Raw genomic sequence first — 54,915 nt, forward strand, 5'->3', positions numbered from 1 at the left:
ACCGATCTCTCGGCTACAAGGCCCAACGTCCTGGGAAAGCGCAGAAGAGGCGCCGCTCAGCGGCGGCGCCGTCTCGATGGGCGGTTTATAGGACCCACCACCCAGACCTGTCAACACAGGATTTGAAAGTTTTTTGACAATCGCCCGGGTCCTTCGCCGGCGGGGCTTCGGACGCACCGGCTTCCCATCCGGCAGATGCCATCCGCCTATGATGCCATCCGCCTATGATGCCATCCGCCTATATAGCACGCGCGCCCGCGCGGCGTGCTGCCCGCAAACAGCCGCATTCGGCATCCACAGCATGCCTGCAGGCGCCAGCCGGATTGATTCCGGCCGGCGACACGGGCATGGTCTTGACGGACGCTTTCGGTGCATCCGTCGGGGGTTCCGCTCTTCAGGTTCGCAAGGCCCGGGCGTTCGCATCGGGTCCCGTTCGCGCAGATCGCTCCCAGGTTCGATTCGCCTGGGATTGTCGTCTCAGGATCGCCAGACATCTCACGATGAACGCCCACCCCGAGTTCACCTTGCCAGCCGAGCCGCTTGCCCCCGAGGCAGCCGCGCTCCTGGTCGATCTCGGAATAGAGCCGCCGATCCAACCTGCCGGTGCGAGCCAACAGGCGCTCGACCGGCGCGGCGTCTCGCTGCGCTGGCTTGCGGCCTGTGCCCTGGTCGGCTCTTGCGGCGCGGCACTGCTGGGCGCCGCGATCCTGGTGGCGATGCGCGGTGACACCAGCTTCCCCGAGCAGCCCGAGACGGTGGCTGCTCGCGCCTCGTCTGCGGCCGGCGATGGCGGTGGAGCACGCAAGGGCGACAAGCTCGTCGCCGGCCAGCCCGTCCTGGCGGCGCGGCACTCGGTGCGGGCCCCGATGTCCCAGCGCGTCGGCAATCGCGAGGTCATCCGCGTGCGCCCCTTCGTCCGGCTCGCCTCCAGCCTGTCGCTGACCACCGGCGTTTATGCGACCAATATCCCGCCCTTCAATCCGCTGCGCCTCTTCGCCGAGGGCGGCCAGCCCAACGAGCGCTACGCCGAGCCGATCCTGGATGTTCCCGACGCCGACGTTACCATCGTCAAGCGCGATCTTACGACAATGACCATCCCCCCCGGCAAGCCTCAGCTCGGCGACGCCGAGGTCATCGCGCAGATCGAGGAGGAGCGGGCCAACCTCGCCGCGTCGGGACGCCAGCGCCCGCTTCCGATTCCGCCGCAGCTGATGCTGAGCCGCACTCTGGGCGGCGCAGCTGCGCCGAGCAGCGACGTATTTGCCTATGCACCTGCGACAGACACCCGCTTCTCGGGGATCGAGGTTCGGGTCGTTCCGGAAAATCTCACCAACGCCCCCAAGACCCCGATTGCAGCCGCGCGGGAACCCCTCGTCGAGGAAAAGCTGCTGCTCGCCAAGCGCGGCGAGAATTTCGAACAGGTCATGCGCGGCGCCGGAGCGGCGCCCGACCAGATCCGCGGCATGATCCAGGCATTCGGTGGCAAGGTCCGGACCTCGGCCCTGCCGGACGGCCAGGTGCTGCAGGCGCTGTTCGCGCCGGGCCTCAATCCCAGCGACCCGCGCCAGATCGTGCGTGTCTCGCTGTTGGCCAACGGCCAGCCTGACGGCACTGTCGCCGTCAACGACAAGGGACTCTTCGTCTCCGTCAACCTGCCCAAGCAGGACCTTGTCGGTCCGCAGCGGCCCCAGCGCAAGGGCGACGACGAGGGAGAGGATGATGATGAGGGCGGCACCGGCGCGCGCCTTTATGAGAGCCTCTACGAGACCGGCATGCGCCACGAATTGCCGCGTCCGCTGATCGACGAACTCGTCCGCATCTTCTCCTACGATCTCGATTTCCAGCAGCGCGTGCGCGGCGGCGATACGCTCGAGGTGATCTTCACCGAAGAGGACGAGGGCGAGCGGGCCGAGATTCTGTCGGCATCGCTGACCATTGGCGGAGAGACCCGTCGTGTCTTCCGCTATCAGGCGCCCGAGGACGGGCTGATCGAATATTTCGACGAGGAAGGGAAGTCGCTGAAGAAGTTCCTGCTGCGCAAGCCCATCGCCGATGGCGAAATGCGCTCCGGCTTCGGCATGCGCTACCACCCGATCATGCGCTACTCGAAGATGCATACTGGCGTGGACTGGGCCAACCGGATCGGCACGCCGATCCTGGCCGCCGGCAACGGCACCGTGCTCGAGGCCGGATGGTCGTCAGGCTATGGCAAGCACACCGTGATCCAGCACGCCAACGGCTATGTCACGACCTATTCCCACCAGTCGAACTTCGCCAACGGCGTTGTTCCCGGCGCCAAGGTCCGCCAGGGGCAGGTCATCGGCTATCTCGGCTCGACCGGCCTCTCGACCGGGCCGCATCTGCATTACGAGGTCAAGGTCAACGGCAATTTCGTCAATCCGATGAAGATCCGCGTGCCGCGCGGCCGCGAGCTGCAAGGCCCGACCCTGGCCGAATTCAAGCGCCAGCGCGACGAAGTCCAGGGCCTGATTGAGCGGGCCGGCGGCGCGGTCGCCCAATTGCGCTGAACGCATGCCAACGGCCTGGAGGCGCCCCCGCCCCGCAGTGGTCGCTTGACATATTGAACCCAAAGGCACACCGGCAAAGCGTGTCCTGTCGCTGCTGCCGGTGCCGCGCCCATGCTCGCCGCCCTTCTCGTCGTCCTGCCCGTCTTCGGCCTGATTGCGCTCGGCTATCTGGCGCGCTGGACGAAGCTGCTGCGCGAGACCACCGGCGAGGGCCTCTCGGATTTCGTCTTCGTGCTGGCGGTGCCCTGCCTGCTGTTCCGGACGCTGGCCAAGGCCGACATTCCCGATGCCCAGCCCTGGGGCTACTGGATCGCCTATTTCACCGGACTGGCCGTCGTCTGGGCGCTCGCCATGCTGATCGCGAGCCGCTTCTTCGCACGCAAGGGGCCCGAGCTCGTCGTGTCCGGATTTGCGGCAGCGCAATCCAACACCGTCTTCGTCGGCATCCCGATGATCCTGAAGGCCTATGGCGACGCCGGTGCGGTGCCGCTCGGCCTGCTGCTGGCCGTACACCTCCCGGTGACGATGACCATCGCGACCCTGCTGGCCGAAGGCCGGACGGCCTCGGTGACGATGCTGTTCCGGCGGCTCTTCACCCATCCCATCATCATCGGGATCATTCTCGGCACGCTCGCGCGACCCGTCATCGCGCAGATACCGGTGCCGTTCTGGACGCTGATCGACCTGATCGCCAATGCCGCCGTACCCTGCGCGCTGGTCAGCCTCGGCATCGCCATGCGGCGCTATGGCCTCGAATCCGGCCTGGTGTTGCCGGCCGTGCTGAGCGGCCTCAAGCTTGGGCTGCACCCGCTGATCGTCTATCTGCTGGCGACGAAGGTTTTCGGCATGCCCCCGCACTGGTCCGGCGTCGCCGTGCTCTTCGCGGCCTGCCCCTGCGGGATCAACGCCTATCTCTTCGCCGAGCGGTACCGCCAGGGCGTCGCCGACGCCTCGAGCGCGATCACGCTGTCGACCCTGCTTTCACTGGTCACCACGGCGGCCTGGCTGAGCTGGCTCGGCGTCGGCTGAGGCCCCGCCTCCGTCGAAGCCGAGCCTCTGCCTGATCTGGGCCGCCGTGACGCCCCGCTCCCTCAGATCGGCGAGGCTTTCCGACCCCCGGCTCTTCGCCAGCTTGCGGCCAGACCCGTCGGTCAGAAGCTCATGGAAATGGTAGAGCGGCGTCGGCAGTCCGAGCAGGTACTGCAGCACGACATGGATGTCGGTCGCGGCCTCCAGATCGCGGCCGCGCACCACATGGGTTACGCCCTGCAGCGCATCGTCGAGCACGACGGCCAGATGATAGCTCGTCGGCACGTCCCGCCGCGCCAGCACGACATCGCCCCAGCGCGCCGGCTGGGCCGTGATCGTCTTCGCCTGCCCGTCCGCATCGATGACAGAAAAGGCGACATCGCCAACCTCGGCGATCGCGCGGTCCATGGCGAGACGCAGAACATGCGGCTCTCCCGCCGCGATGCGCGCGGCCGCCACCTCGCGATCGCAAGCCCGGCAGGTGCCGGGATACAGCGGCGCGCCATCCGGATCGACGTGCCAGGGCCGGCCGGATGTCGCCTCCTGCGTCGCGACGGCGGCCCTCACCTCCTGGCGGGAGCAGAAGCAGGGATAGACCAGATCGCGCGCCTGCAGCAGGGCGAGAGCGGCGGCGTAACCGGCGATATGCTCCGATTGCCGCCGCACCTCCGGCTCGAAGCGCACCCCAAGCCAGGCGAGATCGTCCAGGAGCGCTTGTACCAGGGCCGGCGTGCAGCGCTCGCGGTCGATATCCTCGATCCGCAGCAGAAGACGCCCGCCCATCCGCGCGGCGAAGCGCTCATTGGTCAATGCCGACAAGGCGTGCCCGAGATGCAGCCGACCATTGGGACTCGGCGCGAAGCGGAAAACCGGTTGAGCAGAGGACGACGCCATGCCGCTTGTCTAGGATCTGCCCCCGGAACAGCCAAGCGGCGAATCGGATGTCCACCCTCACGCTGCTGACGCCGACCGACCAGGAATGGATGCTGCTGGACGTATGACTCACCGAATCACCTGCGACGCCGATCTCGAGGAGGGCATGGCGGCTCTGCGCGCGCGCCATCAGGATTGGGGGGCGATCATCGACAGGACCGGCATCCCGCCGCTGCGTCGGCGCGAGGGCGGATTTGCCGGCATTGCAGCGATCATCGTCTCGCAGCAGCTATCGGTCGCCAGCGCGCGCGCGGTTATGGCCAGGGTCGAATCGGTCTTCGGCCGGCTCACGCCAGACCGCATCCTGGCGGCCACCGATGACGAAATGCGGCTGTCGGGCCTGTCGCGGCCCAAGCAGCGCACCATGCGCGCGGTGGCGCAGGCGATCACCACGCGACAGCTCGACCTCGACGCGCTGGAGACCGCGACGCCCGAGCAGGTCCACGCGCTGATGACGGCCGTCTCCGGGATAGGCCCCTGGACCGCCGACATCTATCTCTTGTTCTGCCTCGGCCATCGCGACGGCTTCGCGCCGGGCGATCTCGCGATCCAGGAGGCGGCGCGCGTCGCCTTCCGCCTCCCGGCGCGGCCGAAGGCGGCCGAGCTGGAGGCGCTGGCGGAAGGCTGGCGGCCCTGGCGCGGCGTCGCCGCCCGCCTGCTCTGGGCCTATCACGCCGTGCTGAAGGCGCGCGAGGGCGTCAATGCCTGACGCATCGGCCCAAAAACCGGGACGCGGTTCTGGGGCCGATACGAAAACAGGAAGCCAGCTTCAGCGCCCCAGAACCTTCAAGGCTGTGCTCGCCGCGCCGCGGAGGAACGCGCTGTCGCTCATCACGGTGACGAGCTTCGCGCCCATATCGAGGAAGGCCTTGGCCCGCTCGGCCGACGGCGCATAGACGGCCGCCGTCTTGCCCGCCGCCGAGGCGCGCGCGATGATGTGGCGGATCGCCTCGTCGGTCTCTGCCGAGGCCGGGTTGAGTTCCTTGCCGCCCGACAGCGCGATGGACAGGTCGGACGGACCGACGAAGACGGCATCGATGCCGTCCAGCGCCAGGATATCGTCGAGGATCGCCATCGCCTCGCGGGTCTCGATCATGGCGAAGGACAGCGAGAAGCGGTTCGCCTCGCGCAGATAGGCATTGGCGTCGAGGCCCGACGCGCCGAGCCCGCCATAGCTGCCCCAGCTACGCTCGCCCATCGGCGGGTACTTCGAATAGGCCGCGAACTGGCGTGCGTCGGCCATCGTGTTGATCATCGGCGCAATGACGCCGGAGACGCCGGCATCGAACAGCCGCGAGACGTTCTGGAACTCGCCGACCGGAATGCGCGCGATCGCCGGCTTGCCGGCGGCGTTGATCAGCGGCACCGCCCGGATCACCTCGCCGAGCGTGATCGGCCCGTGCTGCATGTCGAGCGTGACGGCATCGAAGCCCTCCTTCGCCAAGAGCCCGGAGATGCTCGGATCGGGCAGGCCGCACCATGCGGAGACGATGGTGTCGCCCTTCGCGAGGCGGTCCGCGAGCGAGGACAGGACGGTCGATGTGGCCATGGCGCGTTTCATCCGTTGAAAGGCCCGCTCTTGGATCGTCAGGCGGGTGCGCCAAGGTGGACCGGAGGAGCCTGCAAATGCAAACGGGCGCCCATGCGCCCGCTTCAATCACGTCCTGCGTTTTTGCACGCCCTGCGTCGTCGGGCGGCGCCGATCGGGCGCCGCAGCCGGCATCGGCATCCGGCCCGTCAGCGTCCCGCCTGGATTTCCTCGGCCGCCCGGATCAGCAGCTCCGTCATCACGCGACGGACTTCGTCGTCCGCGACGGTGATGCCGCCGGTCACGAAGTCGCCCTTGACCTTGCGCACCACGTCCTCGTCGCCGGCCTCCTCGAAATCGGCCACCACGACCGACTTGGCATAGGCGTCGGCCTCGGCGCCGCTCTTGCCGAGCTTCTCCGCCGCCCACAGGCCGAGCAGCTTGTTGCGCCGCGCCGTCGCCTTGAAGCGCAGCTCCTCGTCATGGGCGAACTTGTTCTCGAAGGCGTCCTTGCGCTGATCGAAGGTCGACATGCGGTTTTCGTCCTCTTGGTCAAGAAGCGTGCCCGAGGCGGGCGCGGAAAAAGGGCTTGTCAGCCATATAGGGCGGCGGCCGGGACAGGGCCAGTCCGGAATCCGCTGTCGAACGCCATGCGCGACGGTTTTCGCTGTCGGGCAGCAGGCGGGTCTGGCAGGGGCGAAAGACCGGTTTGTTGCGTTTGCAGTGCAGAAGGGCCATATAGCGGGCGCGGTGGCGACCATCTCGGGCGCCGACGCATTGAGCCGGCCGGCAGCGCGGTCTACGCTGATTCCAGCCTGATCGGAATCAGCACGGATTCGTGCAGGACCGGCTGATCAGGGGCCCAGATCCCGCCGCAGGGCGACCTGCGTCCAGAGAAAGGCCGACCTTTGGATTTCCTCAAGCCACGGTACATCCCAATGAATCGCCGCCGTCGCATCTACGAAGGCAAGGCGAAGGTCCTCTATGAGGGACCCGAGCCCGGAACACTGATCCAGCACTTCAAGGATGACGCCACCGCCTTCAACGCCAAGAAGCATGAAGTGATCGACGGCAAGGGCGTGCTCAACAACCGCATCTGCGAGCACATCTTCTCCAACCTGAACGATATCGGCGTCCCCACGCATTTCATCCGCCGGCTGAACATGCGCGAGCAGCTCATCCGCGAGGTCGAGATCATTCCGCTCGAGGTCGTCGTGCGCAATGTCGCCGCCGGCTCGCTCTCGACCCGCCTCGGGCTCGAGGAGGGCACGCAACTGCCGCGCTCGATCATCGAGTTCTACTACAAGAACGACGCGCTGAACGACCCGATGGTCTCGGAAGAGCACATCACCGCCTTCGGCTGGGCGACGCCGCAGGAGATCGACGACATCATGGCGCTCGCCATCCGCGTCAACGATTTCCTCTCCGGCCTCTTCCTCGGGGCCGGCATCCGTCTCGTCGATTTCAAGATCGAATGCGGCCGGCTCTGGGAAGGCGACATGATGCGCATCGTCGTCGCCGACGAGATCAGCCCCGATTCCTGCAGGCTCTGGGACATCAAGTCGAAGGACAAGATGGACAAGGACCGCTTCCGCCACGACATGGGCGGGCTGATCGAGGCCTATACGGAGGTGGCACGCCGCCTCGGCATCCTCGGCGAGAACGAGAAGGCCGGCCCGGCAGGCCCCAGGCTCGTTCAGTAAGCCCAAGCGCGGTGCAGTGAGCCCCGGCGCAATGCCCCAGACGACCGCAAAACGGGAGCGCATGCGCTCCCGTTTCCATGTCGCGACGCTGATTTTCGGCTGCGCGATGCTGCTGTCGGCCTGCTCCAGCCATTTCGGTGCCGGCATCGCCGAACTCCCGGCCTCGCAGGGCTGGACGCCCCTGCCGATCGGCTCCTGGGTGCTGAATGACGGGCTCGAGGCCCGCAGCATGGTGTTCTGCCCGCGCGACACCTGCAGCAGGCAGGGCTTCGCCTCGGTCGTCGCCTTCACCGGCAGCGAGGCGAAGCGGATGGAAGAGGCGCTCAAGGCTGATCCCGCCAGCCTCGCCCGCCTCTTCTCCAAGCCGCCGCCCGACGAGAGCCGCAGCCGCAAGAAGGCCAGGCCGAAAGGCCCGGCCAAAAGCACCACGACCGTCACCCGCTTCGAGGCCGAGGGCGTCGCTGGCATCCTCGTGGAGATTCGCGCGCGAGACGCGTCCGGGAAAAGCGCAGCGACCGCCATCCTTCACGGACGGGAAGCAGACGCCCTCGTCGTCGCGCTGGCCGTCGCGGAGGACCCGGCAGCGGCCCGGCGCGATGCGGTGGCCGCATGGCGCAGCCGCTGATTCACGTGAAACCGCGCGGAATGGTTGAGCCCACCTCGATTCGCGGTTAAGGCAGCCCGATCAAGCCCGTCCGGAGAGCCCCATGAAAGCCCGCGTCACCGTCACCCTCAAGACCGGCGTGCTCGATCCGCAGGGCAAGGCGATCGAAGGCGCTTTGAAATCGCTGGGCATCGACGGCGTCGGCTCCGTCCGCCAGGGCAAGGTCTTCGACATCGAGCTCGCGGGCTCCGACAAGGCCGCCGCCGAGGCTGCGCTCAAGATGGCCTGCGAGAAGCTGCTCGCCAACACCGTGATCGAGAACTACCGCGTCGAGATCGGGGCGTAAGCCAATGAAAGCCGCCGTCATCACCTTTCCCGGCTCCAACCGCGACGGCGACGTCGCCAAGGCGCTGAAGCAGGCCGGGGCCCATGTCGCCCATGTCTGGCACGCCGATACCAGCCTTCCCGCCGGCATCGACCTCGTCGTGCTGCCCGGCGGCTTCTCCTATGGCGACTATCTGCGCACCGGCGCCATCGCCGGCCGCGCCAACATCATGGATGCGACCCGCGCCCATGCGGCCCGCGGCGGCTATGTGCTGGGCATCTGCAACGGCTTCCAGATCGCCTGCGAGGCGGGCCTGCTGCCGGGCATCCTGATGCGCAATGCCGGTCTGAAATTCGTCTGCCGCCGCCAGCACCTGACGGTCGAGCGCGCGGACACGCCCTACACGTCGACCTATGCCAAGGGCCAGGTCATCAATGTCTGCATCGCCCATGGCGAGGGCAACTACATCGCCGATCCGGAGACGCTGGCGCGGCTCGAAGGCGAGGGCCTCGTCGCCTTCCGCTATGCCGACGCGCAGGGCAACGTCACGGCGGACGCCAACCCCAACGGCTCGCTGAACGGCATCGCCGGCATCTACTCGCCCGGCTTCAACGTGCTCGGCCTGATGCCGCACCCCGAGAACCTGATCGATTCGCTGACCGGCGGTACCGACGGGCGCGGCATGTTCGACAGCCTGATGGGCGGGAAGAAGGCGGCCTGAGCCCGTCATTCTCGGGCAAAGCGAAGCGCAGACCCGAGAATCTCAGGCCGACGGAGGCGCCGGAGACATCTGGTCATGAGATGCTCGGGTCAAGCCCGAGCATGACGCCCTCCGGCTACTTCCCCGCCATCGCCCGCGCCAGAAGCCTGCCGGCGCTCGTGGCGTCGAGCGGGCCGACATGCTTCTCCAGGATGCGCCCGTCCGGCCCGATGACGAAGGTCTCGGGCACGCCATAGACGCCCCATTCGATCGCGGCCCGTCCCGGCCGATCGACGCCGACGGCGGAATAAGGGTTGCCGAGGGCGTCGAGGAAGCGCCGGGCATTCTCGGCCTCGTCCTTGTAGTTCAGGCCGACGACCGCGACCTTGCCCGCCTTGACGGCCGGCGCATCCGCCAGCGCGACCAGGAAGGGATGCTCGACCCGGCAGGGCGCGCACCAGCTCGCGAAGACATTGACGATCGTCGCCCGGCCCGTGGCGAGATCGGCCATGCCGAAGGCCGGCACCGGACGCCCGTCACGCTGCAGGCCTTCGAGCGCGCTCAGCGTGATCACAGGGGCCGGCTTGCCGATCAGGGCGGAGGGCACCTTGCTGGCGTCGCCGGACGACAACCCGACCAGGAAAATTCCGGCCAGCGCGGCAAACACCAGCAGCGGAATGAGGAACACCAGCGCCGAGCGCCGGCGCGGCGCGATCGCGTCTTCGCCCTCGACCTGGGCATTCTCGACTCGGCCGGGCTCCACCTCGCTCATGGCGCAACCGGCCCCGAACGACGGCCGGCACCGCGCTGCTCGAGCGCCGCGAGCGCCCGCTTCTGCGCCCGGTGATCGAGCAGGATGGCCAGCGTCAGCCAACCAAGCACGATCGCGACGGCGGCGTAGGACGCCAGGATGAAGCCGGCATGGGGGCCAAGACCGCTCATCACAAAAAACTGCTCATGACAAAGGACTGCCCAATAGCGCGCTCATGCCGGCAGCCCTTGCGACGCCAGCCGGTCGAGACGCTCGGCCTCGAGGATCGTCAGCGTGCGCACGCGCCGGCGCATGATTTCGGCGCGCATTGCGACCAGATGCAGCGCCAGCGCCAGGCCGGTGAATCCGACAGCCAGGATCAAAAGCGGCCAAAGCATGGAGGGATGGATCGAAGGCCCGTCCAGGCGCAGCACCGAGGCCGGCTGGTGCAGCGTGTTCCACCACTCGACCGAAAACTTGATGATCGGCACGTTGACGAAGCCGACCAGCGTCAGGATCGCGACCGCGCGGCCGGCCCGCGACGGCTCGTCGAGCGTCCGCCACAAGGCGATGATGCCGAGATAGATCAGGAGCAGCACCAGGACCGAGGTCAGCCGCGCGTCCCAGACCCAGTAGGTGCCCCACATCGGCTTGCCCCAGAAGGCACCGGTCAGCAGGCAGATCAGGGAAAAGCAGGCGCCGATCGGCGCCGCAGCCTTCTGCGCGACATCCGCAAGCGGATGCCGCCAGACCAGCGTGCCGAGCGCTGATATCGACATCACCGTGTAGAACATCAGCGCCAGCCAGGCGGCCGGCACATGCACGAACATGATCCGGATGGTCTCGCCCTGCTGATAATCGGGGGGAGCGACGAACCAGGCGAGATAGAGGCCGACGGCCAGCAAGAGCACGGCCGCGCCCGTCATCCAGGGCAGCACGGCAGCGGAAAGGCGCATGAAGCGCGTCGGGTTTGCCAGGTCGATCAGGCCAGCCATGTCACCGCATCATGCTCCAAGGGCTGCCTCGCAGCTGCCCCGCAGCTTTATCAATGCCGGCAGAAGCCAGCAATGCACTTGCGGACCATGCGACACCGGCGACGCAGACCGGAATCGGTGTTCACTGCGATCAAGGCCTTGTCGGCGCAATCGGTGTCGCCCGCAGGCCTCAGTCATTTCTAACAATTTGATTTAATTGATTTATTTAACGCTTTGTTGCCTGCTGCTTCCGAGGCTGCTAACCTCCGGCCAGAGGCGAGGAGAATCCATGCCGGAACGATTGCCGGATGACATGCGCCGTGACGTCGAGGCGACGATCCGTTCCAAGGCGAGCGAATCCAGGATTGTCGACGTTCACGCGACCGTCGAGGAAATCCGGCTCCGGCACGCCGTCCCGGAGATCCGCATCGCCGACATGGCGGTGATCGTGGCTCGCCTTGCCGCCCAATATGGCTGCGCCGTCGAATTGGGCGGGCAGTGCGCCGAGCCGGACAGCAAACCGGCAGCCTGACCGAACTACTCCGCCTGCCGGAGCGCAGCGGCAGCGGCCAGCGTGCCGACGACGATCGCCGCCAGCGACAGCGCGCACAGGATCAGGAACGGCGTCCGGAACGGGACCGTTCCGCCCAGCGCGGCGTTCGCCGCCGAGACACCGAAGATCAGCACGGGAATCGTCAAGGGCGCGACCAGCACGGGCAGGATCAACCCGCCCCGCCGCAACCCCGCCGTCAACGCCGCTCCCCCGGCGCCGATGAAGCTCAGGGCCGGCGTTCCGACCAGCAGCGTCCCGGCGACCGGCAGCATCGCCTCGCCCGGCAAGGCCACGAGCAGGCCGAGCATTGGTGCCGCCAGCGCCAGCGGCAGGCCGGTGGTCAGCCAATGCGCCAGCCCCTTGGCCAGAACCGCGAGCTCGAGCGGCAGCGCGGATGCGCGGATCAGGTCGAGCGAACCATCCTCCTCATCGCCCTGGAACAATCGGTCGAGCCCGATCAGCATGGACAACAGCGCCCCTAACCACAGAATGGCCGGACCGATGCGCGACAGCAGGTTCAGGTCGGGTCCGAGCGCGAAGGGCACCAGCACCACGATCGTCAGGAAGAAGACGAGCGCGAGTTCGCCGCCGCCGCCGGCGCGGGAGGCCAGCATGAGATCGCGCCCGAGGATGGCGAGAAAGGCGCGGGTCACGGCCCGATCCTCAGTTCGCGCGCGCCGTCCAGCCCGAGCGGACCATGCGTCGCGGCCAGGATCGCGCCGCCCTGCGCCAGATGCTCCCGCATCAGACCGGCCAGCATCGCCTGGGCGGCAAGATCGAGTGCTGCCATCGGCTCGTCAAGCAGCCAGAACGGTCGCCTTGCCACCAGAAGCCGCGCCAGGGCGACGCGCCGCCGCTGTCCGGCCGAGAGGTAGCCCACCGGCAGCGCCGCGACATGGGGAAGCCCAACCCTGGCTAGCGCATCGGCCGAAGAGAGCACGGCGTCTCCCAGCAGCGCCTGGGCGAAGGCGAGGTTTTCCTGTGCGGTCAGTGCCGTCTTCAGCCCATCGCGATGCCCCACGACATGGCTGAGTTCAAGGGGCGCGACGTCGGAGGCACCCTCGACGCGAATCGTCCCGGCCTCCGGCCGCAGCCGCCCGCACAGCATCGCCAGAAGGCTCGATTTGCCGGCCCCGTTGCGGCCGGTCAGCGCGATCGCTTCGCCGGGACGCAGGCGGAAGGTAAGCCCCTCGAAAATCAGCCGGCCGCCCCGCCGACAGGCAAGATTCTCGGCCGAAAGGATAAGGGGGGCGTCAGGCAATGGCATCGCGGCGCAAGCATCTTCCGAAACGTCAGGGATCGCGCATGAACGCGCTTCGTTCATGTAGCGGGCTTCTTGGAATTGCTCTATAGAGCCCGTGGCTACGCCGCACGCCGATCCGGCGCGGGGCTCGGGCACTCCCGAGGCGGCGCGCGCGACATGCGCAATAGGCCTTCGATCCGACGATTCCGCAAGGCGTCCGTCGGCTCGCGACCGCAACCCCTTGATCAGGATCAGCCCGCATGGCTTCGCTCGACTCCTTCAAATGCCGCCAGACGCTCACCGTCGGCGCCAAGACCTATGAGTATTACTCCCTTCCGCTCGCCGAGCAGAACGGCCTCGCCGGCATTTCGAAGCTGCCTTTCTCGATGAAGGTGCTGCTCGAGAACCTGCTGCGCTTCGAGGACGGCCGCTCGGTCTTCAAGGCCGATATCGAGGGCTTCGTCGCCTGGCTGACCGACAAGGGCACCGCCGGCAAGGAAATCGGCTTCCGCCCCGCCCGCGTGCTGATGCAGGACTTCACCGGCGTTCCCGCCGTCGTCGACCTCGCCGCGATGCGTGACGGCGTCGTCGCGCTCGGCGGCGACCCGGCCAAGATCAACCCGCTCGTCCCCGTCGACCTCGTCATCGACCATTCGGTCATCGTCGACGAATTCGGCACGCCCAAGGCGCTCTCGCAGAATGTCGAGCTCGAATATGAGCGCAATGGCGAGCGCTACCGCTTCCTGAAATGGGGCCAGGGCGCCTTCGACAATTTCCGCGTCGTCCCGCCCGGCACCGGCATCTGCCACCAGGTCAATCTCGAATACCTCGCCCAGACCGTCTGGACCCGTAAGGAGACGATCGACGGCGTCGAGGTCGAGGTCGCCTATCCCGACACCGTCGTCGGCACCGATTCGCACACCACCATGGTCAATGGCCTGGCCGTTCTGGGCTGGGGCGTCGGCGGCATCGAGGCGGAAGCCGCCATGCTCGGCCAGCCGCAGTCGATGCTGCTGCCCGAGGTCATCGGCTTCAAGCTGACCGGCGCGCTGAAGGAAGGCATCACCGCCACCGACCTCGTGCTCACCGTCACGCAGATGCTGCGCAAGAAGGGCGTCGTCGGCAAGTTCGTCGAGTTCTTCGGCCCCGGCCTCTACAATCTGACGCTGGCCGACCGCGCCACCATCGCCAATATGGGCCCTGAATACGGCGCGACCTGCGGCTTCTTCCCGGTCGATGCCGAGACGCTGGAATACCTCACCACCACCGGCCGCAGCACCGACCGGATTGCGCTGGTCGAGGCCTACAGCAAGGCGCAAGGGCTGTTCGCCACGATCGAGACCGCCGACCCGGTCTTCACCGACACGCTGGAGCTCGACCTCTCCACCGTCCAGCCCTCGATGGCCGGTCCCAAGCGCCCCGAAGGCCGCATCGACCTGAACGGCGTCGCCGCCGGCTTCAAGGCCGCGATGGACACCGAATACAAGAAGGGCGGCGAGATCGCCCGCCGCGTCCCGGTCGAGGGCAAGGACTTCGATCTCGGCCATGGCGACGTCGTCATCGCCGCCATCACCTCCTGCACCAACACCTCGAACCCGTCCGTGCTGATGGCGGCGGGCCTGCTCGCCCGCAACGCGGTCGCCAAGGGCCTCACCGTCAAGCCCTGGGTCAAGACCTCGCTGGCGCCGGGCTCGCAGGTCGTCGCCGAATATCTCGCCAAGGCCGGCCTTCAGGCCGATCTCGACAAGCTCGGCTTCAACCTGGTCGGCTTCGGCTGCACCACCTGCATCGGCAATTCCGGCCCGCTGCCGGCGCCGATCTCGAAGGCGATCAACGAGCAGGGCCTGATCGCGGGCGCCGTCATTTCCGGCAACCGCAATTTCGAAGGCCGCGTCTCGCCCGACGTGCAGGCGAACTACCTCGCCTCGCCGCCGCTGGTCGTGGCTTACGCGCTGGCGGGCTCGGTCCAGATGGACCTGACCACCGAGCCGCTGGGCCTGGGCTCGGACGGCAAGCCGGTCTTCCTCAAGGACATCTGGCCCTCCAACAAGGAGATCCAGAGCTTCATCCGGGAGAACGTCACGCGTGCCATCTTCGAGGCGAAATATGCCGACGTCTTCAAGGGCGACGAACACTGGCAGGCGGTGAAGACCCCCGAAAGCCAGACCTATGCCTGGGAGGACGCCTCGACCTACGTCCAGAATCCCCCCTATTTCCAGGGCATCAGCAAGACGCCGACCCCGGTCACCGACATCAAAGGCGCCCGCATCCTCGGCCTCTTCGGCGACAAGATCACCACCGACCACATCTCGCCGGCCGGTTCGATCAAGGCCGCCTCGCCCGCCGGCGCCTATCTCTCCGAGCATGGCGTCGCGGTGGCCGACTTCAACCAGTACGGCACGCGCCGCGGCAATCACGAGGTGATGATGCGCGGCACCTTCGCCAATATCCGCATCCGCAACCACATGATGGGGCCCAACGGGCGCGAGGGCGGCTACACCATCCACTACCCGAGCAAGGAAGAGCTGCCGATCTATGACGCCTCGATGCGCTACCAGGCGGAGAAGGTGCCGCTGGTCGTCTTCGCCGGCGTCGAATACGGCAACGGCTCCTCGCGCGACTGGGCTGCGAAGGGCACCAACCTGCTCGGCGTCAAGGCCGTGATCGCGCAGAGCTTCGAGCGTATTCACCGCTCGAACCTGGTCGGCATGGGCGTGGTGCCCTTCACCTTCGTCGAAGGCACCAGCTGGGCCTCGCTCGACCTGAAGGGCGACGAGACCGTCTCGATCAAGGGGCTGGCCACGGTGAAGCCGCGCCAGATGCTCGAAGCCGAGATCACCTATGCCGACGGCACGGTGAAGAACGTGCCGATCCTGTGCCGCATCGATACGCTGGACGAGATCGACTACTTCAAGAACGCCGGCATCCTGCACTACGTCCTGCGCGGCATCGCCGCCTGAGCGGAGGCCGGGGACGGGGCCACCGCCCCCTTGCCACCTTTCGACAACATCAGGGCTGCGGCATCGCGCGATGCCGCAGCCCTTTCGCATCCCATAGCCGAAAGGCTCCGGCTCTCCGTCACCCGGCCCTGCGCAGCGGCACGACGGGCGACGGGCGCCCCATCGATCCCCCTGCGCTCATGGTCCGGAACGAGACCACCAGCGCATCGAGTTCGGCGATCTTGCGGCCGAGCATGACGGCAGAGGCCGCGCTTTCCTCGGCAAGCGCCGCGTTCTGCTGTGTCATCTCGTCCATCCGCGCAACGGTCTGGCTCATCTCGTCGATGCCGTTCGACTGTTCGCCCGACGCAGCTGCCACCTCGGTCACGGTCTTCACAACGCTCTGCGTCGCTTCGACGATTTCGCCCAGGACCTCACCCGCGCTGCGGACCAGCTTGACCCCGGCTGCCACCTCTTCATGGGTGTCATTGATCAGGCCGGAGATGCCCTTGGCCGCATCCGAGGATTGCTGGGCAAGCGCCCGCACCTCCGATGCCACGACGGCGAAACCCTTGCCCGCATCGCCCGCCCTCGCCGCCTCGACAGCGGCGTTCAGCGCCAGCAGATTGGTCTGGAAGGCGATGCCATCGATCACCGAGATGATGTCGGTGATCTTGCCGCTGGCCTGCTCGATACGGTTCATCGCGCCGATCGCGTCCGTCACGATCGCTCCGCCATTGCTGGCGACCCGCGTCGCGTTCTCGGCGAGGTTGACAGCCTGGCGAGAGGCATTGGCCGAAGCCTTCACCGACGCAGCCAGTTGCTCGGTGGTGGCGGCGGTCTCCTCCAGTGACGAGGCCTGCTCCTCCGTGCGGATCGACAGGTTCTCGGCCCCTGCCTTGATCTCGTCAGCGGCGGCCGCGACCTCGCGCGACGTCTGCTTGATCACCGTCACCGTCAGGGCCAGCTTCTCGACCATCTCGTTGATCGAGGAACTGACCGATCCGAGCTTGCCCGAATAGTCGGCGTCGACGGTCCGGGTCAGGTCGCCCTCGGCGATGCCCTTGAGGATGTCCGCGAACGACGTGGTCGCGCCATCGATCGCGGCATTGATCTGGTTCAGTCCCGTCACGAGCGCCGCCATCTCGCCCTGCTCCGACCCCGATTCGACGCGGTAACCGAAATCCCCGCGGACGGCCGCGTCGACCACGTGCCTGATCTGCCGCGCCGTTTCGTCGAAGGCTTCGCCCTGCCTTTGGGAGGCCCTCAGCTCCTCGTCCCGCTGCTGCCGCTCCTGCGCGGCACGCTCGGCCAGCGCATCCTGATAGGAGCCGATGGTGCGCGCCATGTCCCCGATCTCGTCTCGCCTGTCGCGATGGGGGATGAAGGCCGCGACAGCCTCCGAACCACGTTGCCGCATCGTCGCGACGATGTCCGCGATCGGCCGCACGATGCTGCGCAGGACCGTGGCATAGAGGCCCAGAGCCGTCAGCAGGGCGACGACGAGACCAGCAATCGCGGCGGTTGCCGCGAGTCCGCGGGCCGTGCTCGCGCCGGCCTGCCCCGCCATCGCCTCGGCCTCGAGCGCGTCGCCCGCCTCCTTCATCGATTTTTCGAGTGCCTCGAAACGATCGTCGAACAACGCCATGCCCTCAAGCGCTGCTTTGCGGTCCTTGAAGGAGAGCTCGACCAGCGCCACGGCCTGAGCGATGTAGTTTTTCAGGGGTTCGTCGAGCGCCTGAAGCCGCGCCAGCGTCTCCGGCGAGCTCACAATCGCTTTCGTCGCGGCGATCCTCTCCGAGAACTCCTTGGCGTGGGCGCGTGTCTCGGAGAGCGTCTCGGTGCTGTCCTGACCGGCGTCGGAGCGGATCAGAGCCGCGTAGACGTCGGCGCGCAGCCCGTCATGCAGCATGTCTCCGATCGTATGGTTGCGGATCGCGGCGGCGGAATTGGCCAATTCGTCGATGGCGGATCCCATCTGCGAAGACGAATAAATCCCGACGCCCGCTACCGCGCTCATGATGAAGGCCAGGAACAGGCAAAGCAAGGCAAAGCGCGCTTTCAGCGAAACCACCGGCCATCTCCCGATTGACTTCAACCCAATCCAGAATTGCGTATTTCACTTAACGCTACGTCAATGATACAATTTTGGCGCGCAGCCTTGGCAAGCCACCCCCAGGGATCGGCGCCGCCACCTTGATGCGTCGCAGTTGTCCTCTCCCGCCCCCCGGTGTAAGGGGGCGTCACAGTCATCCTTGGCGGGGGGCTTGGGGCAGGCGCAGGGCTAACACCCGCGCCCGGATGTCGTCCGCCTCCATCTATCCAAGACGGAGCACCCGCATGTCCGCCACGTTCGAGACGGTCGCCGGAATCATTTCGGAGACCTGCGACATTCCGCGCGAGAAGATCACGCCGGAAAGCCATGCCATCGCCGATCTCGGCATCGACTCGCTTGCCTTTCTCGATATCGCCTTCGCGATCGACAAGGCCTTCGGCATCAAGCTGCCGCTTGAGCAGTGGACGCAGGAAGTCAACGAGGGCAAGGCCCCGGCCGAGCAGTATTTCGTGCTCGAGAACCTCTGCAAGCGCATCGACGACCTCGTCGCCGCCAAGGCGGCCTGAGCCAAACCGCCATCGACACATCCTCAACCCCGACGTCCGAGGCGCCGATAACGGCCCTCGGAGCCGGGTGCTATGGACGTTAGGAAGCCGCGATATTGAGCGGAGCGGCATCAGTCGCTAGATCATAGCCGCGCCGGAGCAGCATTCGACGCGGCATATCGACGATCGGAAGCGCATGCGCCTCGAATATTTCGACATGATCGACGCCGTCGTAGCCTTCGAGCCGGGCGAGAAGCGCATCGCCGTGCGCTCGACGGTCCCGGCCGCCGACGCCAGCCCCGTTTTCGAGGGGCATTTTCCTGGCCACCCGCTGGTGCCGGGCGTCCTGCTGACCGAAACCATGGCGCAGGCCTCGGGCTATCTCCTGCTCGGCCTGAACGGGCTGACGCAGATGCCCTTCCTGATGACGGTCGACAAGGCGCGCTTCCGCACCTTCGTCGAACCCGACGCTGTTCTCGACATCGCCGCCGAGCTCGTCATCGAGGGCTCCGGCTATGCAGCGACCAAGGCGGCGATCACCATCGACGGCAAACCGATCTGCGACGCGCAGTTGCGCTTCCGCCTGATGCCCTTTCCTGCCGACATGCGGACCTTGATGGAAATCCGTATCAAGGCGATCGGCCTCGTGCCGGAACAGGCCTGACCATGCAGCGCGACGTCGTCATCACCGGAATAGGCCTTGCGTCCAGCCTGGGCGAAGGGATCGAGGCGCATGCGGCCGCGCTTGCCCGATCGGCTCCGCCGGTCGTCGATACCGTAAGCTTCGCGCCCTATCCGGTACACCCGTTGAAACCGCTCGAACTCGACCGGCAGATCCCGAAGAAGTCGGACCAGCGCCAGATGGAGCCCTGGCAGCGGCTGGGCGTCTATGCGGCGGGCCTCGCGCTCGATGACGCCGGCATCAAGGACGACGTCGAGACCAAGAGCCTCCTGCAGGTCATCGTCGCGGCCGGCGGCGGCGAGCGCGACCATGCCGTCGATGGCGCCATCCTGACCGGCCTGCGCGGCGCCAACGCGCCTGGCGCCTTCCTCAACGAGCGGCTGATGGGGGATCTGCGCCCGACGCTGTTCCTGGCGCAGCTGTCCAATCTGCTGGCCGGCAATATCGGCATCGTCCACGGCATCACCGGCGCCTCGCGCACCTTCATGGGCGAGGAGCAGGCTGGGGTCGACGCGATCCGCACCGCCCATGCCCGCATCGCCTCGGGCCAGGCCGAGATCATGCTGGTCGGCGGCTCCTACAATGCCGAGCGCCGCGACATGCTGCTGCTGTTCGAACTTGGCGGCTATCTGCGCAAGGGCGATTTCGCTCCCGTCTTCGCCCGCGAGGACGCGCCAGGCCTGATCACCGGCAGCGCGTCCGGCTTCCTCGTGCTCGAATCCGCGCAGCGCGCTGCGGCGCGCGGCGCCAAGGCTCATGCGACGCTCGGCAAGGTCGCGGCCAGCCGCTCGAAGCGCCAGCCCGGCACCGTCGAGACCGCGCTGCGCGGCCTGCTCGCTGAGCTCGGGCCGGTGTCGACCGGGGCGCTCGCTATCTCCGCCGCAACCGGCGCCGCCGGCATCACGGCCGAGGAAGCCTCAGCGATCGCCACCTTGCCCCAGGCGCGTCGCATCGCCACCGGCGATCTCGTCGGCCATGCCGTCGAGGCGGCCTTCCCGGTCTCGGTCGCGCTCGCCGCCGCAGCCCTGTCGACTGGACAGGCGCAGGAGGCGATCGTCACCGGCGTCGGACATTGGCGCGGCGAGGGCGCTGCTCGCCTGGGCACTGCGTGAGGACCATGGCCATGAACGCGACCGACCAGACTTTCCCACACCGCGACTCCAGGGGCCGCCCAATCGTCGCCGTCACCGGACTCGGCATCGTCACCTCGCTCGGCCAGGGCAAGGACGCCAATTGGGAAGCCCTGACGGCCGGCCGCTCCGGCATCCATGCGATCGAGCGCTTTGCGACGCAGGGCCTGCGAACCACCATCGGCGGCACCGTCGACTTCCTGTTCGACAGGCCGTTTTCGGCGCCTGAACTCTCCGAGAAGCTCGCCATGCTGGCTGCCGAGGAGGCCGTCGGTCAGAGCGGGCTCGGCCAGCCCGGCGATTTCCCGGGTGACCTCTTCATGGCGGTGCCGCCGGTCGAGATGGAATGGCCGCAGAAGCAGGAGCTGGCGGCGACCATCGACGGCGAGGTCGACTATGACGGGCTGCTGCGCGCAGCCTCTTCGCAAAAATTCAAGCCGATGCACGAGATGTTCCTGTTCGGCACGGTCGCCGATCATGTCGCCGATGCCTTCGGCACCAAGGGCTCGCCGATCTCGCTCTCGACCGCCTGCTCGTCCGGCGCGACCGCGATCCAGATGGGCGTCGAGGCGATCCGGCGCGGCGAGACGCAAGCCGCGCTGTGCATCGGCACGGACGGTTCGATCCATGCGGAGGCGCTGATCCGCTTTTCGCTGCTTTCGGCACTGTCCACCCAGAACGATCCGCCGGAAGCCTCCGCCAAGCCCTTCTCCAAGAATCGCGACGGCTTCGTCATGGGCGAGGGTGCCGGCGCGCTGGTGCTGGAGGATTACGACCACGCGCTGGCGCGCGGTGCGACCATCCTCGGCATCGTCGCCGGTTGCGGCGAGCGCGGCGACGGCTTCCACCGCACCCGCTCCAGCCCCGACGGCAAGCCTGCGATCCTCGCGATGCAGGATGCGCTCGCCGATGCGGGCCTGACTCCAGACGACGTCGATTACATCAACGCACACGGCACCTCGACCCCTGAGAACGACAAGATGGAGGCGATGAGTTGTGCCGCCGTCTTCGGCGAGCGCATGGCCACCCTGCCGATGTCCTCCAACAAGTCGATGCTCGGCCACACGCTGACGGCAGCCGGCGCAGTCGAGGCCGTGATCTCCTTCCTGACCATCGCCAACAGCCGCATTCCCCCGACGATCAACTACACCACCCCCGATCCGGCGATCGCGCTCGACGTCGTGCCAAATGTCGCGCGCGACGCGACGGTTCGCACCGTGCTCTCCAATTCCTTCGGCTTCGGCGGCCAGAACACCAGCCTCGTGCTCGCCGCCGCCCCGGAGGCCGCATGACCAGGGTTCTCGTGACCGGCGGCGCCAAGGGGGTCGGCGCGGCCATCGTGCGCGCCCTCGCGGCGAACGGACACGATGTCGACTTCACCTATCGCAGCTCGGGCGACCAGGCCGTGGCGCTCGCAGCCGAGATCGCGCAGGCGCATCCCGGGCGCAGCATCAACGCCTTGCCGCTCGATCTCTCCGACAAGGCCGCGCTCGACGCCTTCTGCGAGGAACGCGAGGCGGAGAGCTATTTCGGTCTGATCCACAATGCCGGCCAGCCCTATGATTCGCTGGCCGCGATGATGATGCAGGACAAGGCCGAGGCGGCGATGCAGGTCAATTTCTGGGCCTTCACCCGGCTTGCCAAAAGCCTGATGCGCAACATGATCCGCGCCCGGGCCGGGCGCATCGTCGCGATCGGCTCTGTCGCGGCGCTCCGCGGCAATCCCGGCAACGCGGCCTACGCCGCCTCCAAGGGCGCGCTGATCTCCTATGCCAAGACGCTCGCGGTCGAGACCGGCAAGCGCGGGGTCACGGTCAACATCATCGCGCCGGGCTTTGTCGACACCGACATGATGGCCCCCTACGCCGCTTACCGCGACAAGATGCAGGCCCAGATCCCGGCCGGCCGCTTCGCCAGGCCCGACGAGGTCGCGGGGCTGGCCGCCTTCCTGATGAGCGAGCCTGCCGCCTACATCACCGGCACGGTGATCCCGATCGATGGCGGCGTCACGGCGCATCTCGGCGTGCATCGCTGACGTCGACCGGATGCGATGCCCGTGCTAGGTTCACTCCGAACCGGAGCGAACCTCCACAGGAGTTTGCCATGACCGCAGCCTTCACCATCCGCCTCGACGACGAGATGCTGGCCAAGCTCGACGCATTGGCTGCCGACACAGACCGCTCGCGAAGCTGGATCGCCGCCAAGGCTATCGAAAGCTATGTCGAGCTGAATGCGTGGCAGATCGCGAAGATCAAGGAAGGCATTGCCCAAGCCGATCGTGGCGAGTTCGCGACGGAAGAAGAGCTCGACGAGATTGAAGCGGAGTTGCAAGCGCGCATCGATGCCGCCCGATGAAATTGATTTGGACACCTCGCGCCAAAGACGACTTACGCGAGATCGGCCACTATATCGCTGATTTCAATCCGAGGGCTGCGCTTGCGCTGGCGCGTAGGCTTCGGCTGGCAGCCAAGGTACTCACCGATCATCCGGCCATAGGTCGGCCGGGACGTGTCGACGAAACGCGTGAACTCGTAGTCTCTGGCACGAGCTATATCCTGCCCTACCGCGTCCGTGATGGGCGCGTCGAAATCCTGGCCGCGCTCCACGCCTCGCGCGAATGGCCGGACGAACTCTGAAAGACGAAACTTTTCCCATGCGTTCACTTCAACTCCATGGCGACCGTGACCTCCGTCTCGAGGAGATCGAGCCGCCGCCGCCGCCCGCCGCCGGCGAGGTCCAGATCCGCATCCGCGCAATTGGGCTGAACTATCTCGACATCTGGGGCTTTCGCGGTATGGCCTTCGCCAAGCGCAAGATGCCGCAGGCGGCCGGCGTCGAGGCGGCCGGCGAGATCGTCTGCGTCGGCGAAGGCGTCACCAACCTGAAGGTCGGCGACACCGTCACCGCCTATGGCGCCGAGACCTGCGGCCACTGCAAGGCCTGCCTCAACGGCCGCGACAATCTCTGCGAGAACGTCGCCGGCATCATGGGCTTCCATATCGACGGCTTCGCCCGCGAATTCCTGAACAAATCGGCGCGCCTCGTGATCAAGGTGCCCGACGGCGTCTCCTTCGAGGAGGCCGCCTGCGCGCCGATCGGCTTCGGCACGGTACAGCACATGCTGTTCGACAATGCCAAGCTCGAACCCGGCGAGTCCGTGCTGGTCCATGCCGGCGGCTCCGGCATCGGCACGGCCGCGATCCTGATGGCCAAGGCGATCGGCTGCACGGTCTACACCACCGTCGGCGACGACGAGAAGGGTCGCAAGGCCAAGGAACTCGGCGCCGACTTCGTCGTCAACTACAAGACCGAGCGCTTCGAGGGAGAGGTCCGCCAGCTCACCAAGCGCAAGGGCGTCGACGTCATCTTCGAGCATGTCGGCGCCGACACCTGGAACGGCTCGCTGCTCTGCCTCAAGCGCGGCGGCCGGCTCGTCACCTGCGGCGCCACATCAGGTGCCTCCGCCACGATCAACCTGATGCAGCTCTTCCAGCAGCAATACCGCATCACCGGCTCCTTCGGCTGCCGCATCGAGAACATCCGTCAGTCGCTCGACAAGATGGCATCAGGCATGAAGCCGGTGATCGATTCGGTGTTTCCGCTGGAGGATTTCGAGAAGGGCCTCGCGCGCCTGGAAGGCCGACAGGTCTTCGGCAAGGTTGTCGTGACGTTCTGAGAACCCTTCGAAACTTGACGAAACCGCGTTCCTGCCGCAAGTCGCGGCTCAAGCCCGGTTTCGCAAGCCGTTCGGGCGCAGTTGGGGCCGGAACGACTTGAGACGACTGAAGACCCTCGCCGCGCGCATCGGCGCCATGGCGATGATCGGCGTGATCCGGACGCTGTTTGCGTTCCTGCGCCTGCTAGGGCCCGAGCGGTCGAGCGATCTCGGCGGCTGGCTGTTGCGCACCGCCAGCCCGCTGCTCCCGGTCAACCGCGTCGCGCTCGCTAATATCCGCGCGGCCTTTCCCGGAATGGCGGACAGCGAGGTTCGGCGCATCGCGCGCGGCGCCTGGGAGAATCTCGGGCGCACCGCCGCCGAATACGCCCATCTCAAGACGCTGTTCGACTATGATTACCTCAATCCCGACGCACCCTCGCGCGTCGAGGTCGATGGCATCGAGCATTTCATCGCGCTCAAGGACGACGAGAAGCCCGGCCTGATCTTTTCCGCCCATCTTGCCAATTGGGAACTGCCGGCGATCTGCGCCCAGGCCTATGATCTCGACACCACGGCCGTTTTCCGCGCTCCCAACGACCCGGCGATCGCCAGCGTCGTTCACGAGATCCGTTCGGGCGCCATGGGTGGGCTGGCCGCGGCCAAGCAGGGCGCAGCCTTCGCCATGCAGGGCGTGCTGGAGCGCAACGGCCATTTGGGCATGCTGATCGACCAGCATTTCACCCGCGGTGTCGTGGTGCCCTTCATGGGCCGTCCGGCCCTGACCAACCCGATCCTCGGCAAGTTCGCCCGCCGCTTCGAATGCCCGGTCCATGGCGTGCGGGTCGTCCGCCTTCCCAACCAGCGCTTCCGCCTCGAACTGACGCCGCCGCTCGATCTGCCGCGCGACGCCGCCGGCGAGATCGACGTCCAGGGCGCCATGGCGATGATGACGGCAGTGGTCGAGGGCTGGGTCCGCGACCATCCCGAGCAATGGCTCTGGATGCATCGGCGTTGGCGTCCGACGATGATGAGCGCGGCGGTCGCCGAAGCCGGAATGGCGGTTGCGCGGACCCCGGCTTTCAAGGCAACGTGATTTCCAAGTGAGAGGGATAGGGCGCTTTAGTAACGCCTGAGATGTCTAATCTCGCCGAGTTCAAGCCATGACCTGTTTCAATCCTCTCTTTTCCGCAACCATCGCCCTGCTTTCGCTGGGCGTCACGGTCGCGCGCGCCGAGTCCACAGGCACCCAGCCGAAGGCGGTGATCGAGCTCTTCACCAGCCAGGGCTGCTCCTCCTGTCCACCGGCGGATGCGCTCTTCGTCGAGCTCGCCAAGCAGCCGGATGTGATCGCGCTGACCCTGTCGGTGACCTATTGGGATTATCTCGGCTGGAAGGATACGCTGGGGAAGGACATCTTTACCACGCGTCAGAAATTCTATGCCAAGGCGCGCGGCGACAGTCAGATCTATACGCCCCAGGCTGTGATCAACGGCGCCTCGCATGTCGTCGGTTCCGACCGGGTTGAAATCGATCGCGCGACGAAGCAGTCGTCGGGCACGGATTTCGTCGCCAAGCTGTCGCTGAAGGAGGAGGCCGGGACGCTGCGGGTCACGCTCGCGCCGCTGAACGAGCCCGTCGGGCGCACAGCCGGTGTCTGGGTCGTGCCGACGACGCGGATGGTTACGGTGCCGATCGCGCGCGGCGAGAACCAGGGCAGGACCGTCTCCTACGCCAATGTCGTGCGTGGCATGACCCGCATCGGCGACTGGGACGGCAAGAAAGCGGTCTTGACGGTGCCGCTCACCGCGACGCAGGCGCCCGAGGCGGATGGCTATGTCGTGCTTGTGCAGGCGGAAATGCCGGGGAAATATGGCATGATGCCGAGCGCGATCCTCGGAGCGGCACGCAGCCCGCACTGATGCGATCCTACAGGATCACCACCTTGTTCGGCAGCTCGTCGATATCGTCGGCCATGCGCGGCGCATGCCTCGCGAGCACGACGCCGACCGCCTGCACGGCGTCGATCAGCCCGTCCCGCAGCCGGTTCTCGCGTGCAGCCAGCAGCGCCGACCCGATGATGCCGTCCCAGACCGTCTGATCGATACGTCCGTCGAGGCCGGTATCGACCAGGATCTCGGCATAGCGCTCCTGGATCGCGACATAAAACAGCACGCCTGTACGGCCGCGGGTTCGCGTCAGCCCCCGCGCCGTGAATTCCCGCAGCGCCACGTCATGGGCACGCCGGCGCTTGATGAAGCCCGGCACGAAACGGCCGCCACGGCCATACCAGAGCAGAAAGCACAGCAGCAGCGCCGCGCAGACGAGCTGGGTCAGGAAGATGCGCGGCGCGCTGGTGGCGGTCATCGCAAGCAGCGGCCATGGCACGAGAAGCGACAGCGCCAGCGCCATCACCACCGGCACGGTCCGATAGCTCGAAGCCGCATGGTCGATGACCACGACGATCTCGGCCGCCGTCAGGCTCTCGGCCTGCCGCACGGCGTCTGCGATCGCATTACGGTCCTGCTCGTCCATCACCAATCTCCCGAAGCGCCGCCACCGCCCGAAGACCCGCCGCCTCCGGAAAACCCGCCGCCGGAACCCGAGCCCGAACTCCAGCCGCCGCTCGAGCCCGACCCGCTGCTCCAGCCGGAGCTTTGCGGCAGCGTCACCCAGCTCCCATTGCGCAGCCGGTGGCGCCTTGAACCGCCATTCCCGCGAAACTCGTTCACGAAGGCCGCAAAGAGGATGAAAAGCAACAACATGACGAAGACAATCGCGACGACATCCATGACGGACATGTCGTCGCTGCGCACGCTGGCGCGCCGCTGCCATTCCTCGGCATCGCCCGCAAGAATGCTCAGGATGCCGTCGACGCCGCCTTCGATCCCGCCCGCGAAATCGCCCGCCTTGAACTTCGGCGCCACCGCCGTGGTGATGATGACTTTGGAGAGCGCGTCGGTCAGCGCGCCTTCCAGCCCGTAGCCGACCTCGATACGGACCTTGCGCTCGTTTGGCGCGACCAGCAGCAGCACGCCATTATTCGTCTTCGACTCACCGAGCTTCCAGAACCGGAACAGACCGTTGGCAAACTCCTCGATGCCGATGCCCTGCAGGGACGGCACGGTCGCAACCACCAGCTGATCCGAGGTCTTGTCCTCATGCGCCTTGAGCTTCGCCTCGATCCGCTGCCGCGCCTCGGGCGCGATCAGATTGGCGCCGTCGACGATGCGCCCGCTGAGCGCGGGGTAGGACGGGTCGGCGGCCAGTGCGAGGCCGCTCCAGAAGAGCAGGAGGAAAGCGCCGAGCCGCAGCAGGGCATGCACCGTCATGCTCGGGCTTGACCCGAGCATCTCAGGACAGAGATTCTCGGGTCTGCGCTTCGCTTCGCCCGAGAATGACGACAGCTGCAGGCTCACGGCCCTGGCTCTTCCGACACCCTCAGAACTTCACGGCCGGCGGCCGCTCCGCCCCCGACGTCGCCGTGAAGCTCTCCATTGCCTTGGCGCCCCAGAACAGCTTGGCCCAGATCACGCCCGGGAAGGTCCGGATCTCGGTGTTGAAATCCCGGACCGCCTGGATGTAGTCCCGCCGCGCCACGGCAACGCGGTTCTCGGTGCCTTCGAGCTGCGATTGCAGGGCGAGGAAGTTCTGGTTCGACTTGAGGTCCGGATAACGCTCGACCGTGACGAGGAGCCGCCCGAGCGCGCCGCTGAGTTGGTTCTGCGCGTCCTGGTATTCCCTGAACTTCGCGGGGTCCGTGATGGTGGAGGCATCGACCTTGACCTGGCTCGCCTTGGCGCGGGCCTCGACCACGGCGGTCAGCACCTCCCGCTCCTGCGCGGCATAGCCCTTCACCGTCTCGACGAGGTTCGGGATCAGATCGGCGCGGCGCTGGTACTGGTTTTGCACCTCGCCCCAGCTCGCCTTGGCCTTTTCCTCCAGCGTCGGGACATTGTTGACGCCGCAGCCGGCCAGCGCGAGGCCGAGCAGAGCGGACACCGCGACGAGAAAGGGTCGGCGAACGATTGTGGAAAACGCAAACGACATGCCGGGGCCCCTTTGGCAGTGTCTCGGGAACAACGATTCGGACCTTAGCCGTCCGTGATGACCGCTCCAAGGCGAATGCGGCTGTGACGAATGCGGCCAGAACGAATGCGGCATGGCGCGAACCCGCTCTTGCGATAATCTGCCGAAACGGCGTTCGCGCGGGCACGGAGATCGGACCATGCGCCTCTCATTTGGAATTCCAGCCCTCGCCTTACTGGCGCTCGCGACACTGGCCGCCCCCGTCGGCGGACAGCCTCTCGCGCCGGCCCCAGAGGCCGCCACAGGGCGCATCGCCAAGACGCATGGCACCGCCCAGCGCTTCATGGTGGCGGCCGCCAATCCGCTGGCCGCGACCGCCGGCCGCGATATCCTGCGGGCCGGCGGCAGCGCGACAGATGCGGCGATCGCGATCCAGCTCGTGCTCAATCTGGTCGAGCCACAGAGCTCCGGCATCGGCGGCGGCGCCTTCCTGCTGCATTGGGACGAGGCGGCGCGAAAGGTGACGACGCTGGACGGGCGCGAGACTGCACCAGCAGCCGCCACACCCGATCGCTTCATCGGCCCCGACGGCAAGCCGATGCGCTTCCTCGATGCGGTCCTGGGCGGGCGCTCCGTCGGCGTGCCGGGCACGCTGAAGCTGCTGGAAGAGGCGCATAAGCGCTGGGGCCGGCTGCCCTGGGCGCAGGTGATCGCGCCCGCGATCCGGCTCGCCGAGGAGGGCTTTCCCATCTCGCCGCGCCTGAACGGACTGCTCTCCGGCGAGAGGAACCTGGCGAAGGACGCCCGCGCCGCCGCTTATTTCTACGGATCGGACGGCAAGCCGAAGACGGTCGGCACGATCCTGCGCAACCCGGCCTTCGCCGCGACCCTGCGGACCATCGCCGGCAATGGCGCGCAGGCACTCTACACGGGCCCACTCGCGCAGGACATCGTCGCGACCGTCACCGGTCACGCAACCAATCCCGGCGACATGACGCTGGCCGACCTGACCGCCTACAGGATCGAGGAGCGCGATCCGGTCTGCGGCGCCTATCGTGTCTGGCGCATCTGCGGCATGGGCCCGCCGAGCTCGGGCGCGGTCGCCGTCCAGCAGATCCTCGGCATCCTCGAAACACGCGATCTGGCGCGGATGGGTCTGGGCGCCGAGGCCGCGCACTGGTTCGCCGAGGCCGGGCGCCTCGCCTTCGCCGACCGCAATCTCTATCTCGCGGACCCCGCCTTCATCGGCATACCGCTCGGCGGACTGATCGACCGCGACTATATCCGTTCGCGGGCCGGGCTCGTCAGCCCCGACAGGTCGATGGGGCGTGCCAGGGCCGGCGAGCCGCCAAACAAGCGCGCGCAGCTGCTCGCCCCCTCCGAGGGCATCGAGAACGGCACCAGCCATATCTCCGTGATCGACGCCGCCGGCAACGCCATTTCGATGACCACGACGATCGAGGACGGCTTCGGCTCGCGGCTGATGACGGCCGGCGGCTTCCTGCTCAACAACGAGCTGACCGATTTCTCCTTCCTCCCAGAGGAGGACGGCAAGCCGGTCGCCAACCGCGTCGAGCCCCGCAAGCGCCCGCGCTCCTCGATGGCGCCGACCCTGGTGTTCGACGCTTCTGGCCGACTTTATGCCGTCGTCGGCTCGCCCGGCGGCAGCCAGATCATCGGCTTCGTCGCCAAGACGCTGGTGGCGCTGCTCGACTGGAAGATGGACCCGCAGGCCGCCGTCGATCTCGGCAATTTCGGCAGCCGCAACGGCCCGACCGAACTGGAGAAGGGCACCGAAGCCGAAGCCTGGAGGGCGGCGCTCGAAGCAAAGGGCCACGACGTCCGCCTGCTGGAAATGACCTCGGGCATCCAGGCGATCGTCAAGACGCCGCAGGGCTTTGCCGGCGGCGCGGACGGACGCCGGGAGGGCGTCGCCATCGGGGATTGAGGCGTCATCGCACTGTCGCATTCGCAGCGCTTCGGTTTTCGCCCATCAGGAAAACCTCCCATGCGCCATCTTCTCCTCGCCGCCCTGGCGGCAGCGTCTCTTGCCTTCTCCCCGGTTCAGGCGGGTGAAGCCAAGCCCTTCGCCACCGCCAAGACCATCGACCTGCTCACGCTGCTGAAGCCGCCACCGGCGAATGACTCCGCCCAGACCCGCACCGAACTCGGCGAGGTGCTGACGATTCAGGTCACGCGCACTCCCGACATGGAAGCCGCCGCCCAGGCCGACGCGGTCGAGAACGTGTGGCGCTTCGCCAATGTCATGGGGCCGAACTTCAAGGCGGAGTCGCTGCCGGTCTTCTCGGCCTTCTTTGACCGGGTCGTCGAGACCGAAGGCGCCGTCGTCGACCCCGCCAAGGACAGCTGGAAGCGCCCGCGCCCGCACCAGTACAGCCCGCTGGTCAAGCCCGTGGTGAAGATCTCGAACTCCGGCGCCTATCCGTCCGGCCACACCACGGTGGGCACGCTGATGGGCATCGTCCTGTCGAACATGGTGCCTGAGAAGCGCGCCGAGATCATGGCCCGCGCCTGGGCCTATGGCGAGAACCGCATCATCGGCGGCATCCATTTCCGCGCCGATGTCGAAGCCGGGCGTATCGCCGGCAGCGTGATCGCCGCCAGGATCATGGAGCAGCCCGAATTCCAGAGCGAATTCGCAGCGGCCAAGGCCGAGCTGCGCAAGGTGATGGGTCTCTAGGCCTTACAAAAAGAGCTCAGCGAGGCGGAGCGGCTGTCCGTTCGCCGCCCGCCCCGCGTCCCGCGATCAGCCAGTAGACGAAGCCGGTCGCGGCGCCGACGAGCACGAGCGCTCCGATGATCTGAACCTCGGCACCGGTCGGCGTGCGTGACAGGCCGAGCAAGGCCAGCGGCAGCAGCGCCGCGAGCAGGCCGGTCAGGCCGCTCTGGATCAGGCCGCTGCGCAGACCAAACAGTTCCGCCCCCACCGCAACCAGCACGACCGGCGCGACGATGATCGCAAAGCCGAGCCGCCCGAGCAGGGAGACCGCCGCAACGGCGGTCGGGCCGGGGTCGACGCCTATGTCAGCCAGCCCGAACAGCGCATCCAGCAGCCGCTCGAAGCCGCCGCCGATCAGCAGCGCGATGCCCGGCGAAACCACGCTTGCGACCATCATGGCGACCAGCCCGGCCGCCATCGCCACCATCAGCGCGAACGGAATCAGCAGGAGCCAGCGCAACATGGCGGTCAGCCCGCCAGCGGCGCGTCGGACGCCTCGTCCTGGTCCAGCATCAGCCGGGCGCGGGCCGAGAGCTTCTCGGTTTCGCTCTTGAGCTGGCCGCAGGCGGCGAGGATGTCGCGCCCGCGCGGGGTGCGAACCGGCGAGGCATAGCCGGCCCTGAAGACGATCTCGGAGAAGCGTTCGATCCTGTCCCAGTCCGAGCACTCGTAGCGGGTGCCGGGCCAGGGATTGAACGGGATCAGGTTGATCTTGGCCGGGATGCCCTTGAGCAGCCGCACCAGCTCGCGCGCCTCGGAATCGCTGTCGTTCACGCCCTTGAGCATGACGTACTCGAAGGTAATGCGTTTCGCGTTCGAGACGCCCGGATAGGTCCGGCAGGCCTCGAGCAGATCCGCGATCGGGTATTTCTTGTTCAGCGGCACCAGTTCGTTGCGCAGGTCGTCTCGCACCGCATGCAGCGAGATCGCCAGCATCGTGCTCATCTCGTGGCCCAGCGGGCCAATCTGCGGCACGACGCCGGACGTCGAGACGGTAATGCGGCGGCGCCCGAGCGACAGCCCCTCATTATCGGAGATGACGTCGATCGCATCGCGCACGCCGTCGAAATTGTAGAGCGGCTCGCCCATGCCCATGAAGACGATGTTGGAGACGAAACGCCCGCCATCCTTCGGCACGAAGGCGCCTTCCGGCGAGAGCCGATTCGGAAAATCGCCAAGCCGGTCGCGCGCCACCATCAGCTGCGCGACGATCTCCTCGGTCGTGAGATTGCGCACCAGGCGTTGCGTGCCGGTGTGGCAGAAGGTGCAGGTCAGGGTGCAGCCAACCTGGCTGGAGACGCAGAGCGTGCCGCGGTCGACTTCGGGGATATAGACGCATTCGATCTCGGCGCCGCGGTCGCGCGGACCGGTCGGGGCCATCTTGATCAGCCATTTGCGGGTGCCGTCGGTCGAGATCTGCTCGGCCGTGACCTCGGGCAGATCGAGCGTGAAGCGCTCGGCCAGCGCAGCGCGCAAACCCTTGCCGATCGTCGTCATCGCCGCGAAATCGCGCACGCCGTAGTGGTAGATCCAGTTCCAGAGCTGGCCGACGCGCATGCGCCGCTCCTTCTCGGGCACGCCGATCTCGGCCAGCGCCTCGGACAGCCCGGCGCGCGTGCGCCCGACCAGCGACAGACGCTGCAAAACGGGTTCGGCCGCTGGCGCGGCGGATTCGAGAACGGAGAGGGTCATCGGAACTCTGGCTCGGGTCGGGCGTCAAAGGCCCGAATGGCTGCGGCTCATAGCACGAGAACGCCCAGCCGCGAAATCACTGCTTCAAAAGCGCTGCCGCAGGGCGGTGATCGGAATTCGCCAGCGTGAGTCGGCTGGCGCGGCTTTCGAGAACCGGAGCGGAGCGGACTATGGTCCGTGAGCACCGGAAGCGCAGGAAGCCGCGTCAAACGACCGCGCTGGCGGATTCCTGCACCGCCCTATTTGCAGGCGTCTTCGGCGCGTTTTACGGCCTGGTTCATGCCGGCGAGCGAGTATTTGTCCGCCGTCGGGTTGCCGCGCTTCGACGTGCCCTTGATCTCGAGCGCCGAGCCCTTGCGCAGCGAATCCAGCATGCGCGGCTCCTCGGCTGGATTCTTCAGCCACATGTTCTGGCCCTTGGCGACCAGCGCGAAACGCTCCGTTCCGATGATCGCCTGATGCTCGACATCTTCCTTGAGGTCGAAATTTAAAACGAAGCTGATCTCGTTGCGCACGCCCTCGGTCGGGCGCGTAGCGACGAAGAGCAGACCTTCGACATCCTTAAGATTGGCCGGCAGCCGGCTTTCAGCCTTCGACAGGGCGTAGCAGACCTTGGCGCGGCCCTGCTGCGAGGAGAAGGCCTGCCATTTCCCGGCCGTCTCGAGCAGAATCGCCTGGCCCTGGCCGGCGGCAGCGGGGGCGGCCGCAGCAGCTGCCGCGGGACGCGCTTTCTGCTGAGCTTTCTGCTGCGCCATGGCGGCCATGGGCGACAGGGCAAGACCAGCGCAACCCGCCAGCACTGCGAGGAGAACTGTCGGGAGGGGCAAGGCGGTGACGCCGGAGCGGAAGGACGTGATGATCATGGACCGCTATCAGTCATTAAAAATCTTAACACTGCCTTTACCACCCGTTGACCGGCGCGATCATGCAGACTCGCCGCATAGAGTGTCACGATCCTGGCGAAAATGCGAATGACCGCGCCTGGACGGACCCCGTTTCGCTCGCCACCGGCCCATGGCACATTCGGCCGCGTAACGAGGCTGCGGCGGATCAGACAACGATGAGGGCATTGCTCTGCGAGCATCATGGGCCGGCCGAGGCGCTGGTCATCCGCGACATCCCCGAACCGCAGCCAGGGCCGGGCGAGATCGTGATCGCGGTGAAGGCTGCGGCGCTGAACTTCTTCGACACGCTGATCATCGAGAACCGGTACCAGACCAAGCCGGCCCTGCCCTTCTCGCCGTCGGCTGAATGCGCCGGGACGGTCGCGGCCATCGGCGAGGGCGTTGCCGGCTGGCAAATCGGCGAGCGCGTCGCCGCCTGGCTTGGATACGGCGCTGCGCGCGAGAAGGTCGTCGTTGCGGCGCAGGCCGCGGTGAAGATTCCCGATGCCCTCGACGACGCCCAGGCGGCCGGCCTCTTCGTCACCTATGGCACGGCGATGCACGGGCTGATCCAGCGCGCCTCGCTGAAATCAGGCGAGACGCTCGCGATCCTGGGCGCGGCCGGCGGCGCGGGACTGGCGGCGGTCGAGATCGGGGCGCTGCTCGGCGCGCGCGTCATCGCCTGCGCCTCCTCGGCCGACAAGCTCGCGCTCGCCCGCGAGCACGGCGCGCAGGACGAAATCGACTACTCCACGCAGGATATCCGGGCAGGCCTGCGCCGGTTGACCGAGGGACGTGGCGTCGACGTACTCTACGACACGGTGGGCGGCGATCTGGCCGAGCCGGCGGTTCGCTCGATGGCCTGGGAAGGACGCTACCTCGTGGTCGGCTTCGCCGGCGGTTCGATCCCGAAGATCCCTCTCAACCTGCTGCTGCTGAAGGGCTGCGATCTGCGCGGCGTGTTCTGGGGCGATTTCGTGAAGCGCGAGCCGGCCGCCCAGCGCCGCAACATGGAGCGGCTGCTCGGCTGGGCCGCAGGCGGCCTGATCCGCGCCCATGTCCATGCGCAGATCCCGCTGGAGCGCTGGATTGAGGCCTACTCGCTGATCGGCGACCGCAAGGCGAAGGGCAAGGTCGTGCTGACGCTCTAGAAGCCTCAGAGCTCCGCCATGGCCTGCCTGGCCTTCTCGCGATGCTCTGTCGTGATCGAGCCGGCGACCGCCGCCAGCGCGGCCGCAATCACCGCCGCATCGTCGGTGAAGCCGAGGAAGGGCATGATGTCGGGAATCGCATCGATCGGCAGCACGAAATAGCCCAGGGCGGCCAGCAGCGTCAGGCGGACGCGGCGCGGCGTCGCGGGATCGCGCGTGCAGATCCACGCCGCCAGCAGATCCTCGGCGAAGGGAATGCGCTTGGCGACGCGCTTGAGCCGGCCGAGGAACTCCGAGCCGAAGCGTGCCTCGTCGCGCAGGCTCTTGCGGATCGCCGCCATTTCTTCCTCTGTGAAACGAGAGGTGAAACCGTCGCTCATGTGAGCCCCTCCTGAGGGCCATTGCTGCTGGGCCGCATGATTCCGCGATCGGAAGCCTGCCCCGCCATGTCGAAAGATGTGGCCCCGCAGGAAAGCCCGCACAAGAGCCCTGCGCATAAACCAGCTTGGAGCCGCCGGCACGGAGGCTTAAACGCGTCCATCGACCTTTCGCGATCAGGATACGCCAGATGCAGCTCGATTCCTCCATCGCCGCCATTGTCACCGGTGGCGCCTCGGGCCTCGGCGAGGCCACCGCGCGCATGCTGGCCGGGCAGGGAGCCAGGGTCGCGCTGTTCGACCTCAATGCCGAGCGCGGCGAACAGGTCGCGGCCGAGATCGGCGGCCTCTTCGTCGCCTGCGACGTGACCAGCGAGACCTCAGTCGACCAGGCCCTTGCCACAGCCCGCGCCGCCCACGGCGTCGCCCGCATCGTCGTCAATTGCGCCGGCATCGCGCCCGGCCGCCGCATCGTCTCGAAGAAGCGCGAGACCGGCGAGCTGATTGCCCATGACACCGCCCTGTTCGAGAAGGCGGTGGCGATCAACCTGACCGGCACCTTCCGGATGATCGCCAAATCGGCCGCGGCTCTCGCCGGCCTCGAGCCCGTGACAGTCGATGGCGGCCGCGGCGTCTTCATCTGCACGGCCTCGATCGCGGCCGAAGACGGCCAGATCGGCCAGGCCGCCTATGCCGCCTCGAAAGCCGGGGTCGCCGGGATGACGCTGCCGATCGCGCGCGAACTGGCGTCGGTCGGCATCCGCGTCATGACGATCATGCCCGGCCTGTTCGAGACACCGATGTTCGACGGCCTGCCCGAGGAAGCCCGCGCCTCGCTGGCGGTTTCGGTGCCGCACCCCTCCCGGCTCGGCAAGCCCGCTGAATACGCGGCGCTGGTCAAAAGCATCGTCGAGAACGACATGCTCAATGGCAGCGCGATCCGCCTCGACGGTGCGCTGCGCATGGCGCCGAAATAGCAGAGCCTATTCGGCCGCCTTCGCTGGCTTGATCTCGTGTTTCAGGATCAACGGCGTCTGCGCCAGCGCAAACAGCATGGTCAGCGGCATCACGCCCCAGACCTTGAAGGCGACCCAGAAATCCTGGGTCTGCGTGCGCCAGACCACCTCGTTCAGCGCCGCCAGCACGAAGAAGAACAGGCCCCAGCGCAGCGTCAGCTTGCGCCAGCCCTCCTCGTCGAGCTGCAGCACCGTCTCCAGCACCAGCGCCAGCAGCGAGCGGCCGAAATACAGCCCGCCGAGCAGAACGCAGCCGAACAGCGTGTTCACGATGGTCGGCTTGACCTTGATGAAGAAGGCGTCGTCGAGCGCGATCGTCAGCCCGCCGAAGACGCTGACCACGACAAAGTTTACGATCGCCATGCGCGGCAGATAGCCCACCAAAACGCGCGACAGCACGAGCGCAACCAGCGACGCGACCATGAAGACGCCGGTCGCGACGAAGATGCGCCGGTCGGAGGCGACGCCGAACAGCCGGTCGCCATAGGAATTAGCAAAAAAGAAGATCGCCAGCGGCCCGAATTCGAGCGCGAGCTTCAAGAGCGGATTGATCTTTGCCCCCGCAGCGACGACGGCATGCCGCTCGAACCGCTCTGGGCCGCGGTCCTTGACGGCCTGTTTGGTCGCCGTCGCGGTCTCGCTTCGGATTTCAGTCACGCCGTCTCTCCCAATCCAGATACGGCGCGGGCGAAGTCCTGAGCCGAGAACGGCTCCAGATCCTCGACGCTCTCGCCGACGCCGATGAAATGCACCGGCAGAGAAAATCTCGCAGCCAGCGCCACCAGGATGCCGCCCCGTGCCGTGCCGTCGAGCTTGGTCATCACCAGCCCGGTGACGCCGGCCGTCTCGCGGAAGGCCTCGACCTGGCTGACCGCATTCTGGCCGACGGTCGCGTCGAGCACCAGGAGCGCCGCATGGGGCGCTTCCGGATCGAGCTTGCGGATGACGCGGACCACCTTGGCGAGCTCGTCCATCAGCCCCGTCTTGTTCTGCAATCGCCCGGCCGTATCGACCAGCAGCACGTCGGTGCCGGCGGCCCTGGCTTTCTGCAGCGCCTCGAAGGCGAGCCCCGAGGCATCGGCGCCCTGGTTGCCCGAGACGACCTCGGCCCCCGTCCGCTCGCCCCAGACCTTGAGCTGCTCGATCGCCGCCGCGCGGAAGGTATCGCCTGCCGCCAGCATCACGGATTTGCCCTCGGCTCGGAACTTGGCCGCGAGCTTGCCGATCGTCGTCGTCTTGCCCGAGCCGTTGACGCCGACCATCAGGATCACGAACGGCTTTTTCGTGGCGTCGATGACGAGCGGCAGCGCCACCGGCGTCAGGATCGCCTCGACCTCGCGCGCCAGGATCGCCTTGACCTCGGAGGGCTCGATCTGCCGGTCGTAGCGTCCGTCGCCGACAGCCTTGGCGACGCGGGCCGCAGTGGTGAGCCCTAGATCGGCCTGGATCAGAATGTCCTCGAGGTCTTCCAGCGTTGCGGCATCGAGCTTGCGCTTGGTGAAGAGGTCGGTGATGCCGGTCGTCAGCGCAGACGAGGTCCGAGACAATCCCTCGGTCAGCCGGCGCCACCAGCTCCGCTTCGGCTCGGGCGCGGCCACAGGCGCCACGATGACCGGTGCAGCCTGGACGGGCGCGGGTTCTGGCATGGAGATCGGCAGCGGGGCGGCCTCGCCGCTCAGCAGTTCCGGCGCGATCGGCGAATCGCCGAGCGGAGCTTCGGGCGGCACGTCCGCAGGCACAGACGGCGCGGGCGTGGCAGGCTCCGGCTCGTTGCCGAACAATCTCGAAAAGAAGCCGCGCTTCTTCGGTTCGTTCTCGCTCATCATTCTTCCCGTGGCCTTTGCCGCAGAACAGCTCGTGCTTGCACCGCACGGTGGCCTTCGCTAGCGCAATGCCATGACAACGCCCGACCGACCAGAGATTTCCCGACAGGGCGAGGCCTTGGCGCCGCGCGACGAGCCGCCGCTGCCGTTTCCGCTGCTCTATCGCGACGCGATGATGCTGGTCATCGACAAGCCCGCCGGCCTGCCCTCGCATCGCGGCCCCCAGGCCAAGCGCCGCGTCATTCCCGTCCTGACCGACCATCTCGATGCGCTGCGCTTCGGGCTGCCGCGCCGTCCGGAAGCCGCGCACCGGCTCGACAAGGACACCTCCGGCTGCCTGATCCTCGGTCGTCATCCCCGCGCCATGGCCGAGCTCAACCAGATGTTCCGCGACGGCCGGATCGACAAGACCTATTGGGCGATCGTGCAGGGCAGCCCGGAAGCCGATGAGGGCCTGATCGACCTCGCGCTCGGCAAGCGCGCGCCTGATCGCGGCTGGTGGATGAAGGTCGATCCCGAGGGCCTGCCCTCGCAGACGCGCTATCGCGTCATGGGTCGGGGCGCGGACGAAACCGGCCCGCTCGCCTGGCTCGAACTCGAACCGCTGACGGGCCGCACCCACCAACTGCGCGTGCATTGCGCGGCGTCCGGCTGGCCGATGCTCGGCGACGAGATCTATGGCGACGCCCCGCGCGAGGGTGGGCCTGGCCTGCAGCTCCATGCCCGCGCCGTCATCGTGCCGCTCTATCGCAAGAAGCCGCCGATCCGCGTGGAGGCACCGCCGCCGCCGCATATGGAATCCGCTTTGCGCGCTTGCGGTTGGCTGCCAGCCTTAACCGGCTCCTAACGCGATCCGCGCGGCGCGTCGGGAGGCCCGCAACGCTTCCCTAAGATGGCGTTGATAAGGCTGGTCTGCCATCGAGCGGAATCAGAGATCATGCGGGATACGCAAGCCATCGCGGCGGATCAGGACGCGGCGCTGCTGGGCATTGAAGCGGCGCGCGAGCGCACCGCCGAGGCGCCCGGCGGCCCCCTCGCGACACTGCTCGGCTGGGTCGAGGGCTATCTGATGAGTGGCCATGCCGATCTCGGCCGCAGCGGTGCGGTCTGCCCCTTCACCCGTCAGGGGGCGAAGCTCGACACGGTCAGGCTCGCCGTCAGCCCGGCCGGACCCGAGGACGAGGCGAGCGCCTTCGCTTTGATCCGCGCCGGCTTCGCCGAACTCGAAGCCATCCCGGCCAAGGCCGCGATGGCGCATTTCCGCACCGTGATCATCGGCTTCCCGGCCTGCGCGAGCGAGGACGGCATCGCCATGCTCCGTCGCGTGCAGGACCGCCACAAATTCTATTCGCTCTCGCGCAACCGGATGATCGGACTGATGCATGCGCAATCCGACGCACCCGGCCTGTGGAACCCCGATTTCCGGCCGCTGCGCTCGCCTTATCCGGTGCTCGCAATCCGCCACATGGTCGAGCACGATGCACCCTTTGCTGCGCGTCACCCCTTGCTGCTTCTGCCCTATCTGGCGCGCTTCCCCGTGGCAGGGCTGAAGCGACTCTTCGCGCATTGGCGGCGGGCGCCGGCCTCGTGACGCTGGCGACGAGACGTCCTGCCATCCCAATGGGCGCCAGCCCTGAAGGGCGCGCAACCGCCGACGCGGACCCGACGCTTCGCCTCGGCCTGGTCGATGACCTCGAGGCCTTCCTGGCCCTGCGCGAGGAGTGGGATGCGCTCTTCGAGCGCGCAGCCCTGCCGCATCAGGTTTTCCAGAGCCATGTCGTGCTGCGCCACTGGGCCGCGCATTATCTCGACGCCCAGACCCGGCTGAGCATCGTGACGCTGCGCCGCGACGGCAGGCTGGTGATGGTCTGGCCGCTGGTCCGGCAGCGCCGCTTCGGCATGGTGACATTGCGCTTCATGGGCATTCCCATCGCCCAGTTCGGCGACGTCCTGGTCGAAGGGGCCGGCGACGAGGCCTTGCTGCTGGAGATGGGCTGGCGCGCCGTCCGCGCGCTGCGGGCCGACATCTTCGAGGCCCGCAAGCTCCGCGCCGATTCGGTGCTGGCCCGTTCGGGGCTGCTGGCAGGCGCGGCCGCTACCGAGCAGATCGAGGCGCCCTTCGCCTGTCTCGCCAGGCGCGTCGGCCAGGACGGCCCGAGCCAGGCCTATCCGGCGCGGGAGCGCTCGAACCACCGCAGGCGGCTGCGCCGGCTGGCCGAGCGCGGGCCGCTCACCTTCGATCTGGTCGCACCCGGCGCCGAGGCTGCCGAACTGGCGGGCGAGGCCGTCACGATGAAGCAGGCCGCGCTGCGCCGGCATGGCATCATCGCACCGGCGATCTCGGATCCCCGCTTCCAGTGCTTCTTCCGCGACGCCGCCGGCGACGCGGCGGGCGGTTCCCCCCTGCGGATCGCGCTGATCCGCTGCGCCGGCCAGCCAATCGGCATCGATCTGTCGCTCGACTGCAAGGGCACAAGTTTCGGCCATGTCATCGCGTCGCACCCCGACCATGGGCGCGGAGGCGTCGGCAGCATTCTGATCCAGCACAGCTTCGCCGGCGCCAAGGCGCGCGGCAACACGGTGTTCGATCTCCTCGGCCCGGCCGACCCCTACAAGCTGGAGCATGCCGACGGGACCACGCGCGTCGCGGATCTCGCTCTGCCCCTCTCACTCAAGGGCAGGATCGCCTGCGGGCTCGGGCTGCAGCGACTGCGCCCGGCACTGAAGACCGCCGTCAAGCGCTTGCCGGCGCCCCTGACACGACCGCTCTCTGCCTGGCGCTCCGCTCAGGACTGATGCCCTGACGCGTCAGCCGACGATTGCATCCATGGCGCGGGCGAGCTTGACGTCGAGCTCGGTCAATCCGCCGGCGTCATGCGTCGACAGCGTGACCTCGACGGTGCGGTAGACATTCGACCATTCCGGATGGTGGTTCATCGACTCCGCCAGCAACGCGACCCGCGTCATCCAGCCGAAGGCCTCGCTGAAATCGCGGAAGACGAAGCGCTTGGCGATGGCCTCGCGTCCCTCGACCAGTTTCCAGCCGGTCAGGGTTGTCAGGGCCTCATTGCGCGCGTCGGGACCCAGTCGCTTGGGCATCGTCATCTCCGCTGGAACTCGCCCCGCGCCATGCGATTCGGATAGGATGGCCCCAGCGCATAGGCCGCCTCCAGCACATAAGGCCCGCCGCCGACCGAATCACGCGACGACATCAAGGCGAGCCGCCGTGCCGTGAAGGTGATCGGGCGGATGATCGGATGCAGGCCCAGATAATCCGCCACGTCGAGGGGCGAGGTGTCGCGCAGCCTCGCCAGCGTGACGTGCGGCACGAATTTACGCCCCTCCGGCGGCAGGCCGAGCCGGCGCATCAGCCGCTCGAGATCGGCCTGGAGCTCGCTGAGCTTGGCGTTCGGTTGCACCCGCGCGAACACCGCGCGCGGCTTGTCGCCGCCGAAGCTGCCGATCTCGTCGAGCGTCACCTCGAACGGATAGCTGCGGATATCGCCAAGGAACGCATCGAGTTCATTCGCCGTCCGCCGATCGACATCGCCGAGGAAGCGCAGGGTGATGTGATAATCGGAGGGATCGATCCAGCGCGCCCCGACCAGTCCGCCCCGGTGCAGCGTCAACGCCGAGGCAACCTCGGCGGGAATCTCCAGAGCTGTGAACAGCCTCGGCATGTGCGAATCAGTGCCAGCTTTTTGTGACTCTGGCGAGACGAAATGCCGGGCACATGCCGCCTGATGCGACAGCACCCCCGCTCACGGCCTTCATGGTCGGGCTTGACCCGACCATCTCTGGCGAGAATTCCCTCTACAGGCGATTCTCGGGCAAGGCCCGAGAATGACAGCCTGCATCACGGGCAGGGATTGCCGACGAGCTGGTGGATCGCGTCGATCTTCGCTTCCAGTTCGGGCGACAAGGTCACGCCGATCGAGGCGATGTCCGTCTTGAGCTGCTCCATCTTGGTCGCGCCGATGATGTTGGCGGTGACGAAGGGACGCGAATTGACGAAGGCCAGCGCCATCTGCGTGGGATCGAGCCCCGCCTCCCCGGCAAGCGCGATGTACCGCTTGATCGCCTCCTCCGCCCCCGCGCCCTGATAGCGCTGGCCGCGGTCGAACAGCGTCGTGCGGGCCCCGGCGGGCCGCGCACCATCGAGATATTTCCCGGTCAGGAAACCCTGCGCCAGCGGCGAATAGGCCAGCAGCCCAACGTCTTCGCGCATCGACACCTCAGCCAGCGCCGTCTCGAAGGTGCGGTTGAGCAGGTTGTAGGCGTTCTGGATCGACTGGACGCGCGGCGTGCCGCGCGCGGCCGAATCCTGCACGAAGCTCATCGTGCCCCAGGCGCTTTCGTTGGAAAGGCCGAGATGCCGAATCTTGCCCTCTTTCACGATCTCGGCGAAGGCGTCGAGCTGTTCGGCGATCGGCGTCTCGTCGTCCGGCCGCTCGAAGGCTGCCTTGGAGAAGCGCGTCGGATTCGAGCCCCAGGGCATCGGCCGCTCGGGAAAATGGATCTGGTAGAGGTCGATATAGTCCGTCTGGAGCCGCTTCAGGCTCTTGTCGACCGCCTCGCGGATCTGCGCCCGGTTGACCCGCGTCGGGCTCTTGTCGTCACGCAGCCAGTCGCTCGTGCCGCGCCCGACGATCTTGGAGGCGAGGATGATCTTGTCGCGGTTGCCCCTGGCCTTGAACCAGCTGCCGATGATCCGCTCGGTCGACCCTTGCGTCTCCGCCTTGGGCGGAATCGAGTACATCTCGGCGGTATCGAAGAAATTGACGCCCTGGTCGAGGGCGTAGTCCATCTGTTCGTGGCCTTCGGCTTCCGTGTTCTGCTGGCCCCAGGTCATGGTGCCCAGGCAGATCACGGAGACCTTGAGATCGGTGCGGCCGAGACGACGATATTCCATGGCAAGGCAACTCCGAAAAGCAGCGGGCGAAGCGCGCGCAGTCAGCAGATGAGGCAGGAAGAGGTGAGGCGGGAAGCGGCCTGACGAGCCGGACGGCGCGTCAGGGTTTGGCCGGCAGCGTCGACAGGAAGCGCTCGACCGTGGGCAGGATGTTGCGGACGATGACGCGGACGCCTTCGGCCGTGGGGTGCAGGAGATCGGGCTGGTTGAGCGCGCGGTTACCCGCGATGCCCTCCAGGAAGAAGGGGTAAAGCACCAGCCCGTGGCTCTTCGCAAGCTCCGGATAGATCGCGTCGAAACGCTTCGCATAGTCCGGGCCGAGATTGCGCGGCGCATACATGCCGGCGAGCAGGACCGGGATGCCGCGCGCCTTCAGCCGCGTGACGATCGCCTCCAGCCCCTTGCGGGTCATGGCCGGATCGAGCCCGCGTAGCGCATCGTTGGCGCCGAGTTCGAGGATGACGCCGTCGGTGCCCTCAGCCACCGACCAGTCGAGCCGCTCCAGCCCGCCCTGGACGGTATCGCCCGAGACGCCGGCATTCACGATCTCGACAGCAATGCCCTTCTGGCGCAGCGCTTGCTCGAGAACCGGCGGAAACGCCGCACTGCCCGGCAGGTTGTAGCCTGCCGTCAGACTGTCGCCGAGCGCGACGAGTTTCAGGGTGCGCGCCGCAGCCTGCGTCTGTGTCTGTGTCTGGGCCAAAGACTGGGACATGGTCGCCACCGGAAACAGCAGGAAACACAACAATGCGACGCGGAGAGATTGGAGAAGCGCCCCGCCACGCCCATATCGCCCTTTCAAAGGGCGAAAGGGCGGTCTGCCCCGCTCGGGCCGCGTTTCGCTGCGAGCAGGGACGCTGATGGATGTCGAAGTCAGGATCATTGGATGATGAGCGATACGCACGTCTCGCCGGCGGAGAAACCGGCGATCGAATTGCAGGATGTCGAGCTTAGTTTGGGGCGTGCAGCCGCCCGCGTCCATATCCTCAAGGGCGTTTCTTTGTCGCTGGCATCCGGGCAGGCGACCGGGCTCGTCGGCCCGTCGGGCTCGGGCAAGTCGACGCTGTTGATGACGATGGCCGGGCTCGAGCGGCCGGACGCCGGCACGGTCCGGGTTGCCGGCCAGGACCTCGGTGCGCTTGACGAGGATGGCCTTGCCGTCTTCCGCGGCCGCCATATCGGCATCGTCTTCCAATCCTTCCACCTCGTCCCGACCATGACAGCGCGCGAGAACGTCGCTCTGCCGCTGGAACTGGCCGGGGCTGGCGACGCTTTCGCCCGCGCCGAGGCCGAACTGCGCAATGTCGGCTTGAGCGACCGCATGGACCACTACCCGGCCCAGCTCTCGGGCGGCGAGCAGCAGCGCGTCGCCATCGCGCGGGCCGTCGCCCCGAACCCCGACATCCTCGTCGCCGACGAGCCGACAGGCAATCTCGACGAGAGCACCGGCCGCTCCATCGTCGACTTGATCTTTGCGCTGCGGCGCGAGCGCGGTGCCACGCTGGTGCTCGTCACCCACGACCTCTCGCTGGCCGCGCTCTGCGACCGCACCGTGCGCCTGCGCGCCGGGCGCATCGAGACGCAAGCCCAGGCTGACGCAGCCGCGGCGGTGGCCTGACCATGCACGGCACCGTCAAGCCCACGCCTGCGCCGCCGTCGGGCGCGTCAGGAATCGCGCTCGCCTTCCGTCTCGCCTGGCGTGATCTGCGCGGAGGCCTGCGCGGCTTCGGCGTCTTCATCGCCTGCCTGGCGCTTGGCGTCATGACGATCGCCGCCGTCGCTTCCGCCTCGCGCGGCCTGACCGAGGGTCTGTCGCGCGAGGGGCGGCGCATTCTCGGCGGCGACGCCGCCTTCAGCCTGATCCATCGCGAAGCGACGCCGGACGAGATCGCCTTCCTCGCAGGGCGTGGCTCGATATCGACCATCGCGACGATGCGCGGCATGGCCAATGCTGGCGACAAGGGCGCGGCACTCGTCGAGATCAAGGCGGTCGATGCGGGCTATCCCGGTATCGGCGACCTCGTCACCGACCCGCAAAGCCCGATCGCGGAGCTGCTTGGCGCCCGCGATGGCGTCTTCGGCGCGGTCGCAGATCCCGTGCTGCTCGGCCGTCTCGATCTGAAGCCCGGCGACGTCATCCTGGTCGGCTCCGCCCGCATTCAGCTGCGCGCCAATCTCGTCTCCGAGCCCGACAAGATCGCCGCCGGCGTCGGCTTCGGCCCACGCCTGCTGATCTCGCAGGAGGCGCTGCGCGCCACCGGCCTGCTCCAGCCCGGCAGCCTGGTACGCTGGACCTACCGCGTCGCGCTTCCCGCCCAGGCTGCCGGTGACGACGCCCTCGACGCGCTGATCGCCGACGCAGGCACGCAAACCCGCGATGCGGGCTGGGAAATCCGCTCCCGCGCCAACGCCAATCCCGGCTTTCAGCGCAATCTCGAACGCTTCACCCAGTTCCTGACGCTGGTCGGCCTGACCGCGTTGCTCGTCGGCGGCGTCGGCGTCGCCAACGCCGTGCGCCGCTTCGTCGAGGCCAAGAAGCTCGACTTCGCCACGATGAAGGCGGTCGGCGCCACCGGCGGCCGCGTCGTCGCGATCCATCTGACCGAGGTGATGCTGGTCGCCGCGCTCGGCACGGGCATCGGCCTCGTGCTCGGCGCAGCCGCACCCTTCGCACTCGGTGCGGCGCTCAAGACCGTGCTGCCGGTGCCGTTCGAGCCCACGCTCGCTCCGGGCGAACTCGGCGTCGCGGCGCTCTACGGGCTTCTAACCGCGCTCGTCTTCGCGATCCTGCCGCTCGGCCGCGCCCATGATGTCCCGGTCTCGGCGCTGTTTCGCGACCAGATCGAACCCGATGCGCGCCGACCTCGCGCGATCTATCTCATCATCTGCCTGCTGGCGCTCGCCGGCCTCGTCGGCGTCGCGCTCGCCTTCGCCTATGACCGGCGCATCGCGCTGATCTACATCGGCGTGATGACCGGCATCTTCCTGCTGCTGCGCGGCGTCTCGTCGGGCTTGATGGCCCTCGCCCGCAAGCTGCCGCGGCCGAAGAATCCCTCACTGCGCATGGCGCTGGCCAACAGCTACAGGCCCGGCGCGCTGACGCCGTCGCTGGTGCTGTCGCTGGGCTTGGGCGTTGCGCTCCTATCGGCGCTGGCCTTCATCGACACCAGCTTGACCCGGCAGCTCACCCAGGCCCTGCCCCAGGCGGCACCGAGCTTCTTCTTCCTCGACATTCCCAATGCCGATTCGGCCAGATTCGACGCCGTGCTGCATGAGGAGCGCCCGGGCGCGGCGCTCAACCGCGTGCCGATGATGCGCGGCCGCATCGTCTCGGTGAACGGCGTGCGCGCCGAGGACATCAAGGCCTCCGAACAATCCGCCTGGGTCCTCGATGGCGACCGCGGCATCACCTATGCCGACACCATCCCCGAGGGCTCGAAGGTCGCGGAAGGCGCGTGGTGGCCGGCCGATTATCGCGGCGAGCCGCTGGTGTCCTTCGATGCGCAGAATGCCGCCGGCATCGGCCTCAAGATCGGTGACCGGCTCACCGTCAACGTGCTCGGCCGCAACATCACCGCGCGTGTCGCCAATCTGCGGGCGGTGGAATGGCGCTCGCTCGGCATCAATTTCGTCATGCTGTTCTCGCCGAACACCTTCGCTGGCGCGCCCCACACCAACCTCGCCACCATCACTGCGGCGCCAAACGGGGCGGGCGGCACGGACGCCGCCTTGCTGCGCCGGCTCGCCGTCGAGTTCCCCTCGGTGACGGCGGTTCGGGTCAAGGACGCGCTAGAGGCGATCAGCACCATCGTCGGCCAGCTCGCCACCGCCATCCGCGGCGCGTCCGGCCTCGCCATCGCCGCCAGCCTGCTGGTCCTTGGCGGTGCGCTGGCCGCCGGACAGCGCGCGCGGCTCTATGACGCGATGATCCTGAAGACGCTTGGGGCGACGCGCCGTTTCATACTTTCGTCGTACGCCCTCGAATACGCCGCGATCGGCCTCGTCTCGGCGCTGTTCGGCGTTGTCGCGGGGGCGCTCGCGGGCTGGGGTGTCGTGACTCAAGTGATGAAGATCGAATTCGTCAGTGACCCCACCGGGGCATTACTGGCCGCGACTGCCGCCGTCGGCGTCACTGTGCTGTTCGGGCTCACCGGCACGCTGAAAATACTATCGAAAGCGCCGGCTTCTCACCTGCGGAATTTATGATGACTATCTAGGAACGACTCACGATAAACATTACATGCCCGTAACTTTGCATGGTTGGGGCGTCACGTTTCTTGGAACGCGGCGCCTTAACCATGCGAGCCCCTTGTAAGAACCGGCGAACCGCCTCATATTCCGTGCATCGCCACGGTTGTGCGCGACGACAGGCCATCGCCGGGGGCGATGCCGTCTTCGGAATCACTGTCAGGGGAAATTCGCTCCATGAGCAACTTCGACCGCAATGCTCCAGTCTGGGGTGCCGGCCGCGCCCAGCAGACCAGCGCCGTCGAGATGGATCAGGGCCTGCGCTCGTTCATGCTCGGCGTCTACAACAACATGTCGATCGGCCTGGCCATCACCGGCCTCGCCGCGATCGGCATCTCGATGCTGGCGATCGCCGGCTATACGGCGACCGGCAAGGCCGTCCTGTCTCCGTTCGGCGTGACGCTGTTCACCAGCCCGCTGAAATGGGTCGTGATGCTGGCGCCGCTCGCCTTCATCATGCTCTTCTCGTTCAAGGCGGAGAGCATGAGCTCCTCGTCCGCGCGCGCCATGTTCTTCGCCTTCGCGGCGGTGATGGGCGTCTCGATGGCCTCGATCTTCGTCGTCTTCACCGGCGAGTCGATCACCAAGGTCTTCTTCATCACGGCGGCGGCCTTCGGCGGCCTCAGCCTCTATGGCTACACCACGAAGAAGTCTCTCTCGGGCATGGGTTCGTTCCTGATCATGGGCCTGATCGGTCTCGTGATCGCCTCGGTGGTCAACATCTTCCTGGCCTCCAGCGCGCTGTCCTTCGCCATCTCGGTGATCGGCGTTCTGGTCTTCGCCGGCCTGACCGCCTGGGATACCCAGCGCCTCAAGGACATGTACCTGTCCTCGGACATGGATGCGGAATCGGCCGCGAAGCTCTCGGTGAACGGCGCGCTGTCGCTCTACCTGAACTTCATCAACATGTTCCAGATGCTGCTGCAGCTGTTCGGCGACCGTCGCTGAGCGACCTCTGCCCTGCACGGACGACGAGCCCCGGCCTCGCGGCCGGGGCTTTTCTTTTGGGCGTTCGCCGGATCATGATCTGGGCATGACCATGCTCTCGATCCGCCCGGCCACAGCCCACGACATCCCCGCCATCGCCGCGATCTATGGCGATGCCGTTCGCAACGGCACCGCCTCCTGGGAACTCGAGCCGCCAGACGAGGCCGAATTGCTGCGGCGCCTCAACGCCATCCTGGCCGGCGGCTACCCCTATCTCGCCGCCGAGCGCGACGGGCTGCTGCTGGGCTATGCCTATGCCAGCGCCTACCGCCCGCGACCGGCTTATCGCGCAACCGTCGAGAACTCGATCTATATCGCGGCGGGCGCGCAAGGCGCAGGCATCGGCAGCGCGCTGCTCGCCGCGCTGATGCATGACTGCGCCGGCCGCGGCTTCCGTCAGATGATCGCCGTGATCGGAGACGGCACCGGAGCCTCGATCGGCTCGCGGCGCCTGCATGAGCGCGCCGGCTTCCGCCTGATCGGCGTCGCCGAGACAATCGGCTTCAAACATGGCCGCTGGCTCGACCAGATGCTGATGCAGAAGGAGCTGGGCGAGGGCAGCGAAACGCCGCCGGCGGCCTGACCCAGCCCTCAGCCGACCACGCTCAGCTTCTTGTCCAGCACGCGCAACACGCGCGACAACTCCGGGCCGCGTTTCAGCACCAGGCCCGTCGCCGCGACCACCGAATAGGCTCCCTGCCGCTTGGCCAGCGCCGGATCCTTGACGATGCGGTAGAGCGGCACCTCCGACGAGCGCCGGTAGACCGAGAATTCTGCCTTGTCCTTCAGGAAATCGATGGCGTAGTCGCGCCATTCGCCGGCTGCGACCATCCGGCCGTAGAGATTGAGCAGTTCCGAAAGCTCGCGACGGTCGAAGGTGACTGTGGCCGGTTTCGATCCGCCGGGGAACGGGATGACCCCGGCCGTCGGCTGCGATTGCGGCGTGTCGCTCTCGCTCATTGCGCCTCCCGATCGGCGGCCGCCTGCGACCGCCCTGATGCTTGGCAGCCGATGATGCTCCCACGATGCTGCGCTGGCAAGCAATCCCGGCCGCGAGACGACCCCGGTGCGACGTTGGCCCTGGGCCACGATCACGGCTTCGTCAGCACCGCCGCAATTTCGCCCCGGTCAGGCCAAGCGTCCGCCCTGTTGCACCGCTCGAATAGCCTTGTTGCCTCGACGGCCCGGCTTTGCCGATTACCGGTTTGTCAGCCCCCCAGCCCCCCGGGGATCTGGTGGAGCCGGGCCATCTGGTCGAGGCCAACTCAGCGGCTGGCGTTTCACGCCGGCCGTTTTTCTTGAGCGCCATCCCTCTTCAGCAGCGCATCAGCGGGCCTGACGGTGATACTCCGGGTTGGGACGCATATCGACGGCCGAAGCCATGCGGTTCGACATGTTGAAGAAGGCGGCCACCGCCGCGACATCCCAAACGTCGCGCTCGCCGAACCCCACGGTGCGCAAGCCCGCGCGATCCGCATCCCCGATCAGATGCGGCGTTTCCGTGAGCTTGACCGCGAAGTCGAGCATGGCCCGATGCCGCGGCGAGAGCTCGGCCGCGCGGTAGTTCATCGCCATCAGCTCGCCCAGAACCGGATCGCCGGAGAGCTGGCGCACGGCCGCGCCATGGGCGCTCAGGCAGTAGTAGCAGCGGTTCACGCTGGAGACCGCAACCGCGATCATCTCCCGCTCCAGCTTCGACAGGCCCGACGGCGCCAGCATCAGATCGTTGTAGAACGCCGCGAAGGCCGAAAGCTTTGCGTCGTCATGGGCGTAGCAGACCAGCACATTCGGCACGAAGCCGAGTTTTTCCAGGCATTTGTCGAAATAGGCCTGATTCTCGGCGCAAAGCGTGCCCGCCGTCAGCTCGAGCGCCATCGCGGCGGGTGAAACATCCTGCGCTGCCGGCGCCTCTCCGGGCTTCGGTTTGTCATGTTTCACCGTCATGCTACGTCCTGTCGTGTCGTTCCGGGTGGTCGCCCGGCGTCGCGCCGAGATTGAAAGGTGCCGCAGCCTATGTCATCGCTGCGGCAAAACAACAGGGGTGGGACGATGGGCAAGCGCGTGATCAATGCGACGGCTGGGGCCGTTTCCGCAATCGAGAGCGCAGCCTCCAGCCTGCCGGGTCCGATGCCGGCCGCATTTCCGAGCCTGCTCTATGGCCGCGCCGTCGCCGAGGATCTCGAAGCCCTGCCGGCGGACATGCTGGCCCGCGCGGCAGCGGCGGCCTACGAGCATCTGACCGCGACCCGGACCCCTGAAACGATCAACCTGCGTTTCCGCGACGAGGCCTTTGACGGGCAAGATCGCCAGCACCAGCTGACGATTCTGGAGGTCGTCAACGAGAACAAGCCGTTCCTGCTCGACTCCACCCTGTCCGAACTCGCCGAGCAGGGCTACGAGCCGCGCCTCGTCGCCCACCCGATCCTGGCCGTCGCGCGCGACCCTCAGGGCCAGTTCGTTTCGCTGGCAGGCGAAGCCGCGGGCCGAGCCCCGGAAGGCACCCGCCGGGAGAGCCTGATCCAGATCCACCTCGATCGGATCGATTCGGCCGAGGCCCGCGACCGGCTTCGCACCGGGCTGGAAGGTGTCTATGGCGATGTCGGCCTCGCGGTCGAGGACTGGGCGGCGATGCGCGGGCGCATCACCGAGGTGATCCAGGCCTATCGCGCCAACCCGCCGCCGCTGCCTGAGGACGAGGTCACCGAGGCGCTGCAGTTCCTCGAATGGATCGCCGGCGACAATTTCACCCTGCTCGGAATCCGGGCCTACCGCTTCCCCGGCGGTGACGCCGCCGCCGACCCGATCGAAGGCTCGGGACTGGGCATCTTGCGCGACCCCGCGGTCAAGGTTCTGCGCAAGAACCGCGAGATGGTCGCCGTCACACAGGAAATCCGCGCCTTCCTCGCCAAGCCGCAGGCGCTGATCATCACCAAGGCCAACGTCAAGAGCCGGGTGCACCGGCGCGTCCATCTCGACTATGTCGGCGTCAAGCTGTTCACGCCCGAGGGCCGGCTCGACGGCGAATTGCGCATCGTCGGCCTTCTGACCTCCAACGCCTATACCGGCAGCGCGCTGGCCATCCCCTATCTGCGCCTCAAGGTCGCCCGGGTGGCGAAGAACATCGGCTTCGACCCGGCGAGCTATTCCGGCCGTGCGCTGCTCAACGTTCTCGACGCCTATCCGCGCGACGAACTCTTTCAGATCGAGGCCGGCACGCTGGAAAGCTTCGCGCTGGCCATCCTCCAGCTGACCGAGCGCCCGCGCATCCGCGCACTCGCCCGCGTCGACGAGTTCGACCGCTTCGTCTCGATTCTGGTCTTCATACCCAAGGATCGATACGACACCCGCGTGCGCCGCCGCGTCGGCGAGTTTCTGGCCGGCATCTATCAGGGCCGCATCTCGGCCGCCTATCCGGCCTATCCGGAAGGGCCGCTCGCCCGGACCCACTACATCATCGGCCGCGACGAGGGCAAAACCCCGAAGATCGACCGTGCCACGCTCGAATCCGGCATCAGCGCGATCGTGCGGACCTGGAGCGACGGGCTCAAGGACGTGCTCGATCAACAGCGGGCCGGCCCGGCCGCTCGCGCTTTGGCCGAGCGCTATTCCGAAGCGTTCGGGGCCGCCTATCGCGACCGCTTCTCGCCCGCCGACACGCTCGAAGACATCGACATCCTGCAAAAGCTGACGCCCGAGCGCCCGCGAGCGGTCAATCTCTATCGCCGCGAGGGCGATCCCGTCACGCGAGCCAATCTCAAGGTGTTCTCGCGGGGTGTAGCGATCTCGCTCTCGGCCCGCGTGCCCGTGCTGGAGAACATGGGCTTCCGCGTCGTCAACGAGCGGACCTACAACATCACGCCCCAGCCGGCCTCCGGCAACACGGCCGACAGCACGCGCATCTGGCTGCACGACATGACGCTGGAGCGCGCCGACGATGGCGAGATCGACGTCATCAGCCTCGACCCGGCCATCGAAGCCGCCCTGATGGCGCAGTTCCGCGGCCTCGCCGAATCCGACCGCTTCGACCAGCTTGTCCTGGCCGCTGGCCTGGCCTGGCGCGAGGCGGCGCTCCTGCGCGCACTTGGGCGCTACCTGCGCCAGGTCGGCGCGCCCTATGCGCAGGACTACATCGCCGACGCGCTGACGCGCCATGCCGGCATCGCCTCGGGTCTGGTCGCCCTGTTCATCGCGAAGTTCGACCCGCGCCTCTCTAAAACCGAGCGCGCCGCCAAGACGCAGGCTGAGCGCCAGGCGATCGAGACCGCGCTCGACGCGGTCACCAGCCTCGACGAGGACCGTATCCTGCGCCGCCTCGTCAACCTGATCGATGCAGGTCTGCGCACCAACTTCTTCCAGATCGGCCCCGACGGGCAGCCGCGTGGCACGATCTCGATCAAATACGACTGCGCCAGGGTCGACGCGCTGCCGCTGCCGCGCCCGCTCTACGAGATCTTCGTCTATTCGCCGCGCGTCGAGGGCATCCATCTGCGCTTCGGCAAGGTCGCCCGCGGCGGCCTGCGCTGGTCGGACCGGCCGCAGGATTTCCGCACCGAGGTGCTCGGCCTGGTCAAGGCGCAGCAAGTCAAGAACGCCGTGATCGTGCCTGTCGGCGCCAAGGGCGGCTTCGTGCCCAAGCATCTGCCGCCGGCCTCGGACCGGGCAGCCTGGTTGGCCGAGGGCACCGAGAGCTACCGCATCTTCGTGCGCACCCTGCTCGAACTCACCGACAATCTCGACGGCGAAACCGTGATCCCGCCCGCCGACACCGTGCGCCATGACGGCGACGACCCCTATCTCGTGGTCGCCGCCGACAAGGGCACGGCGACCTTCTCCGACACCGCCAACGCGCTCTCGCTGGAGAAGCACCACTGGCTCGGCGACGCTTTCGCCTCCGGCGGCAGCCAGGGCTACGACCACAAGAAAATGGGCATCACGGCCCGCGGCGCCTGGGAGGCGGTGAAGCGCCACTTCCGCGAAATCGACATCGATATCCAGACCACGCCATTCACCGTCGCCGGCGTCGGCGATATGTCGGGCGACGTCTTCGGCAACGGCATGCTGCTCTCGCCCGAAATCAAGCTGGTCGCCGCCTTCGACCACCGCGACATCTTCCTCGATCCCGCTCCGGATCCGGCAAAGGCGCTGGCCGAGCGCCAGCGCCTGTTCGACCTGCCGCGCTCCTCCTGGCAGGATTACGACAAGAGCCTGATTTCGGAGGGTGGCGGCATCTTCTCGCGCCAGGCCAAGAGCATCCCGCTCTCGCCTGCCGTCCAGGCGATGCTTGACCTGCCCAAGCCGGAGGTTTCGCCGCCGGAACTGATGACGGCGATCCTGAAGGCCAGGGTCGATCTGCTCTGGTTCGGCGGCATCGGCACCTATATCCGCGCCGGCGACGAGAGCGACGCGCAGGTCGGCGACCGCGCCAATGACGCGATCCGTGTCACCGGGGCCGATATCCGGGCCCGCGTCATCGGTGAGGGCGCCAATCTCGGCGCAACGCAGCGCGGCCGCATCGAGGCCGCGCGCAAGGGCGTCAGGCTCAACACCGACGCGATCGACAATTCGGCGGGCGTCAACACCTCCGACGTCGAGGTCAACATCAAGATCGCGCTCGCCGATCCGGTGAAGGACGGGCGCCTGGCCGAGGGCGACCGCAACGCCTTGCTCGCCGAGATGACCGACGAAGTCGGCCTGCTCGTCCTGCGCAACAACTATTTGCAGACGCTGGCGCTCTCGCTGACGGAAGCGAAGGGCCAGGCCGCTACGCCGGGCCTGCGCTACCTGATGCAGACGCTGGAGGCGCAAGGCCGTCTCGACCGTACCGTCGAATACCTGCCCAGCGACGCCGTGCTGGCCGAGCGCGAAAAGCGTGGCGAGAGCCTGACGCGGCCCGAACTCGCGGTGCTCCTGGCCTATGCCAAGCTCGCCTTGCATGACGCCTTGCTGGAATCCGAAATCCCGGACGATCTCTATTTGAACAGCGAACTCGTCCGCTATTTCCCGCAGGCGCTGCGCGAGCGCTACGCACCGGAGATCGCCGGCCACAAGCTGCGCCGCGAGATCGTGGCGACGCAGCTGGCGAACGCGATCGTCAACCGTGGCGGCCCGGCGCTCGTCCCGGTGCTGTCCGCACTGACCCATGCGCAGGCGCCTGCCATCGCCGCTGCCTATGCGATCGCGCGGGATTCCTTCGATCTGATCGCGCTCAACGGCGCCATCGATGCGCTCGACGCCAAGCTCCCGGGCAAGGTCCAGCTCGGGCTCTATTCCGCCGTACAGGAGCTGGTCACGAACCGGATGGGCTGGTTCCTGCGCAAGGGCGTGGCCAAGCCCGGCGCAATCGAGCCGACCGTCGCGCATTACGCCGCAGGCGTGGCGGCGCTGGCCGCCGATCTCGACGCCCTGCTGCCGGACGCGGCGGCACAGGCGCGCCAGGCTCGGATCGCCGTGCTCACCGCAGACGGCGTACCGGAGACGTTGGCAGCGCGCATCGCCGGCCTGCCGTCGCTCGCGCAGGCAACCGACATCGTCGACATCGCCGATCAGGCCAGGCGCGAGATCGCCGAGGTCGCGCGGATTCATTTCGGCGTCGATTCGATCTTCGGCCTGTCGGTCTTCGCCGCCTCGGCTCTGGCGGTTCCAGCCACCGACGATTACGAGCGCCTTGCCCGCGAACGTGCCATCGAGACGCTCTCCGACGCTCAAGCGAGCCTGACGCGCGAGATCGCCTCGCTCGATGGCGGCAAGGGCACGCTCGAAGCCTGGCAGGACGCACGCCGGGAGGATGCCGAACGGACTCGCAGCACGATCCAGGCGATCGCCGCTTCGGGCCTCTCGCTGCCGAAGCTGATGGTGGCAGCCGGCATGCTCGCCGATCTGCCGCGCAAGACGCCCTGACCGGGTTCGCGCAACGGAAGACGCCCAACGGAAGACATGGCATGACCGATCTGACCAACGAACCCGCCACCCGCATCGATCCCAAGCTGCTCGAGATCCTCGTCTGCCCGTTGACCAAGACGACGCTGGAATACGACGCCGCGCGCCAGGAGCTGATCAGCCGCGCGGCCAAGCTCGCCTATCCGATCCGCGACGGCATCCCGATCATGCTGCCGGAAGAGGCGCGTGCGCTGGAGGAGTAGAAAAGGCCGTCATTCTCGGGCGGAGCCCTCGGGTCCGAT

At 67.3% G+C, this 54,915-nt stretch carries 57 protein-coding genes; 33 read left to right on the forward strand and 24 right to left on the reverse strand.

The genetic code is table 11. The features are described from left to right. Positions 1-500 precede the first annotated feature (500 nt). Complete coding sequence (locus tag AE618_RS24860; protein ID WP_054211765.1) at positions 501-2,528, forward strand: M23 family metallopeptidase; 2,028 nt, start codon at positions 501-503, stop codon at positions 2,526-2,528. Positions 2,529-2,639: 111 nt separating this feature from the next. Then, positions 2,640-3,557: an AEC family transporter gene (locus tag AE618_RS24865; RefSeq protein ID WP_054211766.1), complete on the forward strand. Its 918-nt coding sequence runs from the start codon at positions 2,640-2,642 to the stop codon at positions 3,555-3,557. Here AE618_RS24865 and gluQRS read toward each other — a convergent pair. Continuing rightward, entirely contained in the window at positions 3,510-4,451 is a 942-nt protein-coding gene (gluQRS, locus tag AE618_RS24870) for a tRNA glutamyl-Q(34) synthetase GluQRS (protein ID WP_054211767.1), read from the reverse strand. The two genes, AE618_RS24865 and gluQRS, sit on opposite strands and share 48 nt — an antisense overlap. Positions 4,452-4,554: 103 nt before the next feature. Between gluQRS and AE618_RS24875 the strand changes: the two genes are divergently transcribed. Further along, positions 4,555-5,199 (forward strand): DNA-3-methyladenine glycosylase family protein, encoded by a 645-nt coding sequence (locus AE618_RS24875; RefSeq protein ID WP_197280885.1) that lies wholly within the window; start codon positions 4,555-4,557, stop codon positions 5,197-5,199. Between the two features lie 60 nt (positions 5,200-5,259). Here the strand turns inward: AE618_RS24875 and AE618_RS24880 are convergent, their stop codons facing one another. Continuing rightward, the gene (locus tag AE618_RS24880; RefSeq protein WP_054211769.1) at positions 5,260-6,039 is read right to left on the reverse strand and encodes an HpcH/HpaI aldolase family protein; all 780 of its coding nucleotides are present in this window, start codon (positions 6,037-6,039) and stop codon (positions 5,260-5,262) included. Positions 6,040-6,227: 188 nt separating this feature from the next. Beyond that, positions 6,228-6,551, reverse strand: a complete 324-nt coding sequence (locus AE618_RS24885; RefSeq protein WP_054211770.1) for a DUF1476 domain-containing protein — start codon at positions 6,549-6,551, stop codon at positions 6,228-6,230. A 375-nt stretch (positions 6,552-6,926) separates the two neighbouring features. Between AE618_RS24885 and purC the strand changes: the two genes are divergently transcribed. The 4 genes from purC to purQ all read left to right on the forward strand — a co-directional run bounded on the left by purC (position 6,927) and on the right by purQ (position 9,371). Then, positions 6,927-7,721, forward strand: a complete 795-nt coding sequence (purC, locus tag AE618_RS24890; RefSeq protein WP_054211771.1) for a phosphoribosylaminoimidazolesuccinocarboxamide synthase — start codon at positions 6,927-6,929, stop codon at positions 7,719-7,721. 61 nt (positions 7,722-7,782) lie between these two features. After that, positions 7,783-8,346: a hypothetical protein gene (locus AE618_RS24895; protein ID WP_054211772.1), complete on the forward strand. Its 564-nt coding sequence runs from the start codon at positions 7,783-7,785 to the stop codon at positions 8,344-8,346. Positions 8,347-8,428: 82 nt separating this feature from the next. Then, a complete protein-coding gene (gene purS / locus AE618_RS24900; RefSeq protein WP_054211773.1) occupies positions 8,429-8,671 on the forward strand; it encodes a phosphoribosylformylglycinamidine synthase subunit PurS in 243 nt (80 codons plus the stop codon). A 4-nt stretch (positions 8,672-8,675) separates the two neighbouring features. After that, positions 8,676-9,371, forward strand: a complete 696-nt coding sequence (gene purQ, locus AE618_RS24905; protein WP_054211774.1) for a phosphoribosylformylglycinamidine synthase subunit PurQ — start codon at positions 8,676-8,678, stop codon at positions 9,369-9,371. A gap of 115 nt (positions 9,372-9,486) precedes the next feature. Here purQ and AE618_RS24910 read toward each other — a convergent pair whose 3' ends face one another. Genes AE618_RS24910 through AE618_RS24915 form a run of 3 tightly spaced genes read right to left on the reverse strand, consistent with a single transcriptional unit; the run spans position 9,487 to position 11,096 of the window. Continuing rightward, complete coding sequence (locus AE618_RS24910; protein ID WP_054211775.1) at positions 9,487-10,122, reverse strand: DsbE family thiol:disulfide interchange protein; 636 nt, start codon at positions 10,120-10,122, stop codon at positions 9,487-9,489. Then, positions 10,119-10,292, reverse strand: coding sequence for a heme exporter protein CcmD (gene ccmD, locus AE618_RS27605; protein ID WP_082365564.1), 174 nt, complete (start codon positions 10,290-10,292; stop codon positions 10,119-10,121). The genes AE618_RS24910 and ccmD overlap by 4 nt, the downstream gene beginning before the upstream one ends. Positions 10,293-10,334: 42 nt before the next feature. Beyond that, the gene (locus AE618_RS24915; RefSeq protein ID WP_054211776.1) at positions 10,335-11,096 is read right to left on the reverse strand and encodes a heme ABC transporter permease; all 762 of its coding nucleotides are present in this window, start codon (positions 11,094-11,096) and stop codon (positions 10,335-10,337) included. 268 nt (positions 11,097-11,364) lie between these two features. On the opposite strand from AE618_RS24915, the gene AE618_RS24920 reads away from it, so the two are divergent. Then, positions 11,365-11,607, forward strand: a complete 243-nt coding sequence (locus AE618_RS24920; protein ID WP_156330483.1) for a hypothetical protein — start codon at positions 11,365-11,367, stop codon at positions 11,605-11,607. Positions 11,608-11,612: 5 nt separating this feature from the next. On the opposite strand, the gene ccmB is transcribed toward AE618_RS24920, so the two are convergent. Both ccmB and ccmA read right to left on the reverse strand, forming a co-directional pair. After that, positions 11,613-12,281: a heme exporter protein CcmB gene (ccmB, locus tag AE618_RS24925; RefSeq protein ID WP_054211778.1), complete on the reverse strand. Its 669-nt coding sequence runs from the start codon at positions 12,279-12,281 to the stop codon at positions 11,613-11,615. After that, positions 12,278-12,895, reverse strand: coding sequence for a heme ABC exporter ATP-binding protein CcmA (gene ccmA, locus AE618_RS24930; protein WP_054211779.1), 618 nt, complete (start codon positions 12,893-12,895; stop codon positions 12,278-12,280). Before ccmA ends, ccmB begins: the two co-directional genes overlap by 4 nt. A 236-nt stretch (positions 12,896-13,131) precedes the next feature. On the opposite strand from ccmA, the gene acnA reads away from it, so the two are divergent. Further along, positions 13,132-15,831 (forward strand): aconitate hydratase AcnA, encoded by a 2,700-nt coding sequence (gene acnA / locus AE618_RS24935; RefSeq protein WP_054211780.1) that lies wholly within the window; start codon positions 13,132-13,134, stop codon positions 15,829-15,831. Between the two features lie 118 nt (positions 15,832-15,949). Here the strand turns inward: acnA and AE618_RS24940 are convergent, their stop codons facing one another. Then, positions 15,950-17,884, reverse strand: coding sequence for a methyl-accepting chemotaxis protein (locus AE618_RS24940; protein WP_054211781.1), 1,935 nt, complete (start codon positions 17,882-17,884; stop codon positions 15,950-15,952). 266 nt (positions 17,885-18,150) lie between these two features. On the opposite strand from AE618_RS24940, the gene AE618_RS24945 reads away from it, so the two are divergent. From AE618_RS24945 to AE618_RS24990, 10 genes are all read left to right on the forward strand, one after another. After that, a complete protein-coding gene (locus AE618_RS24945) occupies positions 18,151-18,432 on the forward strand; it encodes an acyl carrier protein (RefSeq protein WP_054211782.1) in 282 nt (93 codons plus the stop codon). A 175-nt stretch (positions 18,433-18,607) separates the two neighbouring features. Next, entirely contained in the window at positions 18,608-19,075 is a 468-nt protein-coding gene (locus AE618_RS24950; RefSeq protein WP_054211783.1) for a 3-hydroxyacyl-ACP dehydratase FabZ family protein, read from the forward strand. A 2-nt stretch (positions 19,076-19,077) separates the two neighbouring features. Then, positions 19,078-20,205: a beta-ketoacyl-ACP synthase gene (locus AE618_RS24955; RefSeq protein ID WP_054211784.1), complete on the forward strand. Its 1,128-nt coding sequence runs from the start codon at positions 19,078-19,080 to the stop codon at positions 20,203-20,205. 11 nt (positions 20,206-20,216) lie between these two features. Further along, on the forward strand, positions 20,217-21,515 hold the full coding sequence (locus AE618_RS24960) for a beta-ketoacyl-ACP synthase (RefSeq protein WP_054211785.1): 1,299 nt from the start codon (positions 20,217-20,219) through the stop codon (positions 21,513-21,515). After that, positions 21,512-22,258 carry an SDR family oxidoreductase gene (locus tag AE618_RS24965; RefSeq protein WP_054211786.1) on the forward strand — a complete coding sequence of 249 codons (747 nt, stop codon included), beginning with the start codon at positions 21,512-21,514 and terminating at the stop codon, positions 22,256-22,258. The genes AE618_RS24960 and AE618_RS24965 overlap by 4 nt, the downstream gene beginning before the upstream one ends. 68 nt (positions 22,259-22,326) lie before the next feature. Beyond that, complete coding sequence (locus tag AE618_RS24970; RefSeq protein ID WP_054211787.1) at positions 22,327-22,578, forward strand: CopG family ribbon-helix-helix protein; 252 nt, start codon at positions 22,327-22,329, stop codon at positions 22,576-22,578. Continuing rightward, entirely contained in the window at positions 22,575-22,859 is a 285-nt protein-coding gene (locus AE618_RS27610; RefSeq protein WP_082365565.1) for a type II toxin-antitoxin system RelE/ParE family toxin, read from the forward strand. The genes AE618_RS24970 and AE618_RS27610 overlap by 4 nt, the downstream gene beginning before the upstream one ends. 17 nt (positions 22,860-22,876) lie before the next feature. Next, positions 22,877-23,899, forward strand: coding sequence for a zinc-binding dehydrogenase (locus tag AE618_RS24980; protein WP_054211789.1), 1,023 nt, complete (start codon positions 22,877-22,879; stop codon positions 23,897-23,899). 97 nt (positions 23,900-23,996) lie between these two features. Next, positions 23,997-24,974, forward strand: a complete 978-nt coding sequence (locus AE618_RS24985) for a lipid A biosynthesis lauroyl acyltransferase (protein WP_432704526.1) — start codon at positions 23,997-23,999, stop codon at positions 24,972-24,974. Between the two features lie 67 nt (positions 24,975-25,041). Beyond that, positions 25,042-25,800, forward strand: a complete 759-nt coding sequence (locus AE618_RS24990; protein ID WP_054211790.1) for a DUF1223 domain-containing protein — start codon at positions 25,042-25,044, stop codon at positions 25,798-25,800. 7 nt (positions 25,801-25,807) lie between these two features. Here the strand turns inward: AE618_RS24990 and AE618_RS24995 are convergent, their stop codons facing one another. The 3 genes from AE618_RS24995 to AE618_RS25005 form a co-directional block, all read right to left on the reverse strand. Further along, the gene (locus AE618_RS24995; protein WP_054211791.1) at positions 25,808-26,413 is read right to left on the reverse strand and encodes a TPM domain-containing protein; all 606 of its coding nucleotides are present in this window, start codon (positions 26,411-26,413) and stop codon (positions 25,808-25,810) included. Further along, entirely contained in the window at positions 26,413-27,210 is a 798-nt protein-coding gene (locus tag AE618_RS25000; RefSeq protein ID WP_248311017.1) for a TPM domain-containing protein, read from the reverse strand. The genes AE618_RS24995 and AE618_RS25000 overlap by 1 nt, the downstream gene beginning before the upstream one ends. Positions 27,211-27,319: 109 nt before the next feature. Further along, complete coding sequence (locus AE618_RS25005; RefSeq protein WP_054211793.1) at positions 27,320-27,928, reverse strand: LemA family protein; 609 nt, start codon at positions 27,926-27,928, stop codon at positions 27,320-27,322. 178 nt (positions 27,929-28,106) lie between these two features. Here AE618_RS25005 and ggt point away from each other — a divergent pair, with 178 nt between their 5' ends. After that, positions 28,107-29,855 (forward strand): gamma-glutamyltransferase, encoded by a 1,749-nt coding sequence (gene ggt, locus AE618_RS25010; protein ID WP_054211794.1) that lies wholly within the window; start codon positions 28,107-28,109, stop codon positions 29,853-29,855. A 60-nt stretch (positions 29,856-29,915) separates the two neighbouring features. Then, a complete protein-coding gene (locus AE618_RS25015) occupies positions 29,916-30,608 on the forward strand; it encodes an acid phosphatase (RefSeq protein WP_054211795.1) in 693 nt (230 codons plus the stop codon). A 16-nt stretch (positions 30,609-30,624) separates the two neighbouring features. Here AE618_RS25015 and AE618_RS25020 read toward each other — a convergent pair whose 3' ends face one another. The 3 genes from AE618_RS25020 to AE618_RS25030 all read right to left on the reverse strand — a co-directional run bounded on the left by AE618_RS25020 (position 30,625) and on the right by AE618_RS25030 (position 33,202). Next, the gene (locus tag AE618_RS25020) at positions 30,625-31,110 is read right to left on the reverse strand and encodes a hypothetical protein (RefSeq protein WP_054211796.1); all 486 of its coding nucleotides are present in this window, start codon (positions 31,108-31,110) and stop codon (positions 30,625-30,627) included. Between the two features lie 5 nt (positions 31,111-31,115). After that, positions 31,116-32,339 carry a 23S rRNA (adenine(2503)-C(2))-methyltransferase RlmN gene (gene rlmN / locus AE618_RS25025; RefSeq protein ID WP_054211797.1) on the reverse strand — a complete coding sequence of 408 codons (1,224 nt, stop codon included), beginning with the start codon at positions 32,337-32,339 and terminating at the stop codon, positions 31,116-31,118. A gap of 239 nt (positions 32,340-32,578) precedes the next feature. Beyond that, positions 32,579-33,202 (reverse strand): hypothetical protein, encoded by a 624-nt coding sequence (locus AE618_RS25030; RefSeq protein WP_054211798.1) that lies wholly within the window; start codon positions 33,200-33,202, stop codon positions 32,579-32,581. Between the two features lie 197 nt (positions 33,203-33,399). Between AE618_RS25030 and AE618_RS25035 the strand changes: the two genes are divergently transcribed. Further along, a complete protein-coding gene (locus AE618_RS25035) occupies positions 33,400-34,374 on the forward strand; it encodes an NADPH:quinone oxidoreductase family protein (protein ID WP_054211799.1) in 975 nt (324 codons plus the stop codon). A gap of 5 nt (positions 34,375-34,379) precedes the next feature. On the opposite strand, the gene AE618_RS25040 is transcribed toward AE618_RS25035, so the two are convergent. Further along, positions 34,380-34,754 carry a YkvA family protein gene (locus AE618_RS25040; RefSeq protein WP_054211800.1) on the reverse strand — a complete coding sequence of 125 codons (375 nt, stop codon included), beginning with the start codon at positions 34,752-34,754 and terminating at the stop codon, positions 34,380-34,382. Between the two features lie 188 nt (positions 34,755-34,942). On the opposite strand from AE618_RS25040, the gene AE618_RS25045 reads away from it, so the two are divergent. Next, the gene (locus tag AE618_RS25045; RefSeq protein ID WP_054211801.1) at positions 34,943-35,728 is read left to right on the forward strand and encodes an SDR family NAD(P)-dependent oxidoreductase; all 786 of its coding nucleotides are present in this window, start codon (positions 34,943-34,945) and stop codon (positions 35,726-35,728) included. A 6-nt stretch (positions 35,729-35,734) separates the two neighbouring features. On the opposite strand, the gene AE618_RS25050 is transcribed toward AE618_RS25045, so the two are convergent. Next, positions 35,735-36,319 carry a septation protein A gene (locus AE618_RS25050; protein ID WP_054211852.1) on the reverse strand — a complete coding sequence of 195 codons (585 nt, stop codon included), beginning with the start codon at positions 36,317-36,319 and terminating at the stop codon, positions 35,735-35,737. 101 nt (positions 36,320-36,420) lie between these two features. Continuing rightward, positions 36,421-37,413, reverse strand: coding sequence for a signal recognition particle-docking protein FtsY (ftsY, locus tag AE618_RS25055; protein WP_432704527.1), 993 nt, complete (start codon positions 37,411-37,413; stop codon positions 36,421-36,423). Between ftsY and AE618_RS29330 the strand changes: the two genes are divergently transcribed. From AE618_RS29330 to AE618_RS25070, 4 genes are all read left to right on the forward strand, one after another. After that, the gene (locus AE618_RS29330; RefSeq protein ID WP_432704528.1) at positions 37,412-37,654 is read left to right on the forward strand and encodes a hypothetical protein; all 243 of its coding nucleotides are present in this window, start codon (positions 37,412-37,414) and stop codon (positions 37,652-37,654) included. The genes ftsY and AE618_RS29330 overlap by 2 nt on opposite strands. 108 nt (positions 37,655-37,762) lie before the next feature. Next, positions 37,763-38,437, forward strand: a complete 675-nt coding sequence (locus tag AE618_RS25060) for an RluA family pseudouridine synthase (protein WP_248311021.1) — start codon at positions 37,763-37,765, stop codon at positions 38,435-38,437. A 90-nt stretch (positions 38,438-38,527) separates the two neighbouring features. Next, complete coding sequence (locus AE618_RS25065; protein ID WP_054211803.1) at positions 38,528-39,181, forward strand: DUF6875 domain-containing protein; 654 nt, start codon at positions 38,528-38,530, stop codon at positions 39,179-39,181. 29 nt (positions 39,182-39,210) lie between these two features. Further along, positions 39,211-40,386, forward strand: a complete 1,176-nt coding sequence (locus tag AE618_RS25070) for a GNAT family N-acetyltransferase (RefSeq protein WP_054211804.1) — start codon at positions 39,211-39,213, stop codon at positions 40,384-40,386. A 12-nt stretch (positions 40,387-40,398) separates the two neighbouring features. On the opposite strand, the gene AE618_RS25075 is transcribed toward AE618_RS25070, so the two are convergent. The 4 genes from AE618_RS25075 to AE618_RS25090 all read right to left on the reverse strand — a co-directional run bounded on the left by AE618_RS25075 (position 40,399) and on the right by AE618_RS25090 (position 43,217). Further along, positions 40,399-40,689 (reverse strand): 4a-hydroxytetrahydrobiopterin dehydratase, encoded by a 291-nt coding sequence (locus tag AE618_RS25075; RefSeq protein WP_054211805.1) that lies wholly within the window; start codon positions 40,687-40,689, stop codon positions 40,399-40,401. 2 nt (positions 40,690-40,691) lie between these two features. Continuing rightward, positions 40,692-41,270 (reverse strand): RNA 2',3'-cyclic phosphodiesterase, encoded by a 579-nt coding sequence (gene thpR, locus AE618_RS25080; protein ID WP_054211806.1) that lies wholly within the window; start codon positions 41,268-41,270, stop codon positions 40,692-40,694. A gap of 176 nt (positions 41,271-41,446) precedes the next feature. Beyond that, positions 41,447-42,502 (reverse strand): aldo/keto reductase, encoded by a 1,056-nt coding sequence (locus AE618_RS25085; RefSeq protein ID WP_054211807.1) that lies wholly within the window; start codon positions 42,500-42,502, stop codon positions 41,447-41,449. A gap of 100 nt (positions 42,503-42,602) precedes the next feature. Beyond that, on the reverse strand, positions 42,603-43,217 hold the full coding sequence (locus AE618_RS25090; RefSeq protein WP_156330485.1) for an arylesterase: 615 nt from the start codon (positions 43,215-43,217) through the stop codon (positions 42,603-42,605). A gap of 171 nt (positions 43,218-43,388) precedes the next feature. On the opposite strand from AE618_RS25090, the gene AE618_RS25095 reads away from it, so the two are divergent. From AE618_RS25095 to AE618_RS25110, 4 genes are all read left to right on the forward strand, one after another. Then, entirely contained in the window at positions 43,389-44,120 is a 732-nt protein-coding gene (locus tag AE618_RS25095) for an ABC transporter ATP-binding protein (protein WP_054211809.1), read from the forward strand. 2 nt (positions 44,121-44,122) lie between these two features. Beyond that, entirely contained in the window at positions 44,123-46,708 is a 2,586-nt protein-coding gene (locus AE618_RS25100) for an ABC transporter permease (protein WP_054211810.1), read from the forward strand. A gap of 219 nt (positions 46,709-46,927) precedes the next feature. Then, complete coding sequence (locus AE618_RS25105) at positions 46,928-47,698, forward strand: Bax inhibitor-1/YccA family protein (protein ID WP_054211811.1); 771 nt, start codon at positions 46,928-46,930, stop codon at positions 47,696-47,698. Positions 47,699-47,783: 85 nt separating this feature from the next. Beyond that, the gene (locus tag AE618_RS25110; RefSeq protein WP_054211812.1) at positions 47,784-48,320 is read left to right on the forward strand and encodes a GNAT family N-acetyltransferase; all 537 of its coding nucleotides are present in this window, start codon (positions 47,784-47,786) and stop codon (positions 48,318-48,320) included. An 8-nt stretch (positions 48,321-48,328) separates the two neighbouring features. Here AE618_RS25110 and AE618_RS25115 read toward each other — a convergent pair whose 3' ends face one another. Beyond that, complete coding sequence (locus AE618_RS25115; protein WP_082365568.1) at positions 48,329-48,697, reverse strand: DUF2794 domain-containing protein; 369 nt, start codon at positions 48,695-48,697, stop codon at positions 48,329-48,331. A 366-nt stretch (positions 48,698-49,063) separates the two neighbouring features. After that, complete coding sequence (locus AE618_RS25120) at positions 49,064-49,612, reverse strand: peroxidase-related enzyme (RefSeq protein WP_054211855.1); 549 nt, start codon at positions 49,610-49,612, stop codon at positions 49,064-49,066. Between the two features lie 174 nt (positions 49,613-49,786). Between AE618_RS25120 and AE618_RS25125 the strand changes: the two genes are divergently transcribed. Next, the gene (locus tag AE618_RS25125) at positions 49,787-54,634 is read left to right on the forward strand and encodes an NAD-glutamate dehydrogenase (RefSeq protein ID WP_054211856.1); all 4,848 of its coding nucleotides are present in this window, start codon (positions 49,787-49,789) and stop codon (positions 54,632-54,634) included. Between the two features lie 41 nt (positions 54,635-54,675). Beyond that, complete coding sequence (locus AE618_RS25130) at positions 54,676-54,876, forward strand: Trm112 family protein (protein WP_054211813.1); 201 nt, start codon at positions 54,676-54,678, stop codon at positions 54,874-54,876. Positions 54,877-54,915: the final 39 nt, after the last annotated feature.

The sequence above is a fragment of the Allobosea vaviloviae genome, assembly GCF_001298265.1.
GTDB lineage: Bacteria > Pseudomonadota > Alphaproteobacteria > Rhizobiales > Beijerinckiaceae > Allobosea > Allobosea vaviloviae_B.

Bases quoted from the DNA above. Each gene is read 5' to 3' on its own strand.
- AE618_RS25090 (WP_156330485.1), bottom strand. From the start codon at position 43,217: ATGTCCCAGTCTTTGGCCCAGACACAGACACAGACGCAGGCTGCGGCG.
- AE618_RS24895 (WP_054211772.1), top strand. From the start codon at position 7,783: ATGCGCTCCCGTTTCCATGTCGCGACGCTGATTTTCGGCTGCGCGATG.
- AE618_RS25045 (WP_054211801.1), top strand. From the start codon at position 34,943: ATGCAGCTCGATTCCTCCATCGCCGCCATTGTCACCGGTGGCGCCTCG.
- gluQRS (WP_054211767.1), bottom strand. From the start codon at position 4,451: ATGGCGTCGTCCTCTGCTCAACCGGTTTTCCGCTTCGCGCCGAGTCCC.
- AE618_RS25105 (WP_054211811.1), top strand. From the start codon at position 46,928: ATGAGCAACTTCGACCGCAATGCTCCAGTCTGGGGTGCCGGCCGCGCC.
- AE618_RS25000 (WP_248311017.1), bottom strand. From the start codon at position 27,210: ATGACGGTGCATGCCCTGCTGCGGCTCGGCGCTTTCCTCCTGCTCTTC.
- ccmD (WP_082365564.1), bottom strand. From the start codon at position 10,292: ATGAGCGGTCTTGGCCCCCATGCCGGCTTCATCCTGGCGTCCTACGCC.
- AE618_RS24970 (WP_054211787.1), top strand. From the start codon at position 22,327: ATGACCGCAGCCTTCACCATCCGCCTCGACGACGAGATGCTGGCCAAG.
- ccmA (WP_054211779.1), bottom strand. From the start codon at position 12,895: ATGCCATTGCCTGACGCCCCCCTTATCCTTTCGGCCGAGAATCTTGCC.
- AE618_RS25030 (WP_054211798.1), bottom strand. From the start codon at position 33,202: ATGATCATCACGTCCTTCCGCTCCGGCGTCACCGCCTTGCCCCTCCCG.
- AE618_RS25125 (WP_054211856.1), top strand. From the start codon at position 49,787: ATGGGCAAGCGCGTGATCAATGCGACGGCTGGGGCCGTTTCCGCAATC.
- rlmN (WP_054211797.1), bottom strand. From the start codon at position 32,339: ATGACCCTCTCCGTTCTCGAATCCGCCGCGCCAGCGGCCGAACCCGTT.
- AE618_RS25115 (WP_082365568.1), bottom strand. From the start codon at position 48,697: ATGAGCGAGAGCGACACGCCGCAATCGCAGCCGACGGCCGGGGTCATC.
- AE618_RS24990 (WP_054211790.1), top strand. From the start codon at position 25,042: ATGACCTGTTTCAATCCTCTCTTTTCCGCAACCATCGCCCTGCTTTCG.
- purS (WP_054211773.1), top strand. From the start codon at position 8,429: ATGAAAGCCCGCGTCACCGTCACCCTCAAGACCGGCGTGCTCGATCCG.
- AE618_RS24860 (WP_054211765.1), top strand. From the start codon at position 501: ATGAACGCCCACCCCGAGTTCACCTTGCCAGCCGAGCCGCTTGCCCCC.
- AE618_RS25070 (WP_054211804.1), top strand. From the start codon at position 39,211: ATGGGCGCCAGCCCTGAAGGGCGCGCAACCGCCGACGCGGACCCGACG.
- AE618_RS24920 (WP_156330483.1), top strand. From the start codon at position 11,365: ATGCCGGAACGATTGCCGGATGACATGCGCCGTGACGTCGAGGCGACG.
- AE618_RS25100 (WP_054211810.1), top strand. From the start codon at position 44,123: ATGCACGGCACCGTCAAGCCCACGCCTGCGCCGCCGTCGGGCGCGTCA.
- thpR (WP_054211806.1), bottom strand. From the start codon at position 41,270: ATGCCGAGGCTGTTCACAGCTCTGGAGATTCCCGCCGAGGTTGCCTCG.
- AE618_RS25040 (WP_054211800.1), bottom strand. From the start codon at position 34,754: ATGAGCGACGGTTTCACCTCTCGTTTCACAGAGGAAGAAATGGCGGCG.
- AE618_RS24960 (WP_054211785.1), top strand. From the start codon at position 20,217: ATGAACGCGACCGACCAGACTTTCCCACACCGCGACTCCAGGGGCCGC.
- ggt (WP_054211794.1), top strand. From the start codon at position 28,107: ATGCGCCTCTCATTTGGAATTCCAGCCCTCGCCTTACTGGCGCTCGCG.
- AE618_RS25120 (WP_054211855.1), bottom strand. From the start codon at position 49,612: ATGGCGCTCGAGCTGACGGCGGGCACGCTTTGCGCCGAGAATCAGGCC.
- AE618_RS27610 (WP_082365565.1), top strand. From the start codon at position 22,575: ATGAAATTGATTTGGACACCTCGCGCCAAAGACGACTTACGCGAGATC.
- AE618_RS24955 (WP_054211784.1), top strand. From the start codon at position 19,078: ATGCAGCGCGACGTCGTCATCACCGGAATAGGCCTTGCGTCCAGCCTG.
- AE618_RS25130 (WP_054211813.1), top strand. From the start codon at position 54,676: ATGACCGATCTGACCAACGAACCCGCCACCCGCATCGATCCCAAGCTG.
- AE618_RS24910 (WP_054211775.1), bottom strand. From the start codon at position 10,122: ATGAGCGAGGTGGAGCCCGGCCGAGTCGAGAATGCCCAGGTCGAGGGC.
- AE618_RS25110 (WP_054211812.1), top strand. From the start codon at position 47,784: ATGACCATGCTCTCGATCCGCCCGGCCACAGCCCACGACATCCCCGCC.
- AE618_RS24880 (WP_054211769.1), bottom strand. From the start codon at position 6,039: ATGGCCACATCGACCGTCCTGTCCTCGCTCGCGGACCGCCTCGCGAAG.
- AE618_RS25020 (WP_054211796.1), bottom strand. From the start codon at position 31,110: ATGTTGCGCTGGCTCCTGCTGATTCCGTTCGCGCTGATGGTGGCGATG.
- AE618_RS24875 (WP_197280885.1), top strand. From the start codon at position 4,555: ATGACTCACCGAATCACCTGCGACGCCGATCTCGAGGAGGGCATGGCG.
- AE618_RS24865 (WP_054211766.1), top strand. From the start codon at position 2,640: ATGCTCGCCGCCCTTCTCGTCGTCCTGCCCGTCTTCGGCCTGATTGCG.
- AE618_RS24950 (WP_054211783.1), top strand. From the start codon at position 18,608: ATGCGCCTCGAATATTTCGACATGATCGACGCCGTCGTAGCCTTCGAG.
- AE618_RS24885 (WP_054211770.1), bottom strand. From the start codon at position 6,551: ATGTCGACCTTCGATCAGCGCAAGGACGCCTTCGAGAACAAGTTCGCC.
- AE618_RS29330 (WP_432704528.1), top strand. From the start codon at position 37,412: ATGGAGATCGGCAGCGGGGCGGCCTCGCCGCTCAGCAGTTCCGGCGCG.
- AE618_RS25075 (WP_054211805.1), bottom strand. From the start codon at position 40,689: ATGCCCAAGCGACTGGGTCCCGACGCGCGCAATGAGGCCCTGACAACC.
- AE618_RS25065 (WP_054211803.1), top strand. From the start codon at position 38,528: ATGCGGGATACGCAAGCCATCGCGGCGGATCAGGACGCGGCGCTGCTG.
- AE618_RS25035 (WP_054211799.1), top strand. From the start codon at position 33,400: ATGAGGGCATTGCTCTGCGAGCATCATGGGCCGGCCGAGGCGCTGGTC.
- AE618_RS24965 (WP_054211786.1), top strand. From the start codon at position 21,512: ATGACCAGGGTTCTCGTGACCGGCGGCGCCAAGGGGGTCGGCGCGGCC.
- AE618_RS24995 (WP_054211791.1), bottom strand. From the start codon at position 26,413: ATGGACGAGCAGGACCGTAATGCGATCGCAGACGCCGTGCGGCAGGCC.
- purQ (WP_054211774.1), top strand. From the start codon at position 8,676: ATGAAAGCCGCCGTCATCACCTTTCCCGGCTCCAACCGCGACGGCGAC.
- AE618_RS25095 (WP_054211809.1), top strand. From the start codon at position 43,389: ATGATGAGCGATACGCACGTCTCGCCGGCGGAGAAACCGGCGATCGAA.
- AE618_RS24915 (WP_054211776.1), bottom strand. From the start codon at position 11,096: ATGGCTGGCCTGATCGACCTGGCAAACCCGACGCGCTTCATGCGCCTT.
- AE618_RS25005 (WP_054211793.1), bottom strand. From the start codon at position 27,928: ATGTCGTTTGCGTTTTCCACAATCGTTCGCCGACCCTTTCTCGTCGCG.
- AE618_RS24945 (WP_054211782.1), top strand. From the start codon at position 18,151: ATGTCCGCCACGTTCGAGACGGTCGCCGGAATCATTTCGGAGACCTGC.
- ftsY (WP_432704527.1), bottom strand. From the start codon at position 37,413: ATGCCAGAACCCGCGCCCGTCCAGGCTGCACCGGTCATCGTGGCGCCT.
- AE618_RS24980 (WP_054211789.1), top strand. From the start codon at position 22,877: ATGCGTTCACTTCAACTCCATGGCGACCGTGACCTCCGTCTCGAGGAG.
- AE618_RS25085 (WP_054211807.1), bottom strand. From the start codon at position 42,502: ATGGAATATCGTCGTCTCGGCCGCACCGATCTCAAGGTCTCCGTGATC.
- acnA (WP_054211780.1), top strand. From the start codon at position 13,132: ATGGCTTCGCTCGACTCCTTCAAATGCCGCCAGACGCTCACCGTCGGC.
- AE618_RS25060 (WP_248311021.1), top strand. From the start codon at position 37,763: ATGATGCTGGTCATCGACAAGCCCGCCGGCCTGCCCTCGCATCGCGGC.
- AE618_RS25015 (WP_054211795.1), top strand. From the start codon at position 29,916: ATGCGCCATCTTCTCCTCGCCGCCCTGGCGGCAGCGTCTCTTGCCTTC.